The sequence below is a fragment of the Lysinibacillus sp. NPDC097214 genome, from assembly GCF_050277945.1.
In the GTDB taxonomy this organism is placed as follows: Bacteria; Bacillota; Bacilli; order Bacillales_A; family Planococcaceae; genus Lysinibacillus; species Lysinibacillus xylanilyticus_B.
This window is the reverse complement of sequence record NZ_JBNNSS010000006.1, coordinates 230686-288356: the sequence shown is the minus strand read 5'-3', so window position 1 is coordinate 288356 and position 57671 is coordinate 230686. Positions and strand designations below refer to the sequence as shown.

Here is a 57671-nt window from a genome sequence, read left to right as displayed (position 1 = left end):
TGGATCCATGTTGACAGGAGCAGCGGTAGCTGTTTCTGGAACGATTGGCTTTGTTGGTTTAGTTATTCCTCATATGACGAGAATGGTTTGGGGTTCAGATCATCGTCATTTATTGCCATTATCATTTTTAAATGGGGCAACTTTACTAATTATTTGTGATTTAATAGCAAGAACAATTATTATGCCAAGAGAGCTGCCGATTGGTGTCATTACTGCATTTATTGGGGCGCCCGTTTTTTCCTATATTTTTTATAAACAACGTAGAGGCAAGGGGGTACGGGCATGATTGTTGTTGAACATCTTTCCGGTGGCTATGAAGACGTACCGATCGTCCAGGATATAAGTTTTTCCGTTGAAAAAGGTAAAATACTAGGGATTTTAGGGCCGAATGGTAGTGGGAAATCTACACTGTTAAAAGTAATAAGTGGCATACTACCAGCAACAGCAGGCACTGTATTAGTAGATGGTGAAAATAGTAGCTCTTACAATGCTCGTGCATTAGCAAAGAAGATGGCAGTGCTGCCACAATTACATGCTAATGCTTTTTCAAACAGTGTAAGGGAAGCGGTATCGCTTGGACGTTATCCACATCAAACAGGCTTCTTTTCAAGCTGGACTGATCGTGATGAACAAGCAGTGCAACAGGCAATGCTGCAAACAGGTGTGAAACGCTATGAACAGACACCGATGGAATTTTTGTCGGGCGGTGAACAGCAAAGAGTTTTTGTCGCCCAAGCTCTTGCACAAACTGCGGAAATATTGCTGCTAGATGAGCCGACCAACCATCTAGATATTGCACATCAACGTCAAATTTTAGATATGGTGCGAAAGGAAGCAATAGAACGTGGTTTGACCGTTATTATGGTACTGCATGATATGAATTTAGCTTCTCTTTATTGTGATGAATTATTACTAATGGAGGAAGGACGGATGCGGGCATTTGGGGCGCCACATGAAGTATTAATCGCTTCGCAAATCGAAGACGTCTATCATGCCCGAGTGGCAACTTATGCACATCCAGAAATTCCAAAGCCTCAAATTACAATGATGCCAGCCTCCGTTGAACATCAGCAACGTGCTGTCATTAAAAAAGAAAATTTCATTGTTACAGATCATTACATTCAGCTTCAATCAGAGTTTCCTTTAAAAACGGTGTCCTCAGCTGTTCATAATCCGGGTATCGGGTGGTATGATTGTCTGTTAAATCGCTCTGTACGAATAGATTACGTGATTAATGATGTAAAGAGAGAGGTTGCTGATTTTTTACAAAAGGAGCACTTTTCATCTACAAGTACAGTCGTCATGTTAACAGCTGTCCCAACAAATCTTGTAGCTATTAATGAGTTTCAAGCTTCCTTTGGTAGCGTTCTTGTGGCTGTTACCGCTGGAGTTGGCAATGCCGTTGATGTGTCTCGTGCACATGAAAGACAAGATGAACCATATATTGGTACTATAAATACGTGGGTTATCGTGAATGGCTGTTTATCAGAGGAAGCGTTTTTCCAAGCAATGATGACAGCTACTGAGGCGAAAACAAAGGCATTGCAATCAGAAAATATTCGTGATGAGCTTAGTGGTACGATTGCGACAGGTACTGCTACAGATAGTTTATTGATTGCAGCGACACAAAAAGGGGAAGAAATGCTGTACGGCGGTCCCATTACTGATGTAGGTAAGATCATCGGTAAAGGTGTTTTTGAAACAACTGTGCAGGCGATAAAAAATTATCTTCATTCAGCAGATAGTTTTTTGTAGCGAAAGTGAAACGACAGCTACAAATGACTCTCACCTCTGAAGGTGGTGAGATGATTGCTAATGTGCTTCCTTTTAGTTGGTGTCCAAACACCTACTGAATGAAGCCTCCGGCGGATGTCACGGATTTTGAAAGGAATGAATATAAGGATGTTAGCCTAAAACCTTCGCATCCTGCGAAAACGGCTAACTGACCTGCATCCTGTTGCTGCCGCTACGTTAGCACTACGCTTTCGCACAAAAGACATCTGCAGGCCTAGGCACAATTCAAAATCCGGACGCATTGTTTATCTGTAGCAAAAGCAAAGCGTCAGCTACAATTACGCCAAGGCGAAAATTGATAAAATACAATTCTAGGAGATGAGAGAAATGAAGCTTTACACGAAAACAGGCGATACAGGGAAAACAAGTCTTATCGGTGGACGCGTTGACAAAGATAGCTTACGCGTAGAGACATATGGTGCTATCGATGAATTAAATTCTTTTATTGGTAAGGCTATTAGTGAACTAGATCGTGAGCTATTCAAGGATATTCTAATTGATTTAGAAACGATTCAACATGAGCTTTTTGATGCAGGTGGTGACCTCGCTAATGTCATGAAGGAGCGTCATTATAAGCTTACAGAGCAGCCAATTGAAGTGTTGGAAACGCGTATTGATGCATTGTCAGATGAAGCACCACCATTACAGCGCTTTATTCTACCAGGTGGTGCACCAGCAGCTGCAACTTTACACATTGCCCGCACAGTAGCACGTCGAGCAGAGCGCCAAATGGTAACGCTGATGAAGGAAATCGAAGATGTACCGACCATTGTACAAAAATATTTAAATCGTCTATCCGATTATTTATTTGCGGTTGCACGTGTTGTGAATTTCCGATTGAATGTTGCGGATATTGAATATATTCGAAGCGCCAATGTCTTTAAAAAATAACTTGCAATTTATTTATGGAATTACGCTCATTAGCAAAACGAGTGGTTGATTTCCGTTCCGACTGGGCGCTTTGTTGTTGCTGTCGCTACGCTTTCGCACAGATAAAACAATTGCTGCCGCTTCGCTTTCGCACAGAGCAAAGCTTCCTGGGGGCGTCCGATGAGCCGCTTCGCTTCGCTGCAGGGTCTCGGGCCAACACGAGGTTGGTCACGTAGGCGTTATCACAGGATGTGATGGTTTTAGCCTCCGTTCCTCTATTGCTAATCCCCGAGGAGTCGCCCAGTCTCCACTCCAATCAACCTATTTACAAATTTAGCGCACTTAAAAAAAGTCGATTTGTCATCAAAAACATGATGCAAATCGACTTTTTGAGTATCTAAATACAATCAAAAGACAAAATTGTAATATAAATGAATAAATCTCTTTAGTGGTTAAGAGGCCGCTTTTAAAATTCAGGGTGGCTTTTTTTCTTGTAAAATGTAAGAATATAAAATTATCAGAAATATTTCCGTTTTATGTTGACTGAATGCTCACTCATTTATTAGAATAGGAATATAATGATTGAACTAGCAAATTTACCACAAAGAGAGAAACTTACGACAAACTAAAGGGGGGACCAACCATGAGTCCATTAGTAATTGCAAACATTGTTCTAACAGTCGTGGTTGTGCTTTATGCAGTAGGGTTATTTTTCTATCTGTTAAAAACACGCTATAAGTTTGTGCAATTGGGGAAAAAGGTTGAGTTTGATGAAAGTGTTCAAGAACGAATTCGTTATCTTATGGTCAATGTACTTGGCCAAAATAAGTTATTAAAAGATCCGAAGAGTGGTTTAATTCACGTTATGTTCTTCTATGGATTTTTGATGGTGCAGCTAGGTGCCATTGATTTAATTTGGAAAGGGTTAGCACCTGGGTCACATTTGCCACTTGGCATTTTCTACAGTGTGTTTACATTCTTCCAAGAGCTTGTAGTATTAATGATTTTAGTGGCGGTTGTGTGGGCATTTTACCGTCGTTATGTAGAAAAGTTAGTACGTCTAAAACGAGGCTGGAAAAATGGACTTGTCTTAATATTCATAGGCGGGTTAATGGTATCCACATTGCTTGCAAATGGTATGGGCATAATTTGGCATGGTGAAGAACTAACTTATACAGAGCCAGTTGCTTCTGGCATTGCTGCTATTTTTAGCTTCTTACCAGCATCAGCGGCGGGGGTTGTTTTCTATGTAATGTGGTGGTCGCACTTATTGATTCTATTGACATTCTTAGTGTATGTACCACAATCGAAGCACTTCCACTTAATTGTAAGCCCAATCAATGTATACATGAACCGTTTAGATCGTACAGGTACTTTAACGCCGATCGATTTTGAAGCATTAGAAAATGCTGAAGATGAAGAGGATATTCCGGCAATTGGTGTTGGACGTATTCAAGACTTCACACAAAAACAAATGCTAGATTTATATTCCTGTGTAGAGTGCGGGCGCTGTACAAATATGTGTCCAGCGTCAGGTACAGGGAAAATGCTATCACCGATGGATTTAATCGTGAAGCTACGTGATCATTTAACATTTACAGGTGCTGTTGAGACAAAGCAAAAGCCTTGGGTACCTTATCAATTCTTTGCTAAAACAAAGGGGAATCAGTTAGCGATGGCAGCTGGTGCTGAGGGGGCAGTCATCGAAGATATCTACAGCCCTTCTTTAATCGGCGATGTCATTACAGAAGAAGAGATTTGGGCATGTACAACTTGCCGTAACTGTGAGGATCAATGTCCTGTTATGAACGAGCATGTCGATAAAATTATTGATTTACGTCGTTACTTAACAATGACTGAAGGAAAAGTAAACCCTGATGCACAACGCGCGATGACAAATATCGAACGTCAAGGCAATCCTTGGGGCTTAAACCGTAAAGAAAAAGAAAATTGGCGTGACCTAGATCCAACAATTCATATTCCAACAGTGAAAGAGCTGAAAAAATCAGGCGAAGAAATGGAATATTTATTCTGGGTAGGTTCAATGGGAGCGTTTGATAACCGCTCACAAAAAATTGCCTTAGCATTCTGTCGTCTATTAAACGAGGCAGGCGTGAAGTTTGCGATTTTAGGAAATAAAGAGAAAAACTCAGGTGACACTCCACGTCGATTAGGAAATGAATTTTTATTCCAAGAGCTGGCAACAGCGAATATTGATGAATTTGAGAAAAACGACGTGAAGAAAATCGTTACGATTGACCCACATGCTTACAATATCTTTAAAAATGAATACCAAGACTTTGGCTGGAAGGGCGAGGTCTACCATCATACTGAACTATTGAATCAATTGATTGATGAAAATCGTCTAGCGTTAAATTACGAAGTTCATGAAACGATTGTGTTCCACGATTCTTGTTATTTAGGTCGTTATAACGATGTTTATGATGCACCACGTGAAATTTTACGAGGAATTCCAGGTATTAAGCTTGTTGAAATGGAGCGTAATCGTGAGGAAGCAATGTGCTGTGGTGCTGGTGGCGGCTTAATGTGGATGGAAGAGCATGTCGGCAACCGAATTAACGTAGCAAGAACAGAACAAGCTTTAGCAACTAATGCTTCAGTTATTTCTTCTGGATGTCCTTACTGCTTAACGATGCTTGAGGATGGTACAAAGGCAAAAGAGGTTGAGGATACAATCGGAACATTCGATGTTGCAGAACTATTGGAGCGTTCTGTATTTGGTGAAAAAGTGAAAGCTGTCGAGGAATCTGTTGAAGAAGCGGCGGATGTAATGGTTGAAGAAGTAGTAGCTTCAGTGGACAGTGTCGAACAAGACGAGAAAGCAGAGACTAACGCAGAAAAATGATGGTTATTGCAGAAATATTTTAGTTATCTGAAAAATATAAATTGCACAATAAATAATTGTTTTGTAGAATAAGATTAAATGGAAATGGGAGTTGAACTTAAAACTCCCATTTTTCATAGATAGAGGTCGAGCGAGCGTTCAGTCAACGTTGATGCTCTTATACTTCTTCTAGAACGTAAAACAAAAGGGGTGTTTTACTTGAATAGAGCAGTAATTTTAGCAGGAGCAAGAACTGCATTTGGAAAGTTTGGAGGTTCACTATCAGCATTAAGCGCGAGTGATTTAGGCGCAATCGCCATAAAAGGGGCACTTGAGAAAGCGAATATTTCGCCTGATGAAGTGGATGAAGTAATTTTAGGCTCCGTTTTACAAGGGGGACAGGGCCAAATTCCTTCAAGGCAGGCTGCGATCAAAGCAAGTTTACCAATAGCGGTGAAAACAGAAACGATTAACAAGGTTTGTGCGTCAGGGATGCGTGCTGTAACACTAGCGGATCAGCTAATTCGATTAGGGGACGAAGAAGTAATGATCGCTGGTGGTATGGAATCCATGTCGAATGCACCGTATTATCTAAAGAATGGTCGAACAGGCTTACGCATGGGCGACTCAACAATGGTAGATGGCATGCTATATGATGGCTTAACATGTGCCTTCGATAAGGCAAGGCCGCATATGGGAAGCTACGGTAATGTAACGGCTAAAGAATATTCGTTAAGCCGTGAGGAGCAGGATGCTTGGTCTGTTCGCAGTCATGAACGTGCACTTGCAGCAATTGAGAAAGGTTACTTTGCTGAAGAAATCGTTCCTGTGGAAATTCCACAACGTAAGGGAGAGCCGCTTCAAGTCGATACGGACGAGGCACCAAGAGCTGGTACGTCAATAGAGGTACTTGCAAAACTCAAGCCAGCCTTTGACAAGGATGGAACGATTACAGCAGGTAATGCACCTGGCGTTAACGATGGTGCATGTGCCTTAGTAGTAATGAGTGAGGAACGTGCAGCGCGTGAAGGCAGAGAGCCGCTTGCGGTGATTATCGGTCATGAAGAACTTGCGATTGAGCCTGAGAATTTCCCGCAAACACCAGGGCTTGTCATTAACAAATTACTTAAAAAGACAGGGAAATCATTAGCTGACATTGATTTGATCGAAATCAATGAAGCATTTGCAGCAGTAGCTCTTGTCAGCAAGCAGCTGGCGGATTTAGATGCTGAAAAGGTCAATGTTAACGGTGGTGCAGTTGCATTAGGTCATCCAATCGGAGCATCTGGAGCACGCATTATTTTAACACTTGCTCATGAATTAAAACGTCGTGGCGGTGGTATCGGAATTGCTGCTATCTGCTCAGGTGGAGGGCAAGGCGATGCCATTATGATTGAAGTACCGAAAACAGGGGGACACGAATGATGGGAATTCAAAAAGTAATGGTTATTGGTGCTGGACAAATGGGCTCAGGCATTGCACAAGTTTGTGCACAAGCTGGCTATGAGGTCAAACTGAATGACATGAAGCAAGAATTTTTCGAACGCGGTTTAGGCGTCATTACGAAAAATCTGACACGTGATGTCGAAAAGGGGCGTAAAACTGAGGATGAGAAGGCAGCCATTTTAGGTCGTATTAATATGTCACTAGATATACAAGATGCTAGTGACGTAGATATTGTCATTGAGGCAGCTGTGGAGAATTTGGAAGTGAAGCAATCCATCTTTAAGCAAATTGATCAGATTGCACCGGCACATGCCATTTTAGCTACGAATACATCATCTTTACCAATTACAGAAATTGCAGCTGTAACAAATCGTCCAGAGCAAGTGATTGGTATGCACTTTATGAATCCTGTACCTGTTATGAAGCTTGTAGAAATTATTAGAGGGTTAGCTACTAGTGATGAAGTCTACAAAGCAGTTGAAGACATGACGGTAAAACTATCGAAAACACCAGTGGAAGTAAATGACTTCCCAGGCTTTATTTCGAATCGTATTTTATTACCAATGATTAATGAAGCGATCTACGCATTGTATGAGGGTGTAGCATCGAAAGAAGCCATTGACGATGTGATGAAGCTCGGCATGAATCATCCTATGGGTCCGTTAACATTGGCAGACTTTATTGGTCTTGATACATGTCTATCCATCATGGAGATTTTACATGAGGGCTTAGGTGATAGTAAATATAGACCTTGTCCATTGCTTCGTAAATATGTGGCAGCAGGATGGCTAGGTAAAAAATCTGGAAGAGGCTTTTACGTTTATGAATAATCCTATGGGGATGGGACGATTCAAATGAAGTGCAATGCTACGGGACAACGTACAGGGGTGACATTATAGATGCATTTACAATTTACAGATGAACAAATAATGATGCGAGATATGGTTCGTAATTTCGCTCAGGATAAAATTGAACCGTGGGTAGAACGTATGGAAGCAGGAGAGTTTCCACGTGAGCTCCTTGCGCAAATGGGCGAATTAGGTTTAATGGGGATCACGACGCCTGAGGAATTAGGCGGCTCAGCGATGGATTTTACATCGTACATAATTGCAATCAATGAACTATCAAAGGTTAGCGCAGTAATGGGTGTTATTTTATCCGTGCATACTTCGGTTGGAACAAACCCTATCATTTATTTCGGCAACGATGAACAGAAGAAACGCTATGTTCCAAAGCTTGCTGCTGGTGAATATTTAGGGGCATTTTGTTTAACAGAGCCTAGCGCTGGTTCTGATGCTGGCTCTTTACAATCCAAAGCGGTGCGAGATGGAGATGAATATGTCATCAACGGCTCCAAGGTGTTTATTACAAACGGTGGAGAAGCTGATGTTTATATTGTCTTTGCCTCAACGAATCCTGCTGAAAAAACACGTGGTATTTCAGCATTTATTGTTGAAAAAGGAACACCGGGCTTAATCATAGGTAAAGATGAACATAAAATGGGCCTACACGGTTCACGTACAGTTCAATTAACATTCGACAACTGTCGTATTCCAGCCACAAACCTTCTTGGGGAGGAAGGGGAAGGCTTTAAAATTGCAATGGCTAACTTAGATGTTGGACGTATTGGAATCGCAGCTCAAGCTCTAGGCATTGCTGAAGCAGCACTAGAGGCAGCTACTGCGTATGCAAAAGAACGTGTTCAATTTGGAAAGCCTATTGCAGCGCAACAAGGAGTTGGCTTCAAGCTTGCTGATATGGCAACGGCTGTAGAATCAGCAAAACTACTAGTCTATCGAGCAGCAGATTTACGCTCAAAAGGATTGCCGTGCGGAGCTGAGGCCTCGATGGCGAAACTTTTTGCCTCTCGTACAGCCGTGCAAACAGCGATTGACGCTATACAAATTTTTGGTGGCTATGGCTATACAAAAGACTATCCTGTAGAGCGTTATTTCCGAGATGCAAAGGTGACAGAAATATACGAAGGTACAAGTGAAATTCAAAAGCTAGTCATTAGTAAACATTTACTTAAATAAAGTCGGATGTTATGTTGCGAAGTTGATTTTTCAAGGATGATTGACGATTGCTTAGGGAAGACCGTTAATCCCGCGAAACATCATCACATATAGAAATCAACAAAACTGAGTCTAACGAAAAAGGGGAAATGGACAATGAACTTTCAATTAACAGAAGAGCATGAGCAATTACGTGAAATGATTCGTGATTTTGCACTTAATGAAGTAGCACCAACAGCAGCTGAACGTGACGAGAACGAAGAGTTTGACCGCGCAATTTTCGATAAAATGGCGGAGCTAGGCTTAACAGGTATTCCATGGCCGGAAGAATACGGCGGTGCAGGCTTTGATTATCTAGCATATGTCATTGCTGTAGAGGAATTATCTCGTGTATGTGCTTCAACAGGGGTAACTTTATCAGCACATACGTCACTTGCTGGTTGGCCGATCTTTAAATTTGGTAATGAAGAACAAAAACAAAAATACCTTCGTCCAATGGCAGAAGGTAAACATATCGGTGCATATGGTTTAACGGAGCCAGGATCAGGTTCGGATGCTGGTGGCATGAAAACATATGCAAAACGTGATGGCGACGATTATATTTTAAACGGTTCGAAGATTTTCATTACGAACGGTGGAGTGGCAGATACATATGTTGTATTTGCAGTAACAGATCCAGAAGCTAAAAATGGCACAACTGCTTTTATCGTTGAAGCTGGCTTTGAAGGTTTCTCGGTAGGGAAGAAGGAGAAAAAACTAGGAATTCGTTCATCTCCTACAACTGAAATTATTTTTGATAACTGTCGCGTTCCGAAAGAAAACATGCTTGGAGCTGAGGGAGAAGGCTTCAAAATTGCGATGACAACGCTTGATGGAGGACGTAATGGTATTGCCGCACAAGCTGTAGGGATTGCACAAGGAGCATTAGATGCAGCGGTGGAATACGGTAAAGAACGTGTGCAATTTGGTAAGCCGATTACTGCCAACCAAGGTGTATCTTTTAAACTAGCAGATATGGCAACTCAAATTGAAGCATCTCGACTGCTTACATACCAAGCGGCTTGGTTGGAATCAAATGGTCTACCGTATGGTAAGGCGTCTGCAATGGCAAAATTAATGGCTGGCGATACGGCGATGAATGTAACGACTGAGGCGGTTCAAGTCTTTGGTGGATATGGTTATACGAAAGATTATCCAGTTGAGCGCTTCATGCGTGATGCGAAAATCACACAAATTTACGAAGGTACACAGGAGATTCAACGACTTGTTATCTCTCGTATGTTGACAAAATAACGTATGACAGAAAGAGATCAAAGACCCCAAGTACAGTCAACAGTAAAAGATGAAAATCTCATCGCCATTCGTCGAGAACAGATGATAGAGGGAGCCATTAAATTATTTAGAGAAAAAGGGTTTCACCGTGCCACAACGAGAGAAATCGCAAAAGCGGCAGGCTTTAGTATCGGAACATTATATGAATATATTCGTACGAAGGAAGATGTCCTTTACCTTGTGTGTGATAGTATTTATCACCATGCGATGGGGCGACTTTCAAGTTTTGAGATTAAGGCAGGAACGATTGAAGAGCTAAAGGAAATGATTCGAGAGTACTTCTTGCAAATTGATAGTTTGGTTGATGAGCTGACAATCATGTATCAGGAAACTAAATCGCTGTCGAAAGAAGCACAACGCTATGTATTTAGTAAAGAGTTTGAAATGGTTGCTACTTTTGAGCGATTACTAAAACGCTGTGTGCAGTCAGGTGAAATAACAATGACAGATAAACAAATTCACTTGGCAGCAAATAACTTAGTCGTTTCTGGGCAAAGCTGGGCATTCCGTAAATGGGCGCTCCATCGTCAGCACTCTATTGACGAATTTATTGAAATACAAATTACTTTGTTCATTTCAGGCATAAAGGGGTTCTAATAAGTTCTGTAAAGGGGTTGTCGGTAATTGCATAAAGCGACATTGCAATTACCGATTTTTTTATGAATAAAAAGGCTCATCACTAAAGGTTGGGGATGGCATTTGTTAAAAACGTACGCCATGTAAATAAGTTGATTGGAGTGGAGACTGGGCGACTCCTTGGGGATCAGCGTCACAGATGAGACCCTGGAGCGAAGCGAAGCGGCTCATCGGACGCCCCCAGGAAAGCGCCCGGTCGGAACGGAAATCAACCCCACGTTATGCTGATGAGGCGATAAAGAACATTAAGGGGAGAAAGTGGGGATTTCATATGACAAAGGTAGAAGTATATCGTCCAAAAAATCACGTACGTTTTGTTACAGCATCGAGTCTTTTTGATGGACATGATGCTTCGGTTAACATTATACGACGTATTTTACAATCAAGCGGTGTAGAGGTAATCCATTTAGGACATAACCGCTCCGTGGAAGAAGTCGTAAACGCTGCGATTCAAGAGGATGCTCAAGGTATTGCGGTATCATCTTATCAAGGCGGACATATGGAATACTTTAAATATATGTATGATTTGCTGCGTGAAAAAGGGGCGCCACATATTAAAATTTATGGTGGTGGCGGTGGTGTTATTTTACCACGTGAAATTAAAGAGCTACATGCTTACGGGATTGCTGGGATTTTCTCACCAGAGGATGGGCGTGTTTTAGGATTACAAGGGATGATTAATGAGAAAATTAAAGGAACTGATTTCCCGACGGCTATAGGTAGCTATCAAGAAAAGCTGGATGCTCTATCGACAGAAACGCCAGAAATTTTAGCGAATTTATTAACTGCTGCTGAGTCGAATGATGATGAAGAGACGAAAGAGATGCTAGCGGAAGCTCGTAAACGCTCAAAAGGGACACCTGTTTTAGGTATTACTGGAACAGGTGGTGCTGGTAAATCTTCTTTAACAGATGAATTAATTCGTCGTTTCTTGAAAGAGTTTCCGGATAAACGCGTAGCTATTCTTTCTGTCGATCCGACAAAGCAAAAGACAGGTGGGGCTTTACTTGGTGACCGAATTCGTATGAATGCGATTTTCAATAATCGCGTATATATGCGTAGTTTAGCAACTCGTGGATCTCGTACAGAGCTTACTGCTTCCATTGGGGACGTGCTAGATGTAACGCGTGTAGCAGGCTATGATTTAATTATTGTAGAAACAAGTGGTATTGGTCAGGGTGATGCGGAAATTACAAAATACACTGATCTATCTATGTATGTCATGACAAGTGAGTTTGGTGCGCCAACTCAGCTTGAGAAAATTGACATGATTGATTTTGCGGATGTGATCGCTATCAATAAATTTGAACGCAAAGGTTCTGAGGATGCATTACGTCAAGTGCAGAAGCAATATCAACGTTCACGAGAGCTTTGGGATGAATCACTTGATAATATGCCTGTGTACGGTACGATTGCCAGTCAATTTAATGATAAAGGGACGAATGCTTTATTTGCTGCATTAGTAAATATCATTAATGCGAAGACAGGAAGTCATTGGGAAACGGGCTATGAGCAATTTGCGAAAACGCAAAAGCAAGATGTTATCATTCCAAACGACCGTCGTTATTACTTACGAGAACTTACAGATACTGTGCGTGGCTATCATAAAAAATCAGAGCAACAGGTGGAATTTGCTCGCCGTCTATTCCAATTAGAGGGAGCTATTGAAGCGATTAAGGAAAAAGCGCCAAATGATGCACTTGTTGCGTCTCTTACATCTTTAGCGGAAGGTGTCAGAGATGAATTAACGGTTGAGTCTAAACGTATTTTAGATAATTGGCATGCTTTAAAAGAAGCGTATGCTGGAGATGAATTGGTAACGAAAGTTCGTGATAAGGAAATTCGAACAATTTTAAAGACAATAAGTCTTTCTGGTACGAAAATTCCTAAAGTTGCCTTGCCGAAATTCGTAGATTATGGTGAAATTTTACGCTGGGTTTATAAAGAAAATGTACCTGGTGAATTCCCGTATACAGCTGGGGTATTCCAATTTAAACGTGAAGGGGAAGATCCGAAGCGACAATTTGCTGGCGAAGGAACGCCTGAGCGTACAAATAAACGATTCCATTATTTATCGAAAGATGATGATGCAAAACGTTTATCAACAGCATTTGATTCAGTAACGCTATATGGTGAGGACCCAGATTACCGACCTGATATTTATGGGAAGGTTGGAGAGTCGGGTGTCTCCATTTGTACGTTAGAGGATATGAAAAAGCTGTATGCAGGCTTTGATTTATGTGCACCATCAACTTCAGTATCGATGACAATTAACGGTCCAGCACCGGTTATTTTGGCAATGTTCATGAATACGGCTATTGATCAGCAAGTGAAACTACGTGAGAAAGAACTGGATCGACCTTTGACAGTTGAAGAGTTTACGGAAACACGCGAGAAAACATTACAGGTTGTACGTGGAACCGTGCAAGCTGATATTTTAAAGGAAGATCAAGGGCAAAATACATGTATCTTCTCAACAGAGTTTGCGTTACGTATGATGGGGGATATTCAGCAATACTTTATCGATCATAAAGTTCGTAATTATTACTCCGTATCTATTTCTGGTTACCATATTGCCGAAGCTGGTGCGAACCCAATATCACAGTTGGCCTTTACATTAGCAAATGGCTTTACGTATGTAGAATATTATTTAAGTCGTGGAATGAATATTGACGACTTTGCGCCAAATCTATCATTCTTCTTCTCTAACGGACTGGATCCAGAGTACACAGTTATTGGACGCGTAGCTCGCCGTATTTGGGCGGTTGTCATGCGTGACAAGTACGGTGCCAATGAACGAGCGCAAAAATTAAAATATCATATCCAAACATCCGGCCGTAGTTTGCATGCACAGGAGATTGATTTTAATGATATCCGTACAACGTTACAGGCGTTAATGGCATTACAAGATAACTGTAATTCATTGCATACGAATGCATATGATGAGGCCATTACAACGCCTACGGAAGAATCTGTCCGTCGTGCGATGGCTATTCAAATGATTATTACGAAGGAACATGGCTTAGCGAAAAACGAAAATCCATTACAAGGAGCGTATATCGTAGAAGAGTTAACAGACCTTGTAGAAGAAGCGGTACTAGAAGAGTTTGATCGTATCAATGATCGTGGTGGCGTACTAGGTGCAATGGAAACACAATATCAACGTGGTAAGATTCAAGAGGAGTCTATGCACTACGAGATGCTAAAGCATTCAGGTGAGTTACCAATCATTGGTGTAAACACATACTTAAATCCGAATCCGCCTTCTGAAGATGACATTAACAATATGGAAATTGCGCGTGCATCGACGGAAGAAAAAGAGACGCAAATTCATAATTTACAAGCCTTCTGGAAGCAACATGAAGGAGAGAACGCATCGGCTCTTGCTCGTTTACAACAAGTAGCTGTAAACAACGGTAATATTTTCGCGGAGCTTATGGAAACTGTAAAGGTCGCTAGCTTAGGGCAAATCACAAATGCTTTATACGAGGTAGGCGGACAATATCGTCGTAATATGTAATGATCTTCTTGCTGTATAACAATTATTCCATTTTGTGCAAAATGTTGGTGTAGTTGTAAGTGTCTAGTCTTAGGATTAGGCACTTCTTTTTATTTCCGTTATAATAGAAATGTAAAAAAAAGGGGAGGCGCAACAGATGATGAAATCGGCAATTAACTACATCATTATTTTAGCTTTGGTGGTAGGAGTTATTTTCCTGTATGATAAGCAAATTGGCGCTGTTCCTTTACTATTATTATCTGTCTATTTGTTTTACATGGGGATAAAAAAAATGCGTGATATAAAAAACAGTAATTGAAGCTAGCAATGAGGATAATACTTTGTATATAATGGGTATTATGCTTATGATGGGAAGTTACTTTTGTGCGGCCTTTTTTTGCTGCGCTCCGAAAATAAAGCTATATGAATTTTAAAACGTCCATTGTGATGAGAGAAAGGAAGTGCACGAATGAATTTTCGTGAAATGACAAAAGAACAATTAGCGGAAGAATCGTTAATTAACTTAGCTTATGCAATTTTAAATGAAAAACGTGCCTCAGTGTCTTTTAATGATTTATTAACAATAATGCAAGAGCTTGTGGGCTATAGTGATGAAGAAATGAAAGCCCGCCTACTACAATTTTACACAGATTTAAATGTAGAAGGCCGCTTCTTATTTAATCAAGAAACAGGCTGGGGCTTACGTGAATGGTATAAAGTTGAACAGATTGAAGAAGAAACAGCTCCATCTGTTAAAACTCATAAGAAAAAATCTAAAGCAGCCCTTGAGGATGAAGAAGATTTAGATGAAGATTTAGAAGAAGAAGATATTGACTTTGATGAAGATTATGAAGAATTCGTTGAAGAAGATGAAGAAGATGAAGAAGAAGCAGATGATAAAGAAGATATCGACTTTGATGAAGAAGATATAGAGGACATCGATGAAGAAATCGATGAGGACTTTATCGATGAAGATGAAGATGAAGATGAAGAAGAATTTGAAGAAGAGGATGAAGTCTAACTTATTTCAGCAAACATCCGCTGAAATAGAGGAACTCAGTCTAAGAACGCCACATCCTGTGGCATTACCGAAATGACCGACATCGTGTCGGCCCTCATGCAGGCCTAAGCGCAAAGCTGATTCCGGACGCAATTATGCCGAGGTATAATTGATGATAATTACTCTTTGAAATTTTCTTTCTTTTATCCTTGTAGTAAAAAATCTTGACTTCTATCACGGTTACGTTTAATCTTTTACTTGGGCTCCTTATTAAAGGAGAAAGACCGTGTATGTAATACGCTCCCCCTGCAAACCTATGCAGGAGGAGCGTTTTTTTATTTTTTAACTTTATTCAGTCAAGTTCTCCCATGTTTATAACTACGGAATGAATAGTAATGCTCTAAATTATTCATGATGTATAGTAAGCGGTGATTGAGTATATGTTAAAAACTTTTTAAAAGGAAAGTAGAAAAGAGATAGAAACGATTACAGCTTCGAATCGACTACATATATTTGTAGGCATTCTCGGCTTTTCTTATTTTAGGGATGAGAAATATTTATTTTCTTAGCCTGTCAAAATATTTGCATCAATGCTTAGAATCAGCATGTGGCGTGAATGTACTTTTCTTACTTGCAATTTCTAGAACAACATAAGGAGGAATTTTTTCATGACGAAGTATATTTTTGTAACAGGTGGGGTTGTGTCTTCACTTGGAAAAGGGATTGTAGCAGCTTCTCTAGGTCGTTTATTAAAAAATCGCGGATTAGAAGTAACGATTCAAAAATTTGACCCATATATCAATATTGACCCAGGTACAATGAGTCCTTATCAACATGGTGAAGTTTTCGTAACAGATGATGGCGCAGAAGCTGACTTAGACTTAGGTCACTACGAACGTTTTATTGATATTAACCTAGGAAAACATTCTACAGTAACATCAGGTCGTGTTTATCAGTCTGTATTACAAAAAGAACGCCGTGGTGATTACAACGGTGGAACAGTACAAGTAATTCCTCACATTACAAATGAAATCAAAGATCGTATTCAACGCGCTGGTCGCGAAACAAATGCGGATGTAGTTATTACTGAAGTAGGCGGAACAGTTGGGGATATTGAGTCATTACCATTCCTTGAAGCAATTCGCCAAATGAAAACGAACTTAGGTCATAACAACGTGATGTATGTTCATTGTACGCTTATTCCTTACATTAAAGCTGCGGGTGAGCTAAAAACAAAACCAACTCAGCATTCTGTAAAAGAATTACGTTCTTTAGGTATTCAACCAAATATTATCGTTGTACGCACAGAGCAAGAAGTGCCTCAGGATATGAAAGAAAAATTAGCTTTATTCTGTGATGTTCAGCCTCACGAAATTATTGAATCTCGCGATGCAGAACATTTATATGAAGTACCTTTAAACCTTCATGCACAAGATATTGATGATATCGTGCTTGACCATTTTGGCATTGAAGCACCAGAGGCGGATATGGAAGAATGGCGCGAGCTAGTAGCAAAAGTGAAGAGCTTACCAAATAAACGAAAAGTAGCATTAGTAGGTAAATATGTAGAATTACAAGATGCTTACATTTCTGTTGTAGAGGCATTAAAACATGCAGGCTATGCATTTAATTCTGATATTGAGATTGACTGGATTAATGCAGAGCATGTAGAGGCTGACAATGTTGCTACGCTATTAAAAGGTGCTGACGCCATTTTAGTTCCAGGTGGTTTCGGTGATCGTGGAGTTGAAGGTAAAATTTTAGCGACACAATATGCTCGTGAAAATAATGTACCATTCTTAGGTATTTGCCTAGGTATGCAACTTGCAACAGTAGAATTTGCTCGTAACGTACTTGGTTTACAAGGAGCGCATTCTACAGAGCTAGATTCACAAACACAATACCCAATCATTGACTTCTTACCAGATCAAAACGACAGTGTAGATATCGGTGGTACATTACGTTTAGGTTTATATCCATGTAAGTTAAAAGAAGGCTCAAAGGCAAGCCAAGCGTATGGTCAAGAGCTTGTTTATGAGCGTCACCGTCATCGTTATGAATTTAACAATGAATATCGTGAAGCGATGGAAGCAGAAGGTCTTGTCTTCTCAGGTACAAGTCCTGACGGTAAATTAGTGGAAATTATCGAGTTACCAGAAAATAATTTCTTCGTAGCATGCCAATTCCACCCAGAATTAGTATCACGTCCAAACCGTCCACAGCCATTGTTCCGTGATTTTATCGGAGCAACATTTAAATAATAAAAAAAAGAGTTGTCTCACTTGCTGAGACAACTCTTTTTTTGATAAAAAGAACTTGTTTCTCGATAAAAGCCCGAAAAGTTTCGATAAAATAAGATTTTGTTTCGATAAAAGCTCAAATAGTTTCGATAAAGAGCGATTTCGTTTCGATAAATCTTCAAAGTATTTCTGTAATGTTAGATTCTTTATAACTCTTCGTCATCAAGGCCAAGCATTTCATCATACGCAATTTTTACGGCTTCATAAACAAAAAGGGCAGCAATAGCGTGTGGCACAACTATGCGATTTCCTAAATCGTTTGGTAATAAACCACCTCGCATGCGTGTTGAAATATACGTATACGCTAAATCTGCTAGTGGATTTTCGGCATTAGCTACTTCGCTAGCAACGGCTGCAAATGGAATAAACTGATTATTTAATTGCTGTGCTAATGCTAATGCATCCTCATCGTGTGCGCTACGTGTAAAAATGCATACTCGATCCGCTTCTGTGATCACGGTATCTTTTGTCCAAGGGACTAACTTCGTAAAACGTTCCACAGCTTGAAATGCATTTAATTCGACAACTTGCATTTCGCCAAAGCATGCGAAATAGACATTACCTTCACTAATACCCGCTTGCGCAAGTAATCGCGCTGTTTCTTCAATTGCTTCCTCTTCAGTTTGTGTTATTCTTTGTAATAAACCACTTAGTTGTGTTGTTAATATTTTTGACATGGTCCCACCTCAATCAATATTATAGGTTTGAAAAGAGCATAAAGCAAAAGTAGATAATTTATAATAATAGAAGGTATTAATAGGTTAAAGGAGAATATTACATAATAGAGAGAATTTTACGTAAAAATAATAACTAAAAAAGGGCGGAATGAAATGTGAAACGAGTACTAATTGTCGATGATCAACCAGGAATTCGTTTACTTTTAAATGAAGTGTTGAAAAAAGAAGGTTACGGTACATATTTAGCTGCAAATGGTATGGAAGCACTGAAGTATGCTGAGGAGGAGGAAATAAATTGTGTCCTGCTAGACATGAAAATCCCAGGAATGGATGGCATAGAAATTTTAAGGCACTTAAAAGAGCGATGGCCGCAACTTCCGGTTTTCATGATGACAGCATATGGTGAATTGGACGTTGTACAGGAGGCATTAGATTTAGGAGCTATTCGATATTTTACTAAGCCTTTTGATATTTTTGAAGTGCGTGATGAGGTTAATAAAATTTTAAACGTTTAGAAAAACAGGCAGTGGTCAACACCGCCTGTTTTTTATGGTTATTATTCGATTCGAAGTAATGTTCTATCGTTTCATATTCACTTTGCTTCCAAAATATATGGCTCATCCTAACGTGGGGTTGATTTCCGTTCCGACTGGGCGCTTTGTTGCTGCCGCTTCGCTGCGCTGCAGGGTCTCGGGCCAACACGAGGTTGGTCGCGTAGGCGTTATCACAGGATGTGATGCTTTTAGCCTCCGTTCCTCTATTGCTAATCCCCGAGGAGTCGCCCAGTCTCCACTCCAATCAACTTTTTACATGGCATCGTTTTTACATATTGCATATCATCAACTTTTGATGTTTAGCCAAATATATTTAAAAAAGCTAAAATTGCTACTAAGTCCAATTCGCTTTCGTGCAGAAAACCAGACGCCGTCTCTTCATTGCACTTCGCTTTCGCGTAACCTCCGTCGCGTTGCACTACACTGCGGTTGGCACTGCCGCTCCGTTGCACTTCGCTTTCGTGCAGAAAACAAGACGCTGTCGTTCCGTTGCACTTCACTTTCGCGTAACCTTCGTTTCGTTGCACTACACTGCGGTTGACACTGCCGCTCCGTTGCACTCCGCTTTCGCGTAACCTTCGTTTCGTTGCACTACACTGCGGTTGACACTGCCGCTCCGTTGCACTCCGCTTTCGTGTAGAAAATAAAAGCCCCTGCTTTTCAGGGGCTAACCTTCGTTTCGTTGCACTACACTGCGGTTGGCACTGCCACTCCGTTGCACTTCGCTTTCGTGCAGAAAACAAGACGCTGTCGTTCCGTTGCACTTCACTTTCGCGTAACCTTCGTTTCGCTGCACTACACTGCGGTTGACACTGCCGCTCCGTTGCACTCCGCTTTCGTGTAGAAAATAAAAGCCCCTGCTTTTCAGGGGCTAACCTTCGTTTCGTTGCACTACACTCCGGTTGACACTGCCGCTCCGTTGCACTTCGCTTTCGTGCAGAAAACAAAGTAACCTGAAATGCTTTTCAGGTTACTTTGTTTTTGCTATGATTAAATAGCATATTTATGTAGAAAGAATAGTCCTAAGAGGAGGATTTTTAGTATGGCATTAGTATCTATGAAAGAGATGTTAATTAAAGCAAAAGCAGAAGGTTATGCGGTTGGTCAGTTCAACATCAACAACCTTGAGTGGACTCAAGCAATTTTACAAGCAGCTGAAGAGGAAAAATCTCCAGTTATTCTAGGCGTTTCTGAAGGTGCAGGTAAATATATGGGCGGATTTATCTCCGTTGTACACATGGTAAAAGGTTTAATGGAATCTTATGGCACTACGGTACCTGTAGCTATTCACCTTGACCACGGTTCAAGCTTTGAAAAATGTAAAGAAGCAATTGATGCAGGCTTTACTTCTGTAATGATTGATGCTTCTCATCATCCATTCGAGGAAAATGTTGCGACTACTTCAAAAGTAGTTGAGTATGCTCATTCGAAAGGTGTTTCTGTTGAAGCTGAGCTTGGTACAGTAGGTGGTGACGAGGATGGCGTAATCGGTGGTATTATGTACGCTGATCCAGAAGAATGCCGTAAAATGGTTGAGCTAACAGATATCGATTGTTTAGCACCAGCACTTGGCTCTGTACATGGTCCTTATAAAGGAGAACCAAACCTAGGCTTTAAAGAGATGGAAGAAATCTCAAACTTAGCAGAACTTCCATTAGTATTACATGGTGGTACAGGTATTCCAACAAAAGATATTCAACGCTCAATTTCATTAGGTACAGCAAAAATTAACGTCAATACTGAAAATCAAATTGCTGCTACAAAAGTAATCCGTGAAGTTCTTGATAATGATAAAGTTGTTTATGATCCTCGTAAATTCCTTGCTCCAGCACGTGAAGCGATTAAAGCGACAGTTATTGGGAAAATCCGTGAATTTGGTAGTGCACAAAAAGCATAATTTTAGTATCTAATATGCTAAAAAAACAGAGATGAATACACATAATAAGAGAAGTGTTGATGTTGTTATCGACCTTCTCTTGTTTTTGAAATAAAAAATTATTGGCGAAAATTCTAATATAAGGTTCATCACCAAAAGTTAGGAATGACATTTGTAAAAACGTATACTATGTAAATAAGTTGATTGGAGTGAAGGCTGGGCGACTCCTTGGGGATTAGCGGCTCATCGAACGCCCCCAGGAAAGCGCCCAGCCGGAACGGAAATCAACCCTACGTTAGGGTAATGAGCCAAAACAGTGATCAGGAGGAACTATAATGAAATTTTTCATTGATACAGCAAACTTTGAAGAGATTAAAGAAGCACACGCATGGGGGATTTTATCAGGTGTTACAACAAACCCATCGTTAGTTGCTAAAGAAGAGAATGTTTCTTTCCATGATCGACTTCGTGAAATCACAGAGCTTGTAGATGGCTCAGTGAGCGGGGAAGTAATTGCTTTAGATGCAGAAGGTATGATTAAAGAAGGCTTAGAATTGGCTGCGATTGCTCCGAATATTACAGTTAAACTGCCAATGACTCCAGCGGGCTTAGAGGCATGTCGCTTCTTTGCAGACAAAGGTATTAAAACGAACGTAACATTAATCTTTAGTGCTAACCAAGCATTAATGGCTGCTCGTGCAGGTGCTACATATGTATCACCATTTATCGGTCGTTTAGATGATATGGGTCAAAACGGTGTAGAACTAATTGAAACGATTGCAGATATTTTCACAATTCATAATATCGATACGCAAATTATCGCTGCATCTATTCGTCATCCGCAACATGTAACAGCTGCAGCACTTGCTGGTGCACATATTTCGACGACTCCTTTTAAAGTATTAAAGCAACTTTTCAATCATCCATTAACGGAAAAAGGAATTGAAGGATTTTTAGCGGATTGGAATAAGAGAAAAGGCGAATAATAAAATTATATAGTGAGCCAATTGCAGAAAATATTACTTTCCAATCATGAGGGAGAACGCGAAATGGATGTTTATAAAATTACAGGCGAAAATCGTCTAAAAGGTACAATAAAAGTTAGTGGTGCAAAAAATAGTGCAGTCGCCTTGATTCCAGCATCAATTTTGGCGAACTCTCCAGTGACAATTGGAGGGTTACCAGAAATTTCTGATGCGTGGACGTTAAAGGCATTATTAGAGGAAATCGGTGGAGAAGTGTCATTTGAGGATGGCGTAATGACAATTGATCCAACAGACATGATTGCGTTGCCATTACCGAACGGCAACGTGAAAAAACTTCGTGCTTCCTATTACTTAATGGGAGCAATGCTTGGTCGCTTTAAAAAAGCTGTGATTGGTTTACCGGGAGGCTGTTTCTTAGGGCCGCGTCCTATTGATCAACATATTAAAGGCTTTGAGGCATTAGGTGCGAAAATCACAAATGAGCATGGAGCGATTTATTTACGTGCTGATGAATTAATTGGTGCCAAAATATATTTAGACGTTGCCAGTGTGGGAGCAACTATTAACATTATGTTAGCTGCTGTTCTTGCAAAAGGACGTACGGTTATTGAAAATGCAGCAAAAGAACCGGAGATTATTGATGTAGCAACTCTTCTCACTAACATGGGAGCTAATATTAAAGGTGCGGGTACAAGTGTTATCCGTATTGAAGGCGTAGAGGAGCTTCATGGTACGGAGCATACGATTATTCCAGATCGCATTGAAGCGGCTACGTTTATGATCATGGCTGCCGCTTTAGGTGAAGGCATTACTATTGATAATGTTATTCCATTGCATTTAGAGGCGATTACTGCAAAGCTTCGTGAAATGGGCGTCAAAATCGAAATCGGTGAAGAAAGTATTTTTGTGCCAAAAACGGACCTTTCCACATTGCAAGCCGTTGATGTAAAAACATTAGTGTATCCTGGGTTCCCAACAGATATTCAGCAACCACTTTCTGTTTTAATGTCTCAAGCATTTGGTTCCTCAAAGGTAACAGATACAATTTATACAGCTCGATTTAAGCATATTGATGAACTTCGTCGTATGAATGCCAATGCACGCGTTGAAGGAAATACAGCTATGATTACAGGTCCTAGTAAATTACAAGGTTCAACTGTAACGGCTACAGACCTTCGTGCTGGTGCAGCGTTAGTATTAGCAGGCCTTTTAGCTGAAGGCGAAACAGAAATTCACGATATCTATCATATTGAGCGTGGGTATAGCTCACTTATTGAGAAATTACGTGATTTAGGCGCAGATATTCGACGTGAAACAATAATGGCACGCGTAGCAGAGACAAAGGAATAATGAGAGCTAAAAGTTTTGAACTAACTATGTTACAATAGAGGTAATTTGAATGTTTCGGCGAAGAAATATGCCGATAACGGGAGGCAAATAAGACAATGGAACGTAGTTTATCGATGGAAGTAGTACGAGTAACAGAGGCAGCAGCAATCGCATCCGGGAAATGGATGGGCCGCGGTTTAAAAATTGAGGCAGATGATGCAGCAACGACAGCGATGCGCGTAATGTTCGATACAATTCCAATGCATGCTACAGTAGTGATTGGTGAAGGCGAGATGGATGAAGCACCAATGCTTTATATTGGTGAAGAGCTTGGCCTACGCAATGGTGGTCCTCAAGTAGATATCGCAGTTGACCCATTAGAAGGTACAAATATTGTAGCGAAGGGTACAAATGGTGCAATGACAGTTCTTGCTATTGCGGATAAAGGTAATCTGTTAAACGCGCCTGATATGTACATGGAGAAAATTGCAGTAGGTCCAGAAGCGGCTGGTAAGGTAGATATTAACGCTTCTGTTACGTATAATTTATTACAGGTAGCAAAAGCTAAAAATAAAGATATTTCGGACGTAGTAGCTACACTTTTAGATCGACCACGTCACCAAGCAATTGTTGATGAAATTCGAGAAGCAGGAGCACGTATTAAATTTATTCAAGACGGTGACGTTGGAGCAGCTATTAATACTGCTTTTGATGAAACTGGCATTGATATTATGTTTGGTACAGGTGGTGCACCAGAGGGTGTTATTTCAGCTGTTGCATTAAAATGTCTAGGTGGAGACTTCCAAGCGAAGCTAGTGCCAGAAGACGATGAACAGTTAGCGCGCTGCGAAAAAATGGGTGTAGACGTAGAAAAAGTTCTTTATTTAGATGACCTAGTTAAAGGTGACGATGCTATTTTTGCAGCGACTGCTGTAACAGATTGTGAGCTATTAAAAGGTGTTCAGTATAAAGGAGCCTACGCATTAACACATTCAGTAGTTATGCGAGCTAAGTCTGGAACAGTGCGTTTTGTAGAAGGTCGCCACGCTCTTGATAAAAAACCTAGCTATTAATAAATTTTTCTTCTAAAATATACCTAGTGCATCTTTTCGCACTAGGTACTTCTTCTAAATTTTCAACCATCCCATAGTTTTATAAGGCTGTGTTATGCTTCAATGTATTTCCTAGTTAATTTGAAGTATCTATCGCTATGCTTAATTTCTAACGAACAACTGAAAATGCTGACAGGTACGAAAAGATTAACTTTATCTTCTTTTAGCAAAATGCTATTGTAGTGTAAGCAAAGTGTAACATTTACGCCAAGGCGATATAAGCCTATCGCAAAAATCTTCTATGATAACCCCAAAAATGAAAATTATATTTTGAAAAAGACTGGAGTTGTGCATATGTCTGCATTGACAATCGCTCAATTAGAAAACATGACGTTAAAGGAGCTTTATGCCCTTGCACGCCAATATAAAATTTCATATTATAGCAAGCTAACGAAAAAAGAATTAATATTTGCTATTTTGAAAACACGTTCGGAGCAAGAAGGCTATTTCTTTATGGAAGGTGTACTAGAAATTGTTTCGCAAGAAGGCTTTGGCTTCCTTCGTCCAATTAACTACTCTCCAAGTAAAGAGGATATTTATATTTCTGCTTCTCAGATTCGTCGCTTTGACCTACGAAATGGGGACAAGGTATCTGGTAAAGTACGTCCACCTAAAGAAAATGAACGCTATTATGGATTACTACAGGTAGATGCTGTTAACGGCGAAGACCCAGAAGTAGCCAAGGAACGTGTGCATTTTCCTGCATTAACGCCTTTATATCCAGATCGACAAATTAAGCTTGAAACAACACAACGTAATTTATCGACTCGTATTATGGATTTAGTGGCACCTGTAGGTTTTGGGCAGCGTGGATTGATCGTTGCACCACCAAAAGCAGGGAAAACATCATTATTAAAAGAAATCGCGAATTCTATTACGACTAATTATCCAGATGCAGAGTTAATTGTATTACTTATTGACGAACGCCCTGAGGAAGTAACTGATATTGAACGTTCAGTGAATGCAGATGTAGTGAGCTCGACTTTCGATGAAGTTCCAGAAAATCATGTGAAAGTTGCAGAAATCGTGTTAGAACGTGCACGCCGCTTAGTTGAGCATAAGCGTGATGTTATTATTTTAATGGATTCTATTACACGTTTAGCACGTGCATATAACTTAGTTATTCCTCCGAGCGGTCGTACGCTTTCAGGTGGTATTGACCCTGCTGCGTTCCATCGACCAAAACGATTCTTTGGTTCAGCACGTAATATTGAAGAAGGCGGTAGTTTAACAATTTTAGCGACTGCTTTAGTGGATACAGGATCTCGTATGGATGAGGTCATTTATGAGGAATTTAAAGGAACAGGTAATCTAGAGCTTCATCTTGATCGCCAATTAGCCGAGCGTCGTATTTTCCCTGCGCTCGATATCCGCCGTTCAGGTACACGTAAGGAAGAGCTTCTGCTTGAGCCTGAGCAACTTGAAAAACTGTGGGCAATTCGTAAAACATTCTCGGACGCACCTGATTTTGCGGAGCGCTTCATGAAAAAATTACGTACAACAAAATCAAATGAAGAATTCTTTGAAAAGTTAAATGAAGATATGAAAAAAGCTACTAAAGGTAAAGGCCTACTATAAATCATGAATCACCATGGACTAGCGATAGTCGATGGTGGTTTTTTTATGATTAAGTTGTTAAGTAATAAATCTAAAAACATTGATAGTTTTTACGGTTTTATTTTCTATTTAGTAGTAACAGTTATTTTATCTTCGATTGTTTTCTCATTTATGATAGACTCTGGAATAGGAGAAGTGCTTAATTTTTTGTTATAAATAACTAATTGTTAATACACTCAAAACTATTGTCAAATATATATTTCATATGGTACTATTGATAAGTATGCAACGTGTACATATGTAGCCGACATATTCGGGCTATGTAAGGTACAGTTCGATAATACTCTGTTCCAGATGGTTCAGGGCGAGAGGAGAAAACGAATATGAAACAAGGAATTCATCCAGATTACAAAGAAGCAACAGTAACTTGCTCTTGTGGTAACACTTTCAAAACTGGTTCAGTAAAAGAAAACATCGTTGTCGAGTTCTGCAACGATTGTCACCCATTCTATACTGGCCGTCAAAAATTCGCGTCTGCTGATGGTCGCGTGGATCGTTTCAACAAAAAATACGGTCTTAAAAACTAATGTTAGTTTAATACCTGCCAAGCATGTGCTTGGCAGGTATTTTTTTCAGTATATTAAAGAAATACCTGATGCGAGTCTTTTCAGTATCCAGATCGACATGAAGAAAGGGAGAAGACAAAATGGCACAGCTATATTTTAAACACGGTGCAATGAATAGTGGTAAATCTATAGAAATTTTAAAAGTTGCGCATAACTATGAAGAACAACAAAAACCTGTAATGATGTTTACACCAGGCATAGATACGCGAGATGAAGTAGGCTTTATCTCAAGTCGAGTAGGCTTACGTCAACAAGCCATTCCTGTTAATGATGATACAAATATTTTTGAGCTAGTAAAAAACAATGCTGTAAAACCATACTGTGTACTTGTTGATGAAGTACAATTTCTAAAAAAAGAGCATGTTTTGCAGTTAGCCTATATCGTCGATGAGTTAGATATTCCAGTTATGGGCTTCGGTCTAAAAAACGATTTCCAAAATGAGCTCTTTGAAGGCAGTCAGTACATGCTTACATATGCAGATAAAATTGAGGAAATGAAAACGATTTGCTGGTTCTGTCATAAAAAAGCGACAATGAATTTACGCGTTGATGAAAGTGGGAAGCCTGTTTATACGGGTGATCAAATTCAAATTGGCGGGAATGATTCCTACTATCCAGTTTGTCGAAAATGTCACGCTCATCCGTCGCTATAAGGCAAAATGCCAGTTGATAGAATGAAGAAAAAGTGGCATACATGCGAAGATTTCCTTATACTAAGTAGTGGAAATAATAAATGTATATAAAAAATCCTTACGCGTTTAGCGTAATTCTAATTTAGAGTTTCTCTTTTTCAGTAATGATGCGACAGTTACAACAGAGCAAACTTCATAAAAAACTAAATAGAGGTGAAATCCATGTTCGATCGATTACAAGCAGTGGAGGATCGTTACGAAAGGTTAACAGAGCTTTTAAGTGATCCTGATATTGTGAATGATAATAAAAAATTACGTGAATATTCCAAAGAACAATCAGATATCCAGGAAACTGTAGATGCTTATCGTGAATATAAAAGTGTAAAAGAGCAGTTAGCTGATACACGTGAGATGTTAGATAATGAAAAAGATCCTGATATGCATGAGATGGTGAAAGAAGAATTCAACCTTCTAAAAGAACAGCAAGAAGAGCTAGAAGAACGTTTACGTATTCTATTAATTCCAAAAGATCCTAATGATAATAAAAACGTTATTATGGAGATTCGTGGGGCAGCTGGTGGAGACGAGGCGAATATTTTCGCGGGTGATTTGTTCCGTATGTACTCTCGTTATGCAGAAACACAAGGCTGGAAAATTGACATAATGGAAGCGACGCCAAACCCAATGGGCGGCTATAAAGAAGTTATTTTCATGATTAACGGTCAAGGTGCATATTCAAAATTCAAATTTGAAAATGGCGCACACCGTGTACAACGTGTACCTGCAACAGAATCTCAAGGGCGTATTCATACTTCGACAGCGACAGTAGCTTGCTTACCTGAAGTTGAAGAAGTAGATGTTGAAATTCATGAGAAAGATATCCGAGTGGATACATTTGCATCTTCTGGTGCCGGTGGTCAATCGGTAAATACAACGATGTCAGCTGTGCGTATGACTCACTTACCGACAGGTGTTGTTGTATCGATGCAGGATGAACGATCACAAATTAAAAACCGTGAAAAGGCAATGAAAATTTTGCGTGCTCGTGTTGCTGATATGTATATGCGTGAAGCGCAAAAGGAAATCGATGCTACACGTAAATCAGCAGTAGGTTCAGGCGATCGCTCTGAGCGTATTCGCACATACAATTATCCACAAAACCGAGTAACAGACCACCGTATTGGTTTAACGATTCAAAAACTAGACCAAATCGTCGAAGGTAGACTAGACGAAATCATTGATACGCTCATTTTAGAAGAGCAAGCATCGAAGCTAGAGCGATTAAATGATGACCTATAATAATGTAATGGGGGCCCTTCAATGGGCTTCTTCTTTTTTAGTGGATAATGGTTGTGAGGAAACAGCGGCACGTATTGTCATGCAGCATATACTTGGCACTAGCTATTCAGAAGTAATGTTACACCTTCAAGACGAATTAACAGCTGAACAACAAGAGAAATTTAAAGAACTTATCGAAGAGCATGCGAGTGGACGACCTGTACAGTATTGCATCGGTAGTGAAGAATTTTATGGTCGTTCATTTATTGTCGATGAGTCAGTACTTATTCCTAGACCTGAGACCGAGGAATTAGTGCTTGGAACTATCAATCGTATGAACAAAATATTTAAAAACAAAAACTTGAAGCTTGCAGATATTGGTACAGGTAGTGGTGCAATTGCTCTTTCTATGAAGTTAGAATGTCCAGAGCTAACAGTCGTAGCCACTGATTTATCTGAAGCTGCTTTATCTACAGCACAAAAAAATGCACAAAGATTAGCGGCGGATATTGATTTTCGACTAGGGGATTTAACGAAACCTCTGTCAGGTGAGAAATTTGATATCGTTTTATCGAACCCACCGTATATTGCATTTGATGAAGCAAAAGAGATGTCCAATACCGTGCTAGAGCATGAACCACATAGTGCTCTTTTTGCAGAAGAAGATGGACTTATTTTATATAGAAAATTGGCTGAACAGCTTCCACCTCTTATGAATAAACCAGCCTTCATTGGTCTTGAAATCGGTTATACACAAGGGGAGCAGGTCGCTCAATTCTTTAAAAATAGTTTTCCACAGGCAACCGTTTCGATAGAAAAAGATATAAACGGTAAGCCTCGAATGATTTTTTGTGAAATTCATGTATAAAGTATCTACTTCTTGCCCACAATGTTGAGCAAGGAGGGATTTTTATGTTAAACGAATACAAGATTATTAGATTACCTAAACAAAATATCTTTTTAGCTTTTGCAAGATTAGTAGTAATTGCGATTACTTTACAATTATGTATTTTATATATTCCATCATTAGTAGGTTTTGCGAAAGAAGCTAGTAATTATGAGCAAGAAAATGATTTTCGTATACGCGTGATTGCCAATAGCAACACGACACAGGATCAGCTTGAAAAAGAACAGCTTGTCAAAAATTTAAAGCCGTATTTTAAGCAGTTAGTAGCTAGTGCTGGAGCTAAAACTGTGGATAACGAGCAAATACTTTCATTAAAACAAGAAATTGAAGCAGAAATAAAAGAAAATTATCCACAGCTTCATACACAAGTTGTGATTGGGGATAACTTATTTCCACCGAAGAGACAAAATGCTGTGCTTTATCCACAAAATTTGTATCATTCGATTGTCGTGAAAATCGGTGATGCACGTGGTGATAACTGGTGGTGTAGCATATTCCCATCGATTTGTGAGCCCGATAAAGATGAACAAAAAGAAGAACCAAAAGAAGAGCAGGAACCAGTTACATTTTTTATATGGGAATGGATTAAAGGTTTTTTTGAATGAATTATTTACAAATTCAGATAACTTATGCACAATTTTTAATAAGTTATAAACATTATGTGGATAATTCAGTAAAAACGAATAATTGAAGGAAGGTTTTAATTATGGAAACCGTTTGCAAGATTGTGGATAAAAATGCGAATAGTCAGACAAATTATGCACAGGCTGTGGATATCTTAAATGCAGGTGAGGTCGTGGCATTTCCAACAGAAACGGTTTATGGACTTGGAGCTGTTGCAACAAATGGTACAGCGGTCAAAAAGATATTTGAAGCAAAAGGTCGTCCTTCAGACAATCCGCTAATTGTCCACATTGGCACGAAAGAGGAAGTCGAACTTTATATCGAGCATATTTCAGAAGTAGCCAAAAAATGCATGGATTTATTTTGGCCAGGTCCACTGACACTTGTCATGCCTGTAAAGCCAAATGTGCTGGCAAATAGTGTGACAGCTGGTCTTACGACTGTCGGTATTCGAATGCCCGATCATCCAGTTGCACTCGCCTTACTGCAACAATTAAAAAAGCCACTTGCTGCGCCGAGTGCTAATCGTAGTGGGAAGCCGAGTCCTACAGAAGCCATACATGTTCAGGATGATTTGGGAGGGTACATACCTTATATTTTAGATGGAGGGTCTACTGGGATTGGGCTCGAATCCACAGTGTTAGATGTTACACACGAACCTCCAGTAATTTTGCGTCCAGGTGGAGTTACAAAGGAAATGTTAGAGGCTAAAATCGGCCCAGTACTGCAACCTTCGAAAACAGAGCAAAAATTAGAGACTACTCCAAAAGCTCCTGGTATGAAATATACACACTATGCTCCAAACGCTCCTGTGCTATTAATTGATTGTGATTTGGAGAAAGTTCAGGAGGCAATACGTCAATTACAAAAACAAGGGCATCAAGTAGCGTTACTTGCACCAGATAACTTTGTTGACAGCAAGGCTGATTTTTATTTCTCAATAGGAGAAGCTGGTAGTAAGGAAGAAATGGGCGCGACATTGTACCATGCCCTAAGAGCTTGCGATAAAACAACAGCTACAATGATCCTAGCGACTACTACATCGACTGATGGGGTAGGGGCTGCAATTATGAATCGACTTGAGAAGGCAGCTGGCGGGAAATGGTATACTCCGTAAATAAACTACCTATAAAATAGTATGCTAGAGGTAACTTCTAGCATACTATTTTTTTGTATTGACCAGTGGGGGCTTTCCTCCACAAATTAATAGTGGGCAATTAATTAACGACTCGCTTTCGTTATAAAATCCACTTAGACTTTTGTACTTCAGCTATAGTTGTGAAAAGCATAGCGAGTTTTTACCATAAAGGAGGCTGAATGTTCATTAGTACAGTGACTTTTAGCACCATAGTGTAAGGAAATTGTATTATGATAATACTGTATTTTCGAGCATAAAATGATAAAATATTAGAGAGCGAAGGAGTGCTTTCTTGCAGGGAATTCTTGCAGGTATAATAACGTCTGTAGATGTGATTGGCTTATATGTATTATTGCCAAATGTTAAATATCGATTTTTTTTATCGGTATGGACAGCTGCTTTGCATATGCTCTTCCCGTTATTAGGCTTCGAATTAGGAAGCTATTTAGTGCGTTTCCTCTTAGAATGGGGACAATGGATTTCAAGTATTTTATTATTTTGTATGGGCTTGCATTTACTATTATTTTCGCGAAAAAATGAAAAAGTTACAATTTCATCAATACTTTTAGCTGTGACTGCAAGCCTAGATACCTTTTCAGTAAGTGTTTCTTTTGGTATGCTAAACTTAGAGAAAATGGTATTTATTATAAGTGCAGGTGTCAGTGCGCTTATTTGCTCTTATGGGTCATTAGTCATTGCACGGAAAAGTCAGATTTTACTTGGCAATAAATTTCAAATCATTACAGGAATTTTTTTTATTATTATGGGTTTCCTAGCTATCTTGCAATAGGGAAATCAGTGGAGGGTGATAAGTATGAAAATACTATTTGTTTGCACGGGGAATACTTGTCGCAGTCCCATGGCAGAGGTTATTTTAAAACATAAACAAATGGACAATGTAGAGGTCCGATCGGCGGGCATTTATGCCATGCCAAATGCAGAAATGTCTGCACATGCACAACAAGTATTATATGAAGCAAATATGACGCATCAGCATTTAGCAACACAATTATCAATAACTGAAATGGACTGGGCTGATTTAATTTTAACAATGACAACAGCTCATAAAGATACAATTATTGCTAATTATTCAAATGCTGAACAAAAAGTTTTTACTTTAAAAGAATATACAAGTGAAGCTAGTGGCGGAAATGTTGTAGATCCTTACGGTGGGAGTATTGGGATTTATAGAGAAACATTTGCAGAATTAACGAAATTAGTAGAACGATTAGTAAAAAAAATTGAAGAGAATTGAGGGTCGCTATGAAAAAGCAGTTTGGCTTACGACTTAAACTTATATTATTTGTCGGTATTCTTGCACTAATCACTTACAGTATCAGTTTTATATTTATCGAATATATACAACCTACCTTCTTCCCAGAGATCAATCGTAAGATGTTTGAAATTATTACTTATCTGTTAGGAATTACGTGGTCATGCATTTTGGCCGCAGTGTTCAGTGTAATATTAATTAAACCTTTACAGCAGCTCGAAAATTCAGCTTCTCGTGTTGCAGAAGGAAAAATTGGACAGGATGTAGAAATGCCGAAAACAAATGATGAGATTCGATCTGTTGCAGAGGCATTTCAACAAATGGTATTAAATTTACGACAGATGGTTGAAAGTATAGATCTTAACTTCCAACAAACAAATCAATCAATCATTCAACTATCTGATGAAGCTGCAGTTGCAACGAAAAAGGCAGAGGGTATTGCCTCTACGGTAAAGCACATTTCTACAGGAGCAGAGGCGTCTGCTACAGCCGTACAAGATACAGCTGAAGCTATTGAAGATGTACGAGCTCTCGCTACAGAAGTCAACAGTAGAGCAGAGGCATCGGCAACACAATCCAAAGAGATTCTACATAATTTAACAACAACAACCAAAGCGATCGAAACGTTAGTGAATAGTATTCAACAAATTGCGACTGGCAATAATGAGGCATTAGAAAGTATTCGTCTACTAGAGGAAAATGCCGGACAGGTAGAACGCATCATAAGCCTAGTTGGCGATATTGCAGCACAAACAAATTTACTAGCTTTAAATGCTTCCATTGAGGCAGCGCGTGCCGGAGAACACGGAAAAGGTTTTGCGGTTGTAGCTGAGGAAGTTCGTGGTTTAGCTGATGAAAGTGCGAAAGCGGTACAAGGCATTACGTCCCTTATCCAATCGATGCAACAAAACGTTGAGGTTGTGGTCAAACAAATGAATCACCAGGTGGCATTTGCGACAAAAGAAGCTGCCCGCGTATCAGAAACTACGACAGCAGTAGAAGGCATGTCTTCAAGCGTACACGAAATGGCAACATCAATAGTAGAAATTTCTGCTCTAATCGAACAACAAATGCATAATATCGAAACAACTGCTCGTCAATCCCAAGAAGTAGCAGCCATTGCAGAAGAAACGTCAGCAGGTGCACAGGAAGTTCGCAGTGCAGCAGAAGAACAAGCATACGCAATTGAGCAAGTAGAAAAACTAGCAGAAGATTTAAAGAAACAATCAGATGAGCTGCACAAAATGATTCAACAATTTGATAGACAAGCCTAAATGCGAAGATTTTAGACTGTAGATAAACTCAGATGAGGTTTGAGTTTGCTACAGTTTTTTTGTTGTATTAAGGTTTGTGCATAGCGCCTGCGGAGAGAAGAACGATGGGTAGCCGGCCAAGCGACGGAAAGAAGAACCACAACGACGGATAAAATTGCGGGAGCGACGGAAAGAGCGAGGAAAGTGACGGAAAGAAAAGTCGAAGCGAAGGTTAGTTCGTCAAGCGACGGAAAAGAGAGTAGCAACGACGGATAAAACTGACGAAGCGACGGAAAGAAGAGAAGCAACGACGGATAAACCGCAAAGCGATGGATAGAAAGACGAAAGTAATGGATAGAACTTACGAAATGATGGATAGAATGGTGAAAGTGATGGATAGAACCGTAAAAATGATGGATAGAGAGAAAAGCCCCGCCGGATAGAAGAAACACCTAAAAGACTTCACTCTACCCACACCCACAGTTGTATAGAAGCGTTCTATATCATCAAAAACTGATAACACATAGAAAAAATATTGATATAGTATGTCCACTGTAATTGAAAAGATAAACAAACTTTAGAAGATAGAATATTTCAACAAGAGACCGTTATCCGAATTTATCAACATGATATTCACAATATCCACAGGAAAAGAGGTCTGAAAGTGAATGATTTTATATTGATTTACAAGAAATGTTCGTCTTTTAGGAGAAATCAGCATAAAAATGCAAGAAAAATCATGTTATTCTTGGGAGAGAAGTGGTACACTAGTGTTGACTATAATTTCGAAAAGAGGGAACCCAGTGAGAATAGCAATTTCTTCTGATCACGGAGGCAATAACTTACGTCGTGAGATTATGCAGCTGTTAGATGAGCTAAATATCAGCTACGAAGATTTTGGTCCACAATCTGCGGATTCAGTAGACTATCCTGATTATGCAAAACCAGTTACTGAAGGTGTTGCTAGCGGGGAATTTGATAAAGGTATTTTAATTTGCGGTACAGGCATTGGTATGTCAATTGCTGCAAATAAAATTAAGGGGATTCGTTGTGCTTTAGTACATGATTTATTTAGCGCAAAAGCAACGCGTTGCCACAACGATTCAAATGTTTTAGCGATGGGTGAGCGTGTTATTGGGCCAGGCCTTGCACGTGAAATTGCTAAAGTATGGCTTGAAACAGATTTTGAAGGTGGTCGTCATACGCGACGCATTGAAAAAATCGCTGAGCTTGAGCAATAAGAAAAGTAATTTAGTTTGTTAACATATGTCCTACGCTAGAAAGTTCCTTCAAAGAGCTTTTTAGCTGTGTGACATAAATAATTTAGAAATAAGGGGCTGAGCATAGTGGATGTTCAACAAATACGAACACATTTGACTCAGTTACTCAGTGAATTTGAAGAGCAGGTAACCCTACGACCAAATACTATTTTTGTTGTAGGTTGCTCGACATCTGAAGTGATTGGTCAGAAAATTGGCACAGCAGGCGCGCTTGAAATTGGAGAGGCGATTTTTGAGCCGTTGCAGGCATTTGCAAAGAAACATCAACTGCATCTAGCGTTCCAAGGATGTGAGCATATTAATCGTGCTATTACAATGGAAGCAACAACGGCAGAACGATTTGGTTATGAACCGGTAGCAGTTGTACCAGTTCGTACAGCGGGTGGCTCGATGTCCGCTTATGCGTTTACGCAATTTACAAATCCAGTTGTTGTAGAAGCTGTACAAGCGAATGCAGGTATTGACATTGGTCAAACACTAATAGGTATGCATTTAAAGGCAGTAGCTGTTCCAGTTCGTACTTCTGTGCGAATGGTAGGGGAAGCGGTTGTGACAATTGCAACAACACGTCCGAAGCTGATTGGCGGAGAGCGTGCAGTATATAAATAAAATTACCTCTGAAATCAGTGGTATACAAATAACGATTATACTTAGGAGGCTTTTTTAAACATGGCATACGAAAAATTAGCAGTACAAGACAAAGCAGTATTAGACGGAATTCTTGCGGAAAAAAAACGTCAGCAAGCAAATATTGAGTTAATCGCATCAGAAAACTTTGTATCTGAAGCAGTAATGGAAGCACAAGGTTCTGTTCTAACAAATAAATATGCTGAAGGTTATCCAGGTAAACGCTACTATGGCGGTTGTGAACACGTAGATGTTGTGGAAGATATTGCACGTGATCGTGTGAAAGAAATCTTTGGTGCAGAATATGCAAACGTACAACCACACTCTGGTGCACAAGCAAACATGGCTGTATACCACACGATTTTAGAACCAGGAGATACAGTACTTGGGATGAATTTATCTCATGGCGGTCACTTAACACATGGATCTCCTGTAAACTTCTCAGGTATTCTATATAATTTCGTTGAATATGGCGTAACAAAAGATACTCAAGTAATCGATTATGAAGATGTACGCCAAAAAGCATTAGAGCATAAACCAAAACTAATTGTTGCAGGTGCATCTGCATACCCACGTGAAATCGATTTCGCTAAATTCCGTGAAATCGCTGATGAAGTAGGAGCTTATTTCATGGTAGATATGGCACATATCGCTGGTCTTGTAGCTGCTGGTGAACACCAATCACCAGTGCCATACGCTGATTTTGTGACATCTACAACACATAAAACATTACGTGGCCCACGCGGTGGTTTAATCCTTGCTTCGAAAGAATGGGAGCAAAAGCTTAATAAATCGGTATTCCCAGGTATCCAAGGTGGACCATTAATGCACGTGATCGCTGCAAAAGCTGTAGCGTTTGGTGAAACATTACAGCCAGAATTCAAAGAGTATGCAAAACAAATTAAAGCGAATGCTAAAGCTTTAGCAGAAGTATTAATGGCAGAAGGTGTTGAAATTGTATCTGGTGGTACGGATAACCACTTGTTACTTCTTAATGTGAAATCTCTTGGCTTAACAGGGAAAGTAGCAGAGCACGCACTTGATGAAGTAGGGATTACAACAAATAAAAATACAATCCCTTACGATACAGAATCTCCATTCGTAACTTCTGGTATCCGCATCGGTACACCGGCTGTGACATCTCGTGGCTTCAAAGAAGAGGACATGAAAGAAGTTGGGGCAATTATTGCTACGGTTCTTAAAAACCCAGAAGATGAAGCTGTTAAAACTGAAGCAAAAGCTCGCGTAATAGCTTTAACTGACAAACATCCATTATACGCATAATTTAATAGAATAGATAAGGCTGTGGTTAAAGTGGTAGATTGCACTTGAACCGCAGCTTTTTTTTTGTGGCCTTGCCGCTCCGTTTTCGCGCAAAAACATCCTGCCGCTGCCGCTCCACTTTCGCGCAAAAACATCCTGCCGCTGCCGCTCCGCTTTCGCGCAAAAACATCTGCTGCCTCAAGTAGCTCACGGACGCCGCTAGGAAGCGCCAAGTGGAGTGGAAATCAACCACACGTTTCAATGAGAAGTTATTTTTTTATATGGAAATAAAATACTTTTATTTTTGGATTTTTTTACATAAACTTAGTAGCAAAGGATATATTATAAAAGAGTGAGACAAATAATGTCCTTGTGAAGGAAAAAGTTTTTATAAAAGTGACAATTTATTGAATTTTTATGTACAATGTAAGAGGGATTTAACTTCTTTCAGCAGGTGTCCAAATCGCCCGCTGCGAAAGAGGAACTCAGGCTAAGAACTTTACATCCTGTGAAAATGCCTGAGTGACCAACATCGTCCTGTTGGTGTTGTTGTTGCCGCTACGTTAGCATTACGCTTTCGTGCAAAAGACATTTGCTGGCCTAAAGCCTCCGGCGGATGTCATGGAATCGGCTCTGTGCTTTCACAAAGCCGATTCCGGACGCAATTATGCCGAGGCATAATTGCTAGTTATAGAGGGAGGAGGAGCTGTATGGTTACTAAAACGATGTCCAAAGAAAATGAAATACTATTTAATACAATTCGTAGGTTAGGAGATAATTCTAAAGAAAGCTACATTATTTTTGATGCGACAAAAAATCATGGTGTATTGGAATGTAATGATTCTTTTTGTACGCTGACAAATACTACACGTTCGCAAATAATAAATAGCGATTATTTTGCATGGTTGTCAAACGAAGAACAGACAACTATTGAGAAGATTAAACAAAAAATACATAGCGGAGTTTTGGTACAAGCAAAATTGCACCATAGTTGCTTCGATAAACCTCTTTTTTGGGCGGAGATACAGGCACTCCCGTTTCAAAATAATAAAGATGAAACATTATTTGTTTTAGTACTTGTTAAGGATGTTACGTACTATCACACTGAGGAGTTTTTAATGCGCCTTGAGAAAGCTATGTACGAAGCGATTGAAAAGGACAATTCCTTTGATAAAAAGATGAGCATTATTTGCCGTGGTTTAGATGAATTTATTATGCCGAATATATCAAGCATGGTACTTGTCAAAACGGAGGCAGACCAATTACAAATTTTTCGAGGGAACGATAAAACAAAAGGTTTACCCGATTGTTGTGAAAACAATGATTTTTTTAAGAGTGTTATGCAAGGGGAGTCATCCATTCTAGTGAAAAATTTGGATGATGTTGATCTTCCGATAGAATATAAAATGTTTGCCAATTCATCTGAAAAGCCGTTTGGATGGTTTATGCCAATATACAATCAACAACAGCAAGCAATTGGACTGTTTGCGATACTGTTAGAGCAACATGGTAGTGACCAGAAGGTTTTTGAATACATGTTTCGAAAAATCGGTGCTCTTGTTGCATTGGCATACTCGTATGCAAAAACACAAAAAAAGATATGGGATTTAGCCTATATCGATATCACAACGGGGCTACCGAATCGACATGGTTTTTTAAATAAGGTAGAAAAAGAGTACAGCCAAAATGGCAATATTAAAATCTTAAAGCCAAGCGAATTTCATCAAATTGTTGAGTTATATGGTCGTGAAGCGGGGGATGAACTGTTAAGACAAATTGCCAAACGTCTAAATGAAGAGAGGTATGAGTGTAACGAATACATTGCTAGATTTACAAGCTCTAGTTTAATCATTTCAAATGCGACATCTGATGAAGATTTCTTCTATTATGAAAGGCGTATAAAAGAGATTATTCGTCAGCCTTTTATTATAGGTGGAAAGAACATTTATATTACGCTAAAAACGGGTGTCGCTTTATATAACGATGAGATTAAAATGGCTGATGCGATTCGCTTTGCAGATAATGCTGTATCCTTTGCTGCCAATAAACCGGGGACTCATACGGAAATATTTATACAAGAAAGAAATGATGTGCTTGAGCAACAAATGACCGTGTTAAACCATTTGGCACAGGCATTAAAAAATAAAGAAATCTCGGTGAATCTGCAGCCCAAGGTTGATTTACGGACAGGTGAAATTCATAGTATTGAAGCACTTGCTCGCTGGATTTCTCCAAAACTAGGTTTCGTGTCACCGGCAATCTTTATTCCTGTGGCAGAAAGTGCGGGAAAGGTACGAGAAATCGATAGTCAAATATTAGAGCTTGTTCTTTCGTGGTTAGCAGAGCGCAAGAAGTTAGGGAAAAAACTAGTGAAGGTGGCAGTCAATATTTCGCCTGATCATTTTTACTATGCTAATTTTGTACAGGATACATTGGGGCTCGTTCGGAAATATGATATTGATCCGAAAGATATCATTTTAGAGGTGACGGAAAATATTGGCCTAGTTGATTTTCAGACTGCTTTTACTATTATCCAAGAATTAAAGGGCTACGGTTTTAAAACTTCGGTGGACGACTTTGGCACAGGCTTTTCATCTCTAAGTTATTTACAAAGACTGCCGTTTACTGAATTGAAAATAGATCGAAGCTTTATTAATGCTATTGATGATGCTGCGACACTCGCTATTGTCCGATCTATTATTCAATTAGCATTAAACCTAGGAATGACTTCGGTCGCAGAAGGTATTGAAAATAAAGAGCAAGTTGAGATTTTACGTGCACTCGGCTGTACAGTAGGACAAGGATATTTCTATTACAAACCAATGACAATAGAACATGTAGATGCAATACTAGATGAATAATTGCTAGTATATGTAGGAAACATTCTTGAAAAGGAATTGTCCCAAATTTATTTTTGAGACGACTCCTTTTTTCTGTTATACTAGGTGAGATAAAAATGAATCTGAACGGTTAGGAGAGAATCCCTTTGAGCAAAGTATACGTATTTGATCATCCACTAATCCAACACAAGTTAACTTATATTCGTGATAAGAATACAGGAACAAAAGAATTTCGTGAGCTAGTAGACGAAGTGGCAACATTAATGGCATTCGAAATTACACGAGATATGCCAGTAGAAGAAATTGAAATTGAGACACCAGTTACTGTTGCTAAGACAAAAGTACTTTCTGGTAAGAAAATTGCGATTGTACCGATTTTACGTGCAGGTATTGGCATGGTAGATGGCGTATTAAAACTAATTCCAGCTGCTAAAGTTGGTCATATCGGTCTTTATCGTGATCCAGAAACGTTAAAACCTGTAGAATACTATGCAAAACTTCCTGCAGATGTAGAAGAACGTGATTTCATCATTGTAGACCCAATGCTTGCAACTGGTGGATCAGCAGTGGAAGCGATCAACTCACTGAAAAAACGTGGTGCGAAAAGCATTAAATTCATGTGCTTAATCGCTGCGCCAGAGGGTGTAAAAGAAATTCAAGAACATCATCCAGATGTAGATATTTATATTGCTGCACTTGATGAAAAATTAAATGACCATGGCTACATTGTCCCTGGTTTAGGTGATGCAGGCGACCGCTTATTCGGTACAAAATAATACTGAACATTATTTTTGGTTGAATTCGTTTAGTATGTAATTTTTAGGAAACCTATAACTTTTGAGAGCGTCCTTCAATATAGAAGGACGTTTCATAGTATGTTAGGCGAATTACTTCTCTTAAAGTTCGACACTTGCCTCATATGACGCAGATCAATGGAAGTAAAGCACTTTTCATACAAATATAACAAAGGACGGTGCAAATCGTTTTGACGAAAAAATGGAAAGTAATGACGATTTTCGGTACGAGACCAGAGGCTATTAAAATGGCCCCACTAGTATTGGAATTACAAAAGCATCCTGAGCAAATAGAATCGATTGTGACGGTAACAGCCCAACATCGCCAAATGCTCGATCAAGTTTTAGAAACATTTAAAATTACACCTGACTACGATTTGAATATTATGAAGGATCGTCAAACATTAATTGACGTGACGACGAATGCATTACAAGGCTTAGACAAAGTCATGAAAGAAGCAAAACCAGATATTGTTTTAGTACATGGCGATACAGCAACAACGTTCATTGCAAGTCTGGCTGCATTTTATAACCAAATTGCTATCGGACATGTGGAAGCAGGTCTTCGAACTTGGAATAAGTATTCACCATACCCAGAGGAAATGAATCGCCAGTTAACAGGTGTTATGGCTGACCTTCATTTCGCACCGACAGAAGTGTCAAAGAAAAACCTTTTAGATGAAAATAAAAACCCTGACACTATTTTTGTCACTGGTAACACAGCTATCGACGCATTAGCTACAACAGTAAGTGAACATTACACACATCCTGTCTTAGACAAAATAGGCACAGATCGTATGATTTTATTAACAGCACATCGTCGAGAAAATCTAGGTGAACCTATGCGTCATATGTTCAGAGCGATTACTAGAATTTTAGCAGAGCATGAGGATGTACAAGTTGTTTACCCAGTTCATATGAACCCAGCTGTACGTGAAATAGCGAATGAAATTTTAGGAGATCATAAGCGTGTTCATTTAATTGAACCTCTTGAGGTTTTCGATTTCCATAACTTTGCAGCTAATTCTTATATGATTTTAACGGATTCTGGTGGCGTCCAAGAAGAAGCACCTTCATTAGGTAAACCAGTTTTAGTACTTAGAGATACAACAGAGCGCCCAGAAGGTATTGCAGCAGGGACTCTAAAGCTAGCAGGAACGGAAGAGGAAACAATCTACTCTCTAGCTAAGCAGTTAATAGAAGATAAAGATGCTTATGAAGCAATGGCGAAAGCGTCAAACCCTTATGGTGATGGACATGCTTCAGAGCATATTGTGAAGGCTCTTCTAGGATTTTTACAAAAAAGCAAGTGATATCCCTTTTTTGAAACGAAAAATGAGTCTAATGTACTAATCGCGATGAGCGGGCTAATTTACGAGCATATATGTGTCGTAAATTAGCTTTTTTTTGCATAAACGTGAATCGGGATTTTGAAACTATGATTTTCCATACACAAATTTGTCAACAATTTGACAAGAGTATAGTGGCTGTGAAGTTTTTCTCCTTTACTAATTGACTTCAAATATCTCCTATTGTATGCTTACAAAGGGTAAGAATGATAAGGGTTTCTATTCGTAAATAGTGGTTGAAACACTTGTTACATCAAGTTTCTACTAAATTGACAGTTCAAACCAAAATCTGTCGATTTGCAACGTTTTGTGCGTTTCGGGGTGTAAGATATTTTTGGGATTTACACCTGTAATTTCAAAATGACGCTCTCCCGTTACTATTCCGCTGTGAGTAGTGTTTTTCACTGCTCTTTTCTGATTTCACATAGTGGTCAGCAAATGTTTCTTTACTCGAAAAAATGATTCAGGAGATTATAAACCAATGCTAGATTTGCATCACATTTTTGCTATGCAGAAGAGAGCGTTATTTTTTTTGCTCGCACTCTGTGCATTAGGCTGGGGATTTACGCCCTATCAGACGTTTTTTGCGGGCATCGCAATCGGTGCATTCTTTGGTACGTATAATTTTTGGATTTTAGTTCGCCGTATGGAGAAGTTTGATCGATCCATTAGTGAAGGGAAGAAAATAGGCTCGCTTGGTACAATGTTTCGCTTTGGATCAGGTGTAGCGGCAGTCGCTCTAGCCATTTCGTTGCCAAACTATTTTCACTTAATTAGCACGGTCATAGGGCTAATGATTCCGTACGTTTTTCTCTTTGTCGAGAGAATTGTGTCACATGTAAGGAACCGCTAATGTGCTTTAAATTAGAAAGAGAGGTGAAAAATAACAATGAATCATGAAGCTCCATTAAAAGTAGTTGATTTCGGTTTGTTCACTCTAACGTTCAACCTTTCAACTGTAATGATGTTACTAGTTGCGGCTCTAGTCGTTTTCTTAATCGCATTTATCTCAACTAGAAGCCTAAAGTTAAAACCTACAGGTATGCAAAACTTTATGGAATGGATAATGGATTTCGTAAAGAACATCATCAAAAGCAATATGGACTGGAAAACTGGTGGACGATTCCATATTTTAGGTATCACGCTAATTATGTTTATCGCGGTATCTAACTTATTAGGTCTTCCGTTCTCTATCATCTATAACGGCGAACTTTGGTGGAAATCTCCTACAGCTGACCCAACTGTTACAATGACTCTTGCAGCAATGATTTTAGCCTTAACACATTTCTATGGTATTAAAATGAAGGGGACAGGCCATTATGTTGGTACATTCTTCAAACCAATGTCATTCATGTTCCCGCTAAAAATCGTTGAAGAGTTTGCGAACACGTTAACATTAGGTCTTCGTCTTTACGGTAACATTTATGCAGGTGAGATTTTACTTGGCTTAATCGCAGGTCTAGCATCATCAGGTGCTGTTGGATTCATCGGAGCAATTGTTCCAATGATGGCATGGCAAGGTTTCTCTATTTTCATCGGCTTTATCCAAGCCTTTATCTTCACAATGTTAACAATGGTTTACATGGCTCATAAAGTGAGCGATGACCATTAATATAAAGCATATATCTTATGCTTAAACAAAAAAAACAAACAATTCCAAGGAGGAAATATTCAAATGGGTTTATTAGCAGCAGCAATCGCAATCGGTCTAGGTGCACTTGGCGCAGGTATCGGTAACGGTCTTATCGTTTCAAAAACAGTAGAAGGTATCGCTCGTCAACCAGAAGCTCGTGGCGTTCTTCAAACTACAATGTTCATCGGGGTAGCATTAGTTGAAGCCCTACCAATCATCGCAGTAGTAATCGCATTCATCGTAATGAACAAATAATTCAGTTGTACACTGAATTCTAGTGGCGAAGCAGAAATCTCCAGATGAAACTTCGCCCTTCATTTTGTAACGGATAAAAGCTATGTGTAAATATAGCTTTTTAAAATAGGTAGTTTTTCAAGTAACTAAATTATTATGTTGAAGTCAAAGCTCTTGAAGGGAGTGAAACAATCGTGTTTTTAGATAATCTTGTACTAGGCAGCGCTAGTGCCGGTTTCAACGGTGGTGACATCGCAGCAACATTAATCATTTTCTTAGTGTTAATGTTGTTACTTAAAAAGTTCGCTTGGGGTCCACTTATGGGCATCATGCAACAACGTGAAGAATTAGTAGCTAGTGAAATCGAAGCAGCTGAAAAAGCTCGCAAAGATTCGCACCAATATTTAGAAGAACAAAAGAGCCTTCTTAAAGAAGCTCGTACGGAAGCACAATCGATTGTTGAAGGCGCTAAGAAGCAAGGCGAAGTGCAAAAAGAAGAAATTCTTACTGCAGCTCGCAATGAAGCAAACCGCTTAAAAGAATCGGCTTTACGTGAAATTGAGTCTGAAAAAGAAAAAGCTATTGCAGCTGTACGTGATGAAGTCGTTTCATTATCTGTACTTGCAGCATCTAAAGTCCTTAGCAAAGAGATTTCTGAGGCAGACAACCGTGCTCTAATTGAAGAGACGATTGCGAAGGCAGGGGAAGCTCGATGAGTAATTCAACTGTAGCAAAACGTTACGCACAAGCGCTTTTTGAATTAGCGCAACAAAAAAACCTTCTTGCTGAAGTTGGAGCAGACTTAAATGAGCTAACAAAAGTAGTCAAAGAATCTCCTGATTTTTTAACACTTTTAAATGCTCCTAAGTTCTCTATCGAACGTAAGAAACAAATGGTAGCTGAAATCTTTGCAAGTGCAACTCCAGAGGTTTTACACACAGTTCAACTACTTGTTGAGAAAAAACGTGTAAACGAAGTGAAGCTTATTGCGAACGCATATGCTGAGCTTGCTGCACAGGCACAAGGTTCTGCAGATGCAACAGTATTCTCTACTCGTGCACTTTCTGCTGAAGAAAGCGCTAATATTTCTACAACATTTGCGAAACTTGTAGGGAAACAAACATTAAACATTACAAACGAAATTGATCCATCACTTCTTGGTGGTATTCGTGTTCAAATCGGTAATCATATTTATGATAGCTCAGTAGCGAACAAGCTTGAGCGCCTAAAACGTGAATTAATCGGTTAATAATTTAGAAATGTGAGAGGTGACATACATGGGCATCAAGGCTGAAGAAATCAGCAGTCTGATTAAACAACAGATTGAGAATTATGAATCTGAACTTAAAGTAAGCGAAGTTGGTACAGTTATCCGTATTGGTGACGGTATCGCACTTGCTCATGGCCTCGACAACGCCATGGCTGGAGAGCTTTTAGAGTTCTCTAACGGTGTTATGGGTATGGCTCAAAACCTAGAAGAAGGTAACGTTGGTATCGTAATCTTAGGTCCATACGCAGACATCAAAGAAGGCGATGAAGTTCGTCGTACAGGTCGTATCATGGAAGTACCAGTTGGTGAAGAACTAATTGGCCGTGTTGTAAACCCACTTGGTCAACCAGTGGATGGACAAGGTCCAATCAACACAACAAAATCTCGTCCAATCGAAAGCCCAGCTTTCGGTGTAATGGCTCGTAAATCAGTACACGAACCACTACAAACTGGTATCAAAGCGATTGACGCTTTAGTACCAATCGGTCGTGGTCAACGTGAGTTAATCATTGGTGACCGTCAAGTAGGTAAAACATCTGTAGCAATCGATACAATCTTAAACCAAGATGGCGAAAATATGATTTGTATCTATGTTGCTATCGGTCAAAAAGAATCAACTGTACGTGGTGTAGTTGAAACGTTACGTAAGCACGGTGCATTAGATTATACAATCGTTGTAACTGCTGCTGCGTCTCAACCAGCTCCATTACTTTACTTAGCACCATTTGCTGGTGTTTCTATGGCAGAAGAATTCATGTTACAAGGTAAGCACGTATTAATCGTGTATGATGATCTTTCTAAACAAGCATCAGCTTACCGTGAACTTTCACTTCTTCTACGCCGTCCTCCAGGTCGTGAAGCATACCCTGGTGATGTTTTCTACTTACACAGCCGCTTACTTGAACGTGCTGCGAAGTTAAATGAAACATATCAAAATGGTTCTATTACAGCTCTTCCATTCGTTGAGACACAAGCTGGGGATATCTCTGCATACATCCCAACTAACGTAATCTCAATTACTGATGGACAAATTTTCTTACAATCTGACTTATTCAACTCAGGTGTACGTCCAGCGATTAACGCCGGTCTTTCTGTATCACGTGTAGGTGGATCTGCTCAAATTAAAGCGATGAAAAAAGTTGCGGGTACACTACGTCTTGACTTAGCTGCATTCCGTGAACTTGAATCATTTGCTCAATTCGGTTCTGATTTAGATAAAATCACACTTGCTAAACTTGAGCGTGGTAAACGTACGGTTGAAGTTCTTAAACAAGACCTAAACAAACCACTTAAAGTTGAAAAACAAGTTGCTATCCTTTATGCATTAACTAAAGGTCACTTAGATGATATTCCAGTACAAGATATCGTTCGCTTTGAAGGTGAATTCTTAAGCTGGTTAGATACAAACCACACAAACGTTTTAGATCACGTTCGTACTACAAAAGAGCTTGCTCCTGATGCGGATTATGTAGAAGCACTAAATGCTTTCAAAAAAACTTTCGCTAAATCAGAATAAGTTCGAGCTAGTCACTTGATTAAAAAACAAAAGGTGGTGAAATACCAGTGGTAAACTTACGCGAAATTAAAGGTCGTATTAATTCTACAAAGAGTACGAAACAAATTACGAAAGCGATGCAGATGGTTTCTTCTTCAAAGTTACGTCGTGCAGAGCAAAACGCTAAAGCGTACGTTCCTTACATGGAAAAAATCCAGGACGTAGTAGGCGCGATCGCTTCAGGAACAAAAGACAGTGGACATCCAATGTTAACTGCTCGTCCTGTTAAGAAAACAGCTTACTTAGTCATTGGTTCTGACCGTGGTCTTGCAGGTGCTTACAACTCAAGTATCCTACGTCAAGTACAACGTACAATTGACGAGCGTCATAAATCAAAAGACGAATACGTTATTTTAGCGGTAGGTCGTGTTGTTCGTGACTACTTTGTGAAACGTGATCATAATGTCATCAGCGATGTTGTCGGTCTTCCGGACCAACCATCATTTGCTGATATTAAAGAAATCGCTCGTAAAGCTGTTGGTATGTTCACTGATGGTACGTATGATGAACTTTATATGTACTACAATCACTTTGTCAGCGCAATTGCTAACGAAGTGACAGAGAAAAAACTTCTTCCATTAACGGATCTTGCACCTGCTAGCAGTAATGCTTCTTACGAATTTGAACCATCTGGTGAAGCAATTCTAGAAGTATTACTTCCACAATACGCGGAAAGCTTAGTTTATGGCGCATTATTAGATGGGAAAGCAAGTGAACATGCTTCTCGTATGACTGCTATGAAAAATGCAACTGATAATGCATCTGATCTTATTTCAGACCTTTCATTGCAATATAACCGTGCACGTCAAGCAGCAATTACACAAGAAATTACAGAAATCGTTGGTGGAGCTGCAGCCTTAGAATAGGCCCAGCTTCCCAATGTCGTATAAGAATACGATAGGAGGGTACACAGTAATGAATAAAGGACATGTTATTCAAGTAATGGGTCCAGTTGTTGACGTAAAGTTTAACAACGGCCAATTACCAGCAATCTATAACTCATTAACAGTTAAGATTGAACGTCCTAATGAAGAACCAACAATTCTTGCTTTAGAAGTTGCTCTTCATTTAGGTGATGATTCTGTTCGTACAATTGCAATGTCATCTACTGATGGCTTACAACGTGGAGCAGAAGTAACAGACTCAGGAAAAGCTATCTCAGTACCAGTTGGTGAAGTTACTCTAGGTCGTGTATTCAACGTACTAGGAGAAGTAATCGACTTAGGTGAAGAGATTCCAGCTGACGTTCGTCGTGATTCAATTCACCGCGAAGCACCATCTTTCGATGAACTTTCAACTACAGTTGAAATTCTTGAAACAGGTATCAAAGTAGTAGACTTATTAGCACCATATATCAAAGGTGGTAAAATCGGTCTATTCGGTGGTGCCGGTGTAGGTAAAACAGTATTAATCCAAGAATTAATCAATAACATCGCACAAGAGCACTCAGGTATTTCTGTATTCGCTGGTGTAGGTGAGCGTACTCGTGAAGGGAACGACTTATTCTTCGAGATGAGCGATTCAGGCGTTATCAAGCAAACAGCGATGGTATTCGGTCAAATGAACGAGCCACCAGGTGCACGTATGCGTGTAGCTTTAACTGGTCTTACAATGGCAGAATACTTCCGTGATGAGCAAGGTGCTGACGTACTTTTATTCATCGACAATATCTTCCGTTTCACACAAGCAGGTTCTGAGGTTTCTGCCCTATTAGGTCGTATGCCTTCTGCGGTAGGTTACCAACCAACACTTGCAACTGAAATGGGTAAATTACAAGAACGTATCACATCTACTAACAAAGGTTCTGTAACTTCTATTCAAGCGATCTATGTACCAGCCGATGACTATACTGACCCGGCTCCGGCTACAACTTTCGCCCACTTAGATGCAACTACTAACCTTGAGCGTAAATTATCAGAAATGGGTATCTACCCTGCGGTTGACCCATTAGCTTCGACTTCTCGTGCTTTATCACCAGAAATCGTAGGCGCTGAGCACTACGCAATCGCTACTGGCGTACAACGTACAATCCAACGTTACCGTGAATTACAAGATATCATTGCTATCTTAGGTATGGATGAATTATCTGATGAAGATAAACAAACAGTAGAACGTGCTCGTCGTATTCAATTCTTCTTATCTCAAAACTTCCACGTTGCGGAGCAATTTACTGGTCAAAAAGGTTCTTATGTACCTGTTAAAGAAACTGTTCGCTCATTCAAGGAAATCCTTGATGGCAAATGGGATCACCTACCAGAAGATGCTTTCCGTCTAGTTGGTTCTATTGATGAAGTAGTTGAAAAAGCGAAAAGCATGGGCGTAGAGGTTTAATACTAGGGACGAGGAGGAAAAAATATGAAGACAGTTCTAGTCAATATTGTCACTCCCGACGGCCCAGTATACGATTCTGAAGTATCAATGGTAATCGCTAAAACAACTTCAGGTGAAATCGGTGTTCTTGCAGGCCATATTCCTATGGTTGCTCCACTTGCAATTGGTGCAGTGAAGCTTAAAAAAGAAGACGGTTCTACTGAACTTATTGCTTTAAGCGGTGGTTTTATTGAAGTTCGCCCTGAAAAAATCTCAATTTTAGCGCCATCTGCTGAAATTGCTGAAAGCATCGATGTTAAACGTGCTAAAGAAGCCGTTAAACGTGCTGAAGGTCGTCTTCAAGGTAAACAAGATAACATTGATTTCAAACGTGCTGACCTAGCATTAAAACGTGCGTTGAATCGTATCAACGTTCATGAGGGTAATATCTAATTCAAATTTTAACGGGCAGATTCAACATCTGTCCGTTTTTTATCATTATGCTATATGTACCATTTAAAGATTAGCTAGAGGAATGAATATGGAGGAACAAACATGGAATTATATGAGGCAATAGGGCAGGAAGCTTTAATAGGTATTTTATCGCATATATTTTTTATCGCTGTTACCTTTTATGCGCTACAAGCGTTTATGTTAGAAAAGCTCTTTAAGAAGAATAAAGTATTTCAAGTCCAATTAATTTATATTTTATTAAGCATTGCAATAGGATCATCCGTTTCAAATTTCTTTCTTCAAATTTCAAATTGGTCTGGGAAGCTCCCGTATTTATTTTAAGAGACCCTTATTACTATCTATGTTAGATGTTGAATCTACATATTTCACAGGACTTTATAACATCATTTATGTGGTCCTTTGAAATATGTAAAAGAAATTTGTGAGATTTTGTTTTTTGTTCACATATCTTTGGGTATATATAAAAAATTAACGCTTATTTCCCGTGTTATTGGTCATTCACAAAAAAAAAAATCATGCGTACAATAAATAAATAGCAAAATATTAAAAAATGCCGTAAAATAGTGATTTGGATGCTTGAACGAGCGTAAGAAAAGTTGTACTATAGAGTTGTTTGTTTACTGATTATGACATTATACTTCTTTTTAAAATAAAATTTTGATAGGTTAATAGATTGAATTCGGAGGGACATAGGGTGGAAAAAATAATAGTGACTGGCGGCCAACAGCTACAGGGGAAAGTACGCGTAGAGGGCGCAAAAAATGCGGTGTTACCAATCCTAGCAGCAGCTTTACTTGCTTCTAAAGGAGAAAATGTAATTAAGGAAGTCCCTAACTTAGCAGACGTCTTTACTATAAATGAAGTACTAAAAAGTCTAAATGCGGCTGTTACATATATACCTGAGGATAATACAGTATATATAGATACAACAAAAGAACTTTCTAGTGAAGCTCAATTTGAATATGTTAGTAAAATGCGTGCATCGATTTTAGTAATGGGTTCATTACTTGCTCGAAATGGCTATGCTCGTGTTGCTTTACCGGGGGGCTGTGCAATCGGTTCCCGTCCAATTGAGTTACATTTAAAGGGCTTTGAGGCTATGGGCGCAAAAATTTCTTTTGGTCATGGATTTGTAGAGGCGAAGGCAGATGGACGTTTAAAAGGCGCAAATGTGTATTTGGACTTCCCTAGTGTTGGGGCAACAGAAAATATTATGACAGCTGCAGCGTTAGCGCAAGGAACAACTGTCATTGAAAATGCAGCGAAAGAGCCTGAAATTGTAGATCTTGCAAACTTCATTAATAATATGGGTGGTCGTGTCATCGGTGCAGGTACGAATACGATTCGTATCGAAGGAGTCGATACATTATATGGAACAGAGCATCATATTATTCCTGACCGTATTGAAGCTGGAACATTTATGGTTGCAGCAGCAATTACAAAAGGTGATGTAACGATAGAAAATGCGGTTCCTGAACATATGACAGCATTAATTGCAAAGATGCGTGAAATGGGTGTAGAAATCACTGAGCTAGATGAAGGAATCCGCGTACGCGCTCCTAAACCATTAAAAGCTGTTGATATTAAAACTATGCCACATCCAGGCTTCCCGACAGATATGCAATCTCAAATGATGGCCTTGATGTTAACTGCTGAAGGTACGAGTATTATTACGGAAACGGTTTTTGAAAATCGTTTTATGCATGTTGAGGAGTTCCGTCGTATGAATGCCGGTGCTAAAATAGAAGGACGTTCTGTGTTTATCGAAGGGCCAATAAACCTTCAGGGTGCTGAAGTAATGGCGACTGATTTACGAGCTGCGGCTGCACTAATTTTAGCAGGACTTGTATCTGAAGGTATAACTAGAGTTACAAAACTGTATCACTTAGATCGTGGTTATGTCGATTTCCATGGCAAGTTGGCTTCACTTGGCGCACAAATTGAACGTGTACCAGTTGAAGATGTTATCGTTAAAGAGAAATCAACTGTCGAATTACCAACAAACTAAATAGATTTCCAAACCCTTTGCTTAGGAGCAAAGGGTTTTTTTCTTTATAGTTTAACTTCTTTCAGCGGGTGTCCAAACACCGGCTGAAATAGAGGAACTCAGTCTAAGAACGCCACGTCCTGTGGCAACGACTGAGTGACCAACATCACGTTGGCCCAAAGCCTCCGGCGGATGTCACGGAATCGGAAAGGAGTGCTTAGGGGATGTTAGCCTAAAATCATCGCATCCAGGTGATAACGGCTAACTGACCTGCTTCGGTAAAAACGCCACGTCCTGTGGCATTACCGAAATGACCGACATCGTGTCGGCCCTCATACAGGCCTAAGCACAAAGCCGATTCCGGACGCAATTATGCCGAGGCATAATTAATAAACGCTAAATAGGAACTAACATCCTCTTATATGACGGAAATACGCTTCTTTCAGTATGTTTTACATGTGTAGCCCTCAATCGTGTTTACCATGCTAGATTGAAATTCCCTTCACCAGTGGTCACATATTTTGAAAAATTTCAGCATATTATTCCTTATGAAAAAATGGATAATGAGTATAGGCATAATTTGTTTGATTGGAGCATTATATATGCTTCCTGTGGCATTTGGTGAGAGACGTACGGTTGAAGATTCGCCTGCAACGACAGAGCAAGCTTGTGAAATATTCATAGAAGTGGAGGGACAACCGGAGAAAATCCCTTTAGAAACGTATGTGACTGGTGTGATAGCTGCAGAAATGCCTGTTTCATTTAAAAAAGAAGCTTTAAAGGCACAGGCTATTGCTGCAAGGACTTACGCGTTGAAATCGACAAATTACGGTAAAATAGCAATCGCTCCTACTGTTGCTAGACAAGTTTTTTACAATAAGGAGCAAAGAAAAGAGAATTGGACTAGCAATTTCCCGGGGAATGAAAAGAAAATTGTCGAGGCTATTAACGAAACGAAAGGACAAGTTCTTCTATATAATAATGAATTAATAACGGCAATGTTTTACTCTACTAGTAATGGAAAAACAGAAAGTGCCTACGGTTATAGTGGCAATGATGTACCATATTTACAAAGCGTTGCGAGTAATTCGGATCTATCATCACCAAAGTTTGCAGCGATGAAAGAATGGACATTGGCTGAATGGAATGCGCTGTGGCCTGTTAAATGGCAGGCAAATGATTTCAACCGTGTACAGTTCTTTTTAAATGATTCAGGACGTGTTGAGCGCATGCAGTTAGGAAAGAATGTATGGTCAGGACGAGAAGTTCGAACACTTTTGGAAATACCATCAACAGACTTTAAAATCGCATATAACTCGACTGCTGGAAAAGTGCAGGTGAGCACGAAAGGATACGGGCATGGAGTAGGAATGAGTCAATATGGAGCAGAGGCTATGGCAAGTGATGGGAAAACTGCTGCCGAAATTTTACACTACTATTATCAAGATATTGAGATAAAAAAGATAGATGCATGTTTAAAATAACTTCTAGTTGTTCACACTGCAACTAGAGGTGATGAAAATGAGAGAGGATAAAAATAGTAAAACTTCTCAAAATCAAGATGGAAAAGTTCAATTACAGAAGAAACCATGGTTTTGGCCAGCTGTTTACGCTGGTGGTGCTCTAATGCTAGCAGGTTTGTTACTTGGTTACAATAGTCTCGTATCAAAAGTAGAAGAGGCTCCATTACCAGAAGTAGCAGAAGTAGATTCAGGTCCTGTAGTTGAAACCAATGCACGAACAGAAAATATGAAATACCCATTCAAGGAAGCAAATCTTAATAAAATTCAAGTTTCACAAGAGTTTTATGATGTAGAGGCTAATGCAGAGTCACGTGAAAAAGCACTAATGGTATTTAATCAAACATTTACGACATCTTCCGGCATTTCTCTTTCTATGAATGGTGAAGAATTCGAAGTACTTGCTGCTTTAAGTGGGAAAGTAAAACAAGTAAAACTTGATGCATTTACAGGCAATAAAATTGTTATCGAGCATGCAAATGGTAAGGAAACACATTATAGCTCTGTAAAAGATATTGCTGTCAAGGAAGGCGATGAGGTAACACAAGGTCAGGTATTAGGAAAAGCGACTGACAATGAGTGGAACCAAGCAGCTGGCGTTCACGTTCATTTTGAAGTACTTGAAAACGGAAAATATATTAATCCGAAAAAATTACTAGGCTTTTAACTTATTTCAGCGGTTGCTGAAATAGAGGAACTCAAGCCCAACATCGTGCCTATTATCAATTATGCTGAGACATAATTGATAATAGGCACTTTCTTTTCTCCCAAACAATGAAAATGATCACTTTCAATGGGAGAAAAGAATACTTAAAAATGCATAAAAAATCAGTATTTTATCGTGAAAATGTAAAATGTGTTCTGAATAGCTTTGTCCTTACATAATTTGAAGAAATGCGCAGACGTGCATCTGATGCCAAAGCCATTTGTGAATTTGTGTGGAAAGGACGAAGAACGTGCACGAGCACATTCGGAAGCGCTGTATACGCCTCGGTGAATTATTGATTGAGACGCGTGAGACTGTGCGTGTCCTCGCGAAAATGACAGGTTATTCAAAAAGTACGGTGCATAAAGATTTAACAGAGCGACTGCCAACAATTCATGAAGGATTAGCTGAGCAAGTGAAGGAAATACTCGCCTACCATAAGGCCGTACGTCATATTCGTGGAGGAGAAGCAACGAAAAACAAGTGGAAAGAAAGAGCGAGTCAAGAATGATTCGTTCTTTTTTTATTATGCAAAGGACAAGTTAGATGCTTATTTTTAATCTCCTTACATAAATTTTTATACACAGGGGCTCTTCACCAAAGATGTGGGATGACTTTTGTTAATGCGTGTTTAAATAGTTGATCTTTGTTCCGACTGGGCGACTCCTTAGGGATCAACGTCACAGGAACGAAGGCTAAAAGCATCACATCCTGTAATAACGCCTTCGTGACCAACCTCGGTGCGCTTTCACGGAAAAAACATCTGTTGGCCCGACGCCCCCAGGAAAGCGCCCAGTGGAACGGAAATCAACTCACGTTAGGTGAAGAATCAAAAAAATGTTTAAGCAATTTCTTCTTTTCATTAAGTGTTCATATAATTGAAAGGAATGAAGTTCTATTCACTAAAATTAGGTGAAATTACCAAAAGGTTATGATAAAATATTCTAGATAAACAGATAAAAATGAACGTTATGTAGTTGGAAATGGCGGGAAGGAGAAATTATAAAATGTTTTCGAAAGATATTGGCATTGACTTAGGAACTGCGAACGTATTAATACACGTTAAAGGTAAAGGAATCGTCTTAAATGAACCATCTGTTGTGGCGATTGATAAAAAGACAAATAAAGTATTAGCGGTGGGGGAAGAGGCTCGCCAAATGGTAGGGCGTACGCCTGGTAACATTACTGCAATTCGTCCACTACGAGATGGTGTCATTGCGGATTTTGACGTTACAGAAGCCATGCTAAGACATTTCATCAACAAGTTAAATGTAAAAGGATTTTTAGCTAAGCCACGTATTTTAATTTGCTGTCCAACGAACATTACTAGTGTTGAGCAAAAAGCTATCCGTGAAGCCGCAGAAAAATCAGGTGGAAAAAAAGTATACTTAGAAGAAGAACCAAAAGTGGCTGCAATTGGTGCAGGCATGGATATATTCCAACCTAGCGGCAATATGGTAGTCGATATTGGCGGCGGAACAACAGATGTTGCAGTCTTATCAATGGGTGATATTGTAACGAGTGAGTCCATTAAGGTAGCAGGAGACATTTTTGATAATGATATTTTGCAATATATTAAAAAAGAATACAAATTACTAATTGGTGAACGTACTGCAGAAGCCATTAAAATTACAATCGGTACAGTCTTTAAAGGTAGCCGAAACGATTCTATGGATATTCGTGGTCGAGACATGGTGACAGGTTTACCACGTACAATAACGATTAACTCTGAAGAGATTGAACGTGCCTTACATGAATCGGTTGCTATGATTGTCCAATCTGCAAAAAATGTTTTAGAAAAAACGCCCCCAGAGTTATCAGCTGATATAATTGATCGTGGGGTCATTATTACTGGCGGTGGTGCTTTACTACACGGTATGGACCAGCTATTGATCGAAGAACTAAAGGTACCTGTGTTCATTGCAGAACAACCTATGGATTGTGTAGCAATTGGTACTGGGATTATGCTTGAAAATATTGATCGAGTGCCCGCATCCTTATAAAAATATAATGAGGTGAGTCCTTTGTTTAAAGGGTTTTATACAGTTGCAACTGGTATGATTGCACAACAAAGACGAACAGAATTACTAACCAATAATTTATCAAATGCGAATACACCAGGGTTTAAAGCAGACCAATCAACAATTCGGTCATTTCCCGACATGCTTATGTCAAGTGTAGGAAAAACGAATGCACCTGCTAATCAGCAAGCAGGCTCTCAATATATGAGCCAAGTTGGCGCATTAAATACAGGGATTTATATGCAAGAAACATTGCCAAATTACATACAAGGCCAAATCTATAGCACGGATTTCACAACAGATATGGCTTTAATCGATGGAAACTTACCGCAAAATGAAGATGGTACTACGGGATCTATTTTCTTCCGTTTAGCACATCCAGAAGGCGGAGAAGCATATACACGCAACGGGAATTTCACATTAGATGGTCAAGGCTATTTAGTAAATCCACAAGGACTGTATGTGTTATCAGACAGAGGCCAACGCATACAGCTACCGAATGATGATTTCCGCCTAGATGAGAACGGAGCAGTTTATGTTAATGATCAGCAAGTAGCTCGTGTTGGCGTATCATATGCAACGAATCCGAACATGCTACGTAAACAGGATAATGGTTTAATTCGAACAGAAAACGGGGAGAATTTACCGACAGCTTACGGTGCCAATGGCGTATCCTTTACACTGCGTCAAAATTATCTAGAGGGCTCAAACGTAGATTCTAGTCGCACAATGACTGATTTAATGACAGCATATCGCGCTTTCGAGGCTAACCAAAAAGTGTTACAAGCTTATGATCGCAGTATGGAAAAGGCTGCCAATGAAATCGGGAAAGTATAATAGGCGAACAGGAGGCGTTTGATCATGTTACGTACCATGATGACTGCAACAAACACAATGGGGCAATTACAAAATAAACTAGATACAATTAGTAATAACATTGCCAATAGCAATACACAGGGCTTTAAATCAAAAGAAACTACATTTAATGAATTGCTTTATCAGCAATTTAACAATGACAAGCAAGATCGTGCTGTTCGACAATCACCTGTTGGCATCCGCTATGGTTCAGGTGCAATGCTTGGACAAATCCAATCTAATCAAAAACAAGGCTCTCTACAAACAACAAATCGAGACCTTGATTTAGCTTTTACAAAACCAAAACAATATTTCAATATTTTAATGCCAGATGGTGAAAATGGCACAAAAACAGTGTATACTCGTCAAGGTGACTTTTATTTATCACCATTAAATAATGGAACAGTAATGGTTGTAACTGCAGATGGATATCCACTGGCAAACGCAGCAGGACAAGCTATTACATTACCGGAAAATGTAACAAGTTTCGGGATCAGTGATGGGGGCGTATTAGAGGCATCATATCCCAATGGAGATATTAGACGTACTGAAGTAGCTGTGACAGAGTTCCAAAAGCCACAGCTCATGGAAGAAATTTCTGGATCTTATGTTGGATTGCCGACTAACCTGGCTCAGCTAGGATATACGCAAGCTGAAGTTGTCACTGAATTACGAGGAGCAAATCGTCAGCAAATTGGTATGCAAAGCGGTGCGCTAGAAATGTCGAATGTAAATCTTTCAAAGGAAATGACGGATTTAATTCAGACACAGCGTTCTTATCAATTCAATTCAAGAGCTGTCACTTTAGCAGACCAAATGCTCGGTCTCATTAATGGTATTCGATAGTAAATCCGTTATTACTGTTTAGTAAGGAATGAAGAGGAGTACAATCTATGACAAACGATTCAAGTCGAGGTTCTATGCAAACAAAAGAAACCGATACGCCACCAGAAGAGAAGGAACACGGCTCAAATGGAGAGCAACGAGAGGTTCGATGGGTGCAAATACGGCTGATTCCGATTTGGCTACGCGTTGTACTTATTATCATCTTAGTTGTTGTTGCCGCAGTTTTAGGTGCAATGATTGGCTATAGTGTAATTGGACAAGGTAAAGCCATGGACGTTTTCAAACCAGATACATGGCAGCATATATTTGATATTATGAATGGTAAAGAATAATATTATTCTTTACCATACTTTGTTTTACATAATTATTTATGTTCATCTAAGGGGGAAAAGAAATGTTAACAGCAGAGCAAATTCAAGCAATTTTACCACATCGTTATCCTTTTTTATTCGTTGATCGTATTGTTGAATTAGAAGAAGGCAAGCGTGCAGTCGGTTTAAAAAATGTCTCTATGAACGAGGACTTTTTTAATGGGCATTTCCCTGGCT

54 protein-coding genes (2 of these 54 only partly in view) are annotated in these 57671 nt (G+C 39.5%); 53 read left to right on the top strand and 1 reads right to left on the bottom strand.

Annotation, left to right across the window (positions count from 1 at the left end; all coding sequences use genetic code 11):
* The 13 genes from ACQKMI_RS15955 to ACQKMI_RS15895 all read left to right on the top strand — a co-directional run.
* Positions 1 to 286: the final stretch of a FecCD family ABC transporter permease gene (locus ACQKMI_RS15955; protein ID WP_427490473.1), read on the top strand. Its footprint begins 716 nt before the window's first position; only the last 286 of its 1002 coding nucleotides appear in the window; its start codon lies beyond the left edge, outside the window; its stop codon occupies positions 284 to 286.
* A complete protein-coding gene (locus ACQKMI_RS15950; protein WP_427490471.1) occupies positions 283 to 1755 on the top strand; it encodes an adenosylcobinamide amidohydrolase in 1473 nt (490 codons plus the stop codon). Before ACQKMI_RS15955 ends, ACQKMI_RS15950 begins: the two co-directional genes overlap by 4 nt.
* A 366-nt stretch (positions 1756 to 2121) precedes the next feature.
* Entirely contained in the window at positions 2122 to 2685 is a 564-nt protein-coding gene (locus tag ACQKMI_RS15945) for a cob(I)yrinic acid a,c-diamide adenosyltransferase (RefSeq protein ID WP_427490469.1), read from the top strand.
* Between the two features lie 622 nt (positions 2686 to 3307).
* Positions 3308 to 5530, top strand: coding sequence for a heterodisulfide reductase-related iron-sulfur binding cluster (locus ACQKMI_RS15940; protein WP_427490467.1), 2223 nt, complete (start codon positions 3308 to 3310; stop codon positions 5528 to 5530).
* 198 nt (positions 5531 to 5728) lie between these two features.
* Entirely contained in the window at positions 5729 to 6934 is a 1206-nt protein-coding gene (locus tag ACQKMI_RS15935; protein ID WP_427490465.1) for an acetyl-CoA C-acetyltransferase, read from the top strand.
* Complete coding sequence (locus ACQKMI_RS15930) at positions 6934 to 7785, top strand: 3-hydroxybutyryl-CoA dehydrogenase (protein WP_323648921.1); 852 nt, start codon at positions 6934 to 6936, stop codon at positions 7783 to 7785. The genes ACQKMI_RS15935 and ACQKMI_RS15930 overlap by 1 nt, the downstream gene beginning before the upstream one ends.
* A gap of 69 nt (positions 7786 to 7854) precedes the next feature.
* The gene (locus tag ACQKMI_RS15925; RefSeq protein WP_427490463.1) at positions 7855 to 8991 is read left to right on the top strand and encodes an acyl-CoA dehydrogenase; all 1137 of its coding nucleotides are present in this window, start codon (positions 7855 to 7857) and stop codon (positions 8989 to 8991) included.
* A gap of 135 nt (positions 8992 to 9126) precedes the next feature.
* On the top strand, positions 9127 to 10263 hold the full coding sequence (locus tag ACQKMI_RS15920) for an acyl-CoA dehydrogenase (protein ID WP_427490461.1): 1137 nt from the start codon (positions 9127 to 9129) through the stop codon (positions 10261 to 10263).
* A 3-nt stretch (positions 10264 to 10266) separates the two neighbouring features.
* Positions 10267 to 10899 carry a TetR/AcrR family transcriptional regulator gene (locus ACQKMI_RS15915; protein WP_427415377.1) on the top strand — a complete coding sequence of 211 codons (633 nt, stop codon included), beginning with the start codon at positions 10267 to 10269 and terminating at the stop codon, positions 10897 to 10899.
* A 310-nt stretch (positions 10900 to 11209) separates the two neighbouring features.
* Complete coding sequence (icmF, locus tag ACQKMI_RS15910) at positions 11210 to 14458, top strand: fused isobutyryl-CoA mutase/GTPase IcmF (protein WP_427490459.1); 3249 nt, start codon at positions 11210 to 11212, stop codon at positions 14456 to 14458.
* Positions 14459 to 14594: 136 nt separating this feature from the next.
* Complete coding sequence (locus ACQKMI_RS15905; RefSeq protein WP_185903488.1) at positions 14595 to 14756, top strand: hypothetical protein; 162 nt, start codon at positions 14595 to 14597, stop codon at positions 14754 to 14756.
* Between the two features lie 150 nt (positions 14757 to 14906).
* Positions 14907 to 15458, top strand: coding sequence for a DNA-directed RNA polymerase subunit delta (gene rpoE, locus ACQKMI_RS15900; protein ID WP_427490457.1), 552 nt, complete (start codon positions 14907 to 14909; stop codon positions 15456 to 15458).
* Positions 15459 to 16105: 647 nt separating this feature from the next.
* Positions 16106 to 17698 (top strand): CTP synthase, encoded by a 1593-nt coding sequence (locus ACQKMI_RS15895; RefSeq protein WP_079559380.1) that lies wholly within the window; start codon positions 16106 to 16108, stop codon positions 17696 to 17698.
* Between the two features lie 185 nt (positions 17699 to 17883).
* Here ACQKMI_RS15895 and ACQKMI_RS15890 read toward each other — a convergent pair whose 3' ends face one another.
* Entirely contained in the window at positions 17884 to 18414 is a 531-nt protein-coding gene (locus ACQKMI_RS15890) for a DUF2529 family protein (RefSeq protein ID WP_427490455.1), read from the bottom strand.
* A gap of 155 nt (positions 18415 to 18569) precedes the next feature.
* Here ACQKMI_RS15890 and ACQKMI_RS15885 point away from each other — a divergent pair, with 155 nt between their 5' ends.
* The 40 genes from ACQKMI_RS15885 to fabZ all read left to right on the top strand — a co-directional run.
* Complete coding sequence (locus ACQKMI_RS15885) at positions 18570 to 18929, top strand: response regulator (protein WP_427490453.1); 360 nt, start codon at positions 18570 to 18572, stop codon at positions 18927 to 18929.
* Between the two features lie 1081 nt (positions 18930 to 20010).
* The gene (locus tag ACQKMI_RS15880; RefSeq protein WP_427415372.1) at positions 20011 to 20865 is read left to right on the top strand and encodes a class II fructose-bisphosphate aldolase; all 855 of its coding nucleotides are present in this window, start codon (positions 20011 to 20013) and stop codon (positions 20863 to 20865) included.
* A gap of 314 nt (positions 20866 to 21179) precedes the next feature.
* Positions 21180 to 21830 carry a fructose-6-phosphate aldolase gene (gene fsa / locus ACQKMI_RS15875; RefSeq protein WP_427415371.1) on the top strand — a complete coding sequence of 217 codons (651 nt, stop codon included), beginning with the start codon at positions 21180 to 21182 and terminating at the stop codon, positions 21828 to 21830.
* A 63-nt stretch (positions 21831 to 21893) separates the two neighbouring features.
* Positions 21894 to 23180 (top strand): UDP-N-acetylglucosamine 1-carboxyvinyltransferase, encoded by a 1287-nt coding sequence (locus ACQKMI_RS15870; protein ID WP_323648714.1) that lies wholly within the window; start codon positions 21894 to 21896, stop codon positions 23178 to 23180.
* 95 nt (positions 23181 to 23275) lie between these two features.
* A complete protein-coding gene (gene glpX, locus ACQKMI_RS15865; RefSeq protein ID WP_323648712.1) occupies positions 23276 to 24232 on the top strand; it encodes a class II fructose-bisphosphatase in 957 nt (318 codons plus the stop codon).
* 333 nt (positions 24233 to 24565) lie between these two features.
* Complete coding sequence (rho, locus tag ACQKMI_RS15860; protein WP_049668004.1) at positions 24566 to 25849, top strand: transcription termination factor Rho; 1284 nt, start codon at positions 24566 to 24568, stop codon at positions 25847 to 25849.
* Between the two features lie 362 nt (positions 25850 to 26211).
* Positions 26212 to 26415, top strand: coding sequence for a 50S ribosomal protein L31 (rpmE, locus tag ACQKMI_RS15855; protein ID WP_010857976.1), 204 nt, complete (start codon positions 26212 to 26214; stop codon positions 26413 to 26415).
* A 119-nt stretch (positions 26416 to 26534) separates the two neighbouring features.
* Complete coding sequence (locus ACQKMI_RS15850; protein WP_323648707.1) at positions 26535 to 27107, top strand: thymidine kinase; 573 nt, start codon at positions 26535 to 26537, stop codon at positions 27105 to 27107.
* A 201-nt stretch (positions 27108 to 27308) separates the two neighbouring features.
* A complete protein-coding gene (gene prfA, locus ACQKMI_RS15845) occupies positions 27309 to 28385 on the top strand; it encodes a peptide chain release factor 1 (RefSeq protein WP_323648705.1) in 1077 nt (358 codons plus the stop codon).
* Positions 28372 to 29232 carry a peptide chain release factor N(5)-glutamine methyltransferase gene (prmC, locus tag ACQKMI_RS15840; protein ID WP_427490451.1) on the top strand — a complete coding sequence of 287 codons (861 nt, stop codon included), beginning with the start codon at positions 28372 to 28374 and terminating at the stop codon, positions 29230 to 29232. The genes prfA and prmC overlap by 14 nt, the downstream gene beginning before the upstream one ends.
* A gap of 44 nt (positions 29233 to 29276) precedes the next feature.
* Positions 29277 to 29876 carry a stage II sporulation protein R gene (locus ACQKMI_RS15835; protein ID WP_427490449.1) on the top strand — a complete coding sequence of 200 codons (600 nt, stop codon included), beginning with the start codon at positions 29277 to 29279 and terminating at the stop codon, positions 29874 to 29876.
* A 101-nt stretch (positions 29877 to 29977) separates the two neighbouring features.
* Complete coding sequence (locus tag ACQKMI_RS15830; RefSeq protein ID WP_427490447.1) at positions 29978 to 31012, top strand: L-threonylcarbamoyladenylate synthase; 1035 nt, start codon at positions 29978 to 29980, stop codon at positions 31010 to 31012.
* A 313-nt stretch (positions 31013 to 31325) separates the two neighbouring features.
* Complete coding sequence (locus ACQKMI_RS15825; RefSeq protein ID WP_427490445.1) at positions 31326 to 31823, top strand: manganese efflux pump MntP family protein; 498 nt, start codon at positions 31326 to 31328, stop codon at positions 31821 to 31823.
* Positions 31824 to 31847: 24 nt separating this feature from the next.
* Complete coding sequence (locus ACQKMI_RS15820; RefSeq protein ID WP_427490443.1) at positions 31848 to 32288, top strand: low molecular weight protein arginine phosphatase; 441 nt, start codon at positions 31848 to 31850, stop codon at positions 32286 to 32288.
* Positions 32289 to 32296: 8 nt separating this feature from the next.
* Positions 32297 to 33580: a methyl-accepting chemotaxis protein gene (locus ACQKMI_RS15815; protein ID WP_427490441.1), complete on the top strand. Its 1284-nt coding sequence runs from the start codon at positions 32297 to 32299 to the stop codon at positions 33578 to 33580.
* A 782-nt stretch (positions 33581 to 34362) separates the two neighbouring features.
* Complete coding sequence (gene rpiB / locus ACQKMI_RS15810; protein ID WP_068986237.1) at positions 34363 to 34800, top strand: ribose 5-phosphate isomerase B; 438 nt, start codon at positions 34363 to 34365, stop codon at positions 34798 to 34800.
* 105 nt (positions 34801 to 34905) lie between these two features.
* Positions 34906 to 35448 carry a TIGR01440 family protein gene (locus ACQKMI_RS15805; RefSeq protein WP_427490439.1) on the top strand — a complete coding sequence of 181 codons (543 nt, stop codon included), beginning with the start codon at positions 34906 to 34908 and terminating at the stop codon, positions 35446 to 35448.
* A gap of 60 nt (positions 35449 to 35508) precedes the next feature.
* Entirely contained in the window at positions 35509 to 36750 is a 1242-nt protein-coding gene (glyA, locus tag ACQKMI_RS15800) for a serine hydroxymethyltransferase (protein WP_427490437.1), read from the top strand.
* A gap of 689 nt (positions 36751 to 37439) precedes the next feature.
* On the top strand, positions 37440 to 39590 hold the full coding sequence (locus ACQKMI_RS15795) for an EAL domain-containing protein (protein WP_427490435.1): 2151 nt from the start codon (positions 37440 to 37442) through the stop codon (positions 39588 to 39590).
* A 125-nt stretch (positions 39591 to 39715) separates the two neighbouring features.
* Complete coding sequence (gene upp, locus ACQKMI_RS15790) at positions 39716 to 40345, top strand: uracil phosphoribosyltransferase (protein ID WP_049668019.1); 630 nt, start codon at positions 39716 to 39718, stop codon at positions 40343 to 40345.
* Positions 40346 to 40554: 209 nt separating this feature from the next.
* On the top strand, positions 40555 to 41676 hold the full coding sequence (gene wecB / locus ACQKMI_RS15785) for a non-hydrolyzing UDP-N-acetylglucosamine 2-epimerase (protein WP_323648683.1): 1122 nt from the start codon (positions 40555 to 40557) through the stop codon (positions 41674 to 41676).
* Between the two features lie 517 nt (positions 41677 to 42193).
* Positions 42194 to 42565 (top strand): ATP synthase subunit I, encoded by a 372-nt coding sequence (locus tag ACQKMI_RS15780; protein ID WP_323648682.1) that lies wholly within the window; start codon positions 42194 to 42196, stop codon positions 42563 to 42565.
* Positions 42566 to 42601: 36 nt separating this feature from the next.
* Positions 42602 to 43324 (top strand): F0F1 ATP synthase subunit A, encoded by a 723-nt coding sequence (gene atpB / locus ACQKMI_RS15775; protein WP_427490433.1) that lies wholly within the window; start codon positions 42602 to 42604, stop codon positions 43322 to 43324.
* Between the two features lie 63 nt (positions 43325 to 43387).
* The gene (atpE, locus tag ACQKMI_RS15770; protein WP_049668022.1) at positions 43388 to 43600 is read left to right on the top strand and encodes a F0F1 ATP synthase subunit C; all 213 of its coding nucleotides are present in this window, start codon (positions 43388 to 43390) and stop codon (positions 43598 to 43600) included.
* Between the two features lie 173 nt (positions 43601 to 43773).
* Positions 43774 to 44295, top strand: coding sequence for a F0F1 ATP synthase subunit B (gene atpF, locus ACQKMI_RS15765; RefSeq protein WP_427415356.1), 522 nt, complete (start codon positions 43774 to 43776; stop codon positions 44293 to 44295).
* Positions 44292 to 44828 (top strand): F0F1 ATP synthase subunit delta, encoded by a 537-nt coding sequence (locus ACQKMI_RS15760; RefSeq protein WP_323648677.1) that lies wholly within the window; start codon positions 44292 to 44294, stop codon positions 44826 to 44828. The genes atpF and ACQKMI_RS15760 overlap by 4 nt, the downstream gene beginning before the upstream one ends.
* 28 nt (positions 44829 to 44856) lie before the next feature.
* Positions 44857 to 46365: a F0F1 ATP synthase subunit alpha gene (atpA, locus tag ACQKMI_RS15755; protein ID WP_142509183.1), complete on the top strand. Its 1509-nt coding sequence runs from the start codon at positions 44857 to 44859 to the stop codon at positions 46363 to 46365.
* Positions 46366 to 46412: 47 nt separating this feature from the next.
* Positions 46413 to 47270, top strand: coding sequence for an ATP synthase F1 subunit gamma (atpG, locus tag ACQKMI_RS15750; RefSeq protein ID WP_142509182.1), 858 nt, complete (start codon positions 46413 to 46415; stop codon positions 47268 to 47270).
* A 49-nt stretch (positions 47271 to 47319) separates the two neighbouring features.
* Entirely contained in the window at positions 47320 to 48735 is a 1416-nt protein-coding gene (gene atpD, locus ACQKMI_RS15745) for a F0F1 ATP synthase subunit beta (protein WP_079559414.1), read from the top strand.
* A 24-nt stretch (positions 48736 to 48759) separates the two neighbouring features.
* Positions 48760 to 49167, top strand: a complete 408-nt coding sequence (locus tag ACQKMI_RS15740) for a F0F1 ATP synthase subunit epsilon (RefSeq protein WP_323648674.1) — start codon at positions 48760 to 48762, stop codon at positions 49165 to 49167.
* Positions 49168 to 49269: 102 nt separating this feature from the next.
* Positions 49270 to 49509: a DUF1146 family protein gene (locus ACQKMI_RS15735; protein ID WP_427490430.1), complete on the top strand. Its 240-nt coding sequence runs from the start codon at positions 49270 to 49272 to the stop codon at positions 49507 to 49509.
* Between the two features lie 373 nt (positions 49510 to 49882).
* A complete protein-coding gene (gene murA, locus ACQKMI_RS15730) occupies positions 49883 to 51196 on the top strand; it encodes a UDP-N-acetylglucosamine 1-carboxyvinyltransferase (protein ID WP_427490428.1) in 1314 nt (437 codons plus the stop codon).
* A gap of 527 nt (positions 51197 to 51723) precedes the next feature.
* The gene (gene spoIID, locus ACQKMI_RS15725) at positions 51724 to 52659 is read left to right on the top strand and encodes a stage II sporulation protein D (protein WP_427490426.1); all 936 of its coding nucleotides are present in this window, start codon (positions 51724 to 51726) and stop codon (positions 52657 to 52659) included.
* A 37-nt stretch (positions 52660 to 52696) separates the two neighbouring features.
* Positions 52697 to 53362 carry a M23 family metallopeptidase gene (locus ACQKMI_RS15720; protein ID WP_323648671.1) on the top strand — a complete coding sequence of 222 codons (666 nt, stop codon included), beginning with the start codon at positions 52697 to 52699 and terminating at the stop codon, positions 53360 to 53362.
* A 289-nt stretch (positions 53363 to 53651) separates the two neighbouring features.
* Positions 53652 to 53912 (top strand): sporulation transcriptional regulator SpoIIID, encoded by a 261-nt coding sequence (locus ACQKMI_RS15715; RefSeq protein WP_010858004.1) that lies wholly within the window; start codon positions 53652 to 53654, stop codon positions 53910 to 53912.
* 496 nt (positions 53913 to 54408) lie between these two features.
* Positions 54409 to 55404 (top strand): rod shape-determining protein, encoded by a 996-nt coding sequence (locus ACQKMI_RS15710; protein WP_323648666.1) that lies wholly within the window; start codon positions 54409 to 54411, stop codon positions 55402 to 55404.
* A 21-nt stretch (positions 55405 to 55425) separates the two neighbouring features.
* Positions 55426 to 56259: a flagellar hook-basal body protein gene (locus ACQKMI_RS15705; RefSeq protein ID WP_427490423.1), complete on the top strand. Its 834-nt coding sequence runs from the start codon at positions 55426 to 55428 to the stop codon at positions 56257 to 56259.
* Between the two features lie 24 nt (positions 56260 to 56283).
* Positions 56284 to 57123 carry a flagellar hook-basal body protein gene (locus ACQKMI_RS15700; RefSeq protein WP_427490421.1) on the top strand — a complete coding sequence of 280 codons (840 nt, stop codon included), beginning with the start codon at positions 56284 to 56286 and terminating at the stop codon, positions 57121 to 57123.
* A gap of 47 nt (positions 57124 to 57170) precedes the next feature.
* Positions 57171 to 57455 carry a DNA-directed RNA polymerase subunit beta gene (locus ACQKMI_RS15695; RefSeq protein ID WP_427490419.1) on the top strand — a complete coding sequence of 95 codons (285 nt, stop codon included), beginning with the start codon at positions 57171 to 57173 and terminating at the stop codon, positions 57453 to 57455.
* A gap of 62 nt (positions 57456 to 57517) precedes the next feature.
* Positions 57518 to 57671, top strand: partial view of a 3-hydroxyacyl-ACP dehydratase FabZ gene (gene fabZ / locus ACQKMI_RS15690; RefSeq protein WP_323648661.1) — the 5' end (the start) only. The gene runs 290 nt beyond the window's last position; the window shows 154 of its 444 coding nt (coding positions 1-154); the start codon lies at positions 57518 to 57520; its stop codon lies off the right edge, out of view.

Bases quoted from the DNA above. Each gene is read 5' to 3' on its own strand.
- ACQKMI_RS15950 (WP_427490471.1), top strand. From the start codon at position 283: ATGATTGTTGTTGAACATCTTTCCGGTGGCTATGAAGACGTACCGATC.
- ACQKMI_RS15945 (WP_427490469.1), top strand. From the start codon at position 2,122: ATGAAGCTTTACACGAAAACAGGCGATACAGGGAAAACAAGTCTTATC.
- ACQKMI_RS15940 (WP_427490467.1), top strand. From the start codon at position 3,308: ATGAGTCCATTAGTAATTGCAAACATTGTTCTAACAGTCGTGGTTGTG.
- ACQKMI_RS15930 (WP_323648921.1), top strand. From the start codon at position 6,934: ATGGGAATTCAAAAAGTAATGGTTATTGGTGCTGGACAAATGGGCTCA.
- ACQKMI_RS15925 (WP_427490463.1), top strand. From the start codon at position 7,855: ATGCATTTACAATTTACAGATGAACAAATAATGATGCGAGATATGGTT.
- ACQKMI_RS15920 (WP_427490461.1), top strand. From the start codon at position 9,127: ATGAACTTTCAATTAACAGAAGAGCATGAGCAATTACGTGAAATGATT.
- ACQKMI_RS15915 (WP_427415377.1), top strand. From the start codon at position 10,267: ATGACAGAAAGAGATCAAAGACCCCAAGTACAGTCAACAGTAAAAGAT.
- icmF (WP_427490459.1), top strand. From the start codon at position 11,210: ATGACAAAGGTAGAAGTATATCGTCCAAAAAATCACGTACGTTTTGTT.
- ACQKMI_RS15905 (WP_185903488.1), top strand. From the start codon at position 14,595: ATGATGAAATCGGCAATTAACTACATCATTATTTTAGCTTTGGTGGTA.
- rpoE (WP_427490457.1), top strand. From the start codon at position 14,907: ATGAATTTTCGTGAAATGACAAAAGAACAATTAGCGGAAGAATCGTTA.
- ACQKMI_RS15895 (WP_079559380.1), top strand. From the start codon at position 16,106: ATGACGAAGTATATTTTTGTAACAGGTGGGGTTGTGTCTTCACTTGGA.
- ACQKMI_RS15890 (WP_427490455.1), bottom strand. From the start codon at position 18,414: ATGTCAAAAATATTAACAACACAACTAAGTGGTTTATTACAAAGAATA.
- ACQKMI_RS15880 (WP_427415372.1), top strand. From the start codon at position 20,011: ATGGCATTAGTATCTATGAAAGAGATGTTAATTAAAGCAAAAGCAGAA.
- fsa (WP_427415371.1), top strand. From the start codon at position 21,180: ATGAAATTTTTCATTGATACAGCAAACTTTGAAGAGATTAAAGAAGCA.
- ACQKMI_RS15870 (WP_323648714.1), top strand. From the start codon at position 21,894: ATGGATGTTTATAAAATTACAGGCGAAAATCGTCTAAAAGGTACAATA.
- glpX (WP_323648712.1), top strand. From the start codon at position 23,276: ATGGAACGTAGTTTATCGATGGAAGTAGTACGAGTAACAGAGGCAGCA.
- rho (WP_049668004.1), top strand. From the start codon at position 24,566: ATGTCTGCATTGACAATCGCTCAATTAGAAAACATGACGTTAAAGGAG.
- rpmE (WP_010857976.1), top strand. From the start codon at position 26,212: ATGAAACAAGGAATTCATCCAGATTACAAAGAAGCAACAGTAACTTGC.
- ACQKMI_RS15850 (WP_323648707.1), top strand. From the start codon at position 26,535: ATGGCACAGCTATATTTTAAACACGGTGCAATGAATAGTGGTAAATCT.
- prfA (WP_323648705.1), top strand. From the start codon at position 27,309: ATGTTCGATCGATTACAAGCAGTGGAGGATCGTTACGAAAGGTTAACA.
- prmC (WP_427490451.1), top strand. From the start codon at position 28,372: ATGATGACCTATAATAATGTAATGGGGGCCCTTCAATGGGCTTCTTCT.
- ACQKMI_RS15835 (WP_427490449.1), top strand. From the start codon at position 29,277: ATGTTAAACGAATACAAGATTATTAGATTACCTAAACAAAATATCTTT.
- ACQKMI_RS15830 (WP_427490447.1), top strand. From the start codon at position 29,978: ATGGAAACCGTTTGCAAGATTGTGGATAAAAATGCGAATAGTCAGACA.
- ACQKMI_RS15820 (WP_427490443.1), top strand. From the start codon at position 31,848: ATGAAAATACTATTTGTTTGCACGGGGAATACTTGTCGCAGTCCCATG.
- ACQKMI_RS15815 (WP_427490441.1), top strand. From the start codon at position 32,297: ATGAAAAAGCAGTTTGGCTTACGACTTAAACTTATATTATTTGTCGGT.
- glyA (WP_427490437.1), top strand. From the start codon at position 35,509: ATGGCATACGAAAAATTAGCAGTACAAGACAAAGCAGTATTAGACGGA.
- ACQKMI_RS15795 (WP_427490435.1), top strand. From the start codon at position 37,440: ATGGTTACTAAAACGATGTCCAAAGAAAATGAAATACTATTTAATACA.
- ACQKMI_RS15780 (WP_323648682.1), top strand. From the start codon at position 42,194: ATGCTAGATTTGCATCACATTTTTGCTATGCAGAAGAGAGCGTTATTT.
- atpB (WP_427490433.1), top strand. From the start codon at position 42,602: ATGAATCATGAAGCTCCATTAAAAGTAGTTGATTTCGGTTTGTTCACT.
- atpE (WP_049668022.1), top strand. From the start codon at position 43,388: ATGGGTTTATTAGCAGCAGCAATCGCAATCGGTCTAGGTGCACTTGGC.
- ACQKMI_RS15760 (WP_323648677.1), top strand. From the start codon at position 44,292: ATGAGTAATTCAACTGTAGCAAAACGTTACGCACAAGCGCTTTTTGAA.
- atpA (WP_142509183.1), top strand. From the start codon at position 44,857: ATGGGCATCAAGGCTGAAGAAATCAGCAGTCTGATTAAACAACAGATT.
- atpD (WP_079559414.1), top strand. From the start codon at position 47,320: ATGAATAAAGGACATGTTATTCAAGTAATGGGTCCAGTTGTTGACGTA.
- ACQKMI_RS15740 (WP_323648674.1), top strand. From the start codon at position 48,760: ATGAAGACAGTTCTAGTCAATATTGTCACTCCCGACGGCCCAGTATAC.
- ACQKMI_RS15735 (WP_427490430.1), top strand. From the start codon at position 49,270: ATGGAATTATATGAGGCAATAGGGCAGGAAGCTTTAATAGGTATTTTA.
- spoIID (WP_427490426.1), top strand. From the start codon at position 51,724: ATGAAAAAATGGATAATGAGTATAGGCATAATTTGTTTGATTGGAGCA.
- ACQKMI_RS15720 (WP_323648671.1), top strand. From the start codon at position 52,697: ATGAGAGAGGATAAAAATAGTAAAACTTCTCAAAATCAAGATGGAAAA.
- ACQKMI_RS15710 (WP_323648666.1), top strand. From the start codon at position 54,409: ATGTTTTCGAAAGATATTGGCATTGACTTAGGAACTGCGAACGTATTA.
- ACQKMI_RS15700 (WP_427490421.1), top strand. From the start codon at position 56,284: ATGTTACGTACCATGATGACTGCAACAAACACAATGGGGCAATTACAA.
- ACQKMI_RS15695 (WP_427490419.1), top strand. From the start codon at position 57,171: ATGACAAACGATTCAAGTCGAGGTTCTATGCAAACAAAAGAAACCGAT.